This window comes from Caballeronia udeis, assembly GCF_001544555.2.
Lineage (GTDB): Bacteria > Pseudomonadota > Gammaproteobacteria > Burkholderiales > Burkholderiaceae > Caballeronia > Caballeronia udeis.
Genome location: NZ_FCOK02000022.1, coordinates 1 through 56394 on the forward strand (window position 1 = coordinate 1; position 56394 = coordinate 56394).

A 56394-nucleotide genomic window follows, 5' to 3' on the forward strand; every position below is an offset into this window, starting at 1 on the left:
TACCTGAATCGCGGTTATCTCGAGTTCAACATCGACTCGACGCAGGTGTCCATCTCGCCCGACAAGAAGGACATGTACCTGACGATCGCGCTGCACGAAGGCGAACCGTACAAGATCAGCGCGATCAAGCTTTCGGGCAATCTGCTCGACCGCCAGGCCGAGCTGACCAAGCTCATCAAGATCAAACCGGGTGACCGTTTCTCGGCCGAAAAGCTGCAGGCAACCACGAAGGCCATAGTCGACAAGCTCGGCGAATATGGTTACGCGTTCGCGCAGGTCAACGCGCAGCCGCAGATCAATCAGGCCGATCACACCGTCGACCTGACGCTGAACGTGGATCCGAGCCGCCGCGTATATGTGCGGCGCGTGAACATTGTCGGCAACACGCGTACGCGTGACGAAGTGGTGCGCCGGGAAATGCGCCAGCTCGAAAGCTCGTGGTTCGATTCGAGCCGGCTGGCATTGTCGAAGGATCGCGTGAACCGTCTTGGTTACTTTACCGACGTCGACGTGACCACCATTCCTGTGGAAGGCACGAACGACCAGGTGGACGTGGACGTGAAGGTCACGGAAAAGCCGACCGGCGCGATTACGCTCGGCGCGGGTTTTTCGTCAACGGACAAGGTGGTGTTGTCAGCAGGTGTGTCGCAGGACAACGTGTTCGGTTCTGGTACCAGCCTCTCGGTGAACATCAATACGGCCAAGACGTACCGGACGTTGACGGTGACGCAAGTCGATCCGTACTTCACCATTGACGGTATCAAGCGTATTACCGACCTGTACTACCGCACGTATCAGCCGCTCTATTACTCCACTAATTCGAGCTTCAAGATCGTTACCGTCGGTGGTGACCTGAAGTTCGGCATTCCGTTCTCGGAGCAGGACACGGTGTACTTCGGCGCGGGTGTCGAGCAGAACACGCTCGACATCGATTCTGCTACGCCGCAAAGCTATATCGACTACGTGAAGGAATTCGGCCGCGTCGTGAACAACGTGCCGGTGACGGTTGGCTGGTCGCGTGACAATCGTGACAGCGCGCTGGTCCCGAGCCGTGGTTATTACACGCAGACGAACGCGGAATACGGCACGCCGGCGGGTAACACGACCTACGTCAAGGTCGATGCCCAGGCGCAGTATTACTACTCGTTCGCGCGCGGTTTCGTGCTCGGCTTTAACTTGCAGGGCGGTTATGGTAAGGGCCTGCAGGGCCAGACGTACCCGATTTTCAAGAACTACTACGCCGGCGGTATCGGCTCGGTTCGCGGTTATGAACCGAGCTCGCTGGGTCCGCGTGACACGACCACGGGCGACCCGATCGGCGGTTCGCGCATGGCAGTGGGTAACATCGAGTTGACCTTCCCGTTGCCGGGTACGGGTTATGACCGCACGTTGCGCGTCTTCACCTTCCTCGACGGCGGTAACGTCTGGGGCGATCCGGGTCAGGGCGGCACCAGCACGGGCGCGAACGGTCTGCGGTATGGTTACGGTTTCGGTCTGGCGTGGATCTCGCCAATCGGTCCGCTCAAGTTAAGCCTGGGTTTCCCGGTGACGAAGCATGCCGGCGACCAGTATCAGAAGTTCCAGTTCCAGATCGGTACGGCGTTCTAAACCGCGATCGGGACGCGTGGGTGCCCCGGTTTGCCGCTCCTGCGGCGGACCCGGGCGGCCCTGCAGTGGCTTGAACTGGTGACCTGGTGCAGCGACTTGCTTCATCGAGCAAGATAGGTCCGTGGTGTAAATAAGTAACGTGAGGAAGACTTTGCGAACCGGTAAGCTTTCGAAACATATAGCGTTAGCGCTTGTCATGTCTGTGGCGTTCGGCCTGATGGGCGTGGCCAAGGCACAGGCACAGGAGACCCGGATTGCAGCTGTCAACTCCGATCGTATCTTGCGTGAGTCGGCAGCGGCCAAGGCGGCGCAGACCAAGCTCGAACAGGAATTTTCGAAGCGCGACAAGGCGTTGCAGGACATGGCAGCGCGTCTGAAGACCATGTCGGACGCAATGGACAAGAACGGCGCCACCATGGCGCCTGCCGACCGCGCCGCCAAGCAACGCGATTTGTCGCAACTCGACCAGGACTTCCAGCGCAAGCAGCGCGAGTTCCGCGAAGACCTGAACCAGCGCCGCAACGAAGAGCTTGCTGCCGTGCTGGATAAGGCCAACAAGGTCATCAAGCAGATTGCCGAGCAGCAGCATTACGACCTGATCGTGCAGGAGGCGGTGTACGTCAGTCCGCGTATCGATATCACCGATCAGGTGCTGAAGGCGCTGGCCGCGAACCAGACGAGCCTGTCGACCAATCCAGCCAGTAGTTCAAACTGATCGGGAGCGGTAGCGGATGGCATCAGACAGCGCGATCACACTGGGTGAACTGACACGGCGCTTTGGCGGAGACATAGCAGGCGATGCAGCGCATCGCGTGAACGGCCTCGCGCCGCTCGACAAGGCCGGCCCTACGCAACTCGCGTTTCTCGCGAACCAGAAGTATCTGCCCCAAGTGGAAAGCACGCAGGCCGGCGCGGTGCTGATTTCTCCCGCGGACCTGGAAAAAGTGACGTCGCCGGAAGGGCGTAACTTTATCGTCACGGCGAATCCCTACGCTTATTTTGCGCGCGTCGCGCAGGTTTTCATTGACCTCGCAACACCGCCGGTCGAACCCGGTGTGCATCCCACGGCGTTTATTCATCCCGGTGCAAAGGTAGCCGCCAGCGCGGTGATCGGGCCGCATGTGAGTGTAGAAGCGGGCGCCGAGATTGGTGAGCGCGTAAAGCTGGATGCGGGCGTGACTATCGGCCGGGGCGTGAAGCTGGCTGACGACGTTCATCTGTACCCTAACGTGACCGTCTATCATGGCTGTAAGCTTGGCGCGCGCGTGATCGTGCATGCAGGTGCGGTGATCGGCGCGGACGGATTTGGATTTGCGGCAGATTTCGTCGGTGAAGGCGATGCGCGCACCGGCAACTGGGTGAAGATCCCGCAAGTCGGCGCGGTGGTCGTGGCGCAAGACGTGGAGATTGGCGCGAACACCACGATCGACCGGGGCGCGATGGCCGACACGGTGATCGAGGAAGGCGTCAAGATCGATAATCTGGTCCAGATCGGGCATAACTGCCGGATCGGTGCCTATACCGTGATTGCAGGCTGCGCGGGCATTGCGGGCAGCACGAACATTGGGCGGCATTGCATGATCGGCGGCGCGGTGGGCATTGCGGGCCACGTGACGCTGGCGGACTACGTCATTGTCACGGCGCAGTCCGGCGTGTCGAAGTCGCTGCTGAAACCGGGCATGTACACCAGCGCATTTCCTGCCGTGAGTCACGCGGACTGGAACAAAAGCGCTGCCATTGTGCGTAATCTGGACAAGCTGCGCGAACGCATCAAGACGCTCGAAGCTGCCGTGTCCGAGGGCACCAAGCCGGATGACACCCCGGATACCATCCCGGACAGCACTTCAGGCAAGCATTAAGACGGTAAAAACCGCTATCCCACGCGAAACCGCTTGTTGGCTTATAGCTTCCTGGCGAGCGGTTTCGCAGTCAACACCCGCGCTGCGAAGCGCGCGAGCAGAACGACTATGAGCACCGAAAAAATCAATCTAGACATCCATAAGATTCTCACGTTGCTGCCGCATCGGTATCCGATCCTGCTCGTCGACCGTGTACTCGAACTCGTGCCGCATCAGCGCATCAAAGCGCTGAAGAACGTGTCGATCAACGAGCCGTATTTCCAGGGTCATTTCCCGACGCGGCCCGTGATGCCCGGCGTGCTGATTCTCGAAGCGCTTGCGCAGGCAGCCGCGCTGCTGACGTTCGCCGAGGAAAAGGAGCCGCACGATCCGGAAACGACGCTGTATTACTTCGTGGGCATCGACAAGGCACGCTTCAAGCGCGTGGTCGAACCCGGCGACCAGCTGATCCTGAACGTGAACTTCGAGCGCTACATGCGCGGCATCTGGAAGTTCAGCGCGCGTGCCGAAGTGGACGGCGCGGTGGCAGCCGAAGCCGAACTGATGTGTACCGTGAAGAACACGGCCGCGGACCCCAAGTGACGCCAGCCGTGTCCCAAGAGAGGCGCGGCAGATCAGGGCAAAGCAGGGCAAATTCAGCAACAGAACACCAAGCGAGGGCGCATGAGCAAGATTCACCCTACCGCGATCATTGAGCCGGGCGCGCAGCTCGACGAATCCGTCGAGGTCGGTCCGTACGCGATCATCGGCCAGCACGTGCAGATTGGCGCGCGCACGACTATCGGCTCGCACAGCGTAATCGAAGGCCATACGGTCCTCGGCAGCGACAACCGCATTGGCCACTACGCGTCGGTCGGCGGCCGGCCGCAGGACATGAAGTACAAGGACGAGCCCACCCGGCTCGTGATCGGCGACCGGAATACCATCCGCGAATTCACCACCATTCACACGGGGACGGTGCAGGATACGGGCGTGACGACTATCGGCGACGACAACTGGATCATGGCGTACGTGCACGTGGGCCATGACTGCCAGCTTGGCAACAACGTCATCATGTCAAGCAACGCGCAACTGGCGGGTCACGTGATCATTGGCGACTACGCCATTGTCGGCGGCATGTCGGGCGTGCATCAGTTCGTGCGCATCGGGGCGCACTCCATGCTGGGTGGCGCGTCCGCACTCGTGCAGGACATCCCGCCGTTCGTGATCGCCGCCGGCAACAAGGCGGAGCCACACGGTATCAACGTGGAAGGGCTGCGCCGGCGCGGTTTTTCGGCGGACGCTATTTCGGCGCTGCGCTCGGCGTATCGCCTGTTGTACAAGAGCGGCGCAACGCTCGAAGAGGCGAAGGCGCAATTGCGCGAACTCGCTTCCGCAGGCGGCGACGGTGATGCGCCGGTGACGGCGCTGGCCGATTTTATCGACGCGTCGCAGCGCGGCATCATCCGTTGACCGAGCGCCCAATGACGCTGGCGCCCGCCCCCCTGCGCGTTGCGATGGTTGCGGGTGAGCCGTCGGGAGATCTGCTCGCCGCGTCGCTGCTTGAGGGCCTGAACGAGCGCTTGCCGGCCGGCACGCAGTTCAATGGCATTGGCGGTCCACGCATGACGGCCGCCGGTTTCGATGCCCATTGGCCGATGGACAAGCTCACCGTGCGCGGGTACGTCGAAGCCCTGAAGCATATCCCCGAGATCCTTGGCATTCGCAACGAACTCAAGCGGCAACTGCTCGCGGAGCCGCCGTCGGTGTTTATCGGCGTCGATGCGCCCGATTTCAATTTTAGTCTCGAGCACGCGTTGCGCGAGGCGGGCATTCCGACGATGCATTTCGTGTGCCCGTCGATCTGGGCGTGGCGCGGCGGACGGATCAAGAAGATCGTCAAGGCCGTCGATCACATGCTGTGCGTGTTCCCGTTCGAACCGGCGCTGATGGAAAAGGCGGGTATTGCGTCCACGTACGTGGGCCATCCGCTCGCCGATGAAATCCCGCTCGTGCCCGACGTTGAAGGTGCGCGCCGGGAGTTGGGGTTGCCGGAAGGCGGTCCGATCATTGCCGTGTTGCCGGGTAGCCGGCGTTCGGAGATCGCGCTGATCGGCCCGACGTTTTTCGACGCGATGGAGCTGATGCAGCTTCGCGAACCCGGCGTACGTTTCGTGATGCCGGCAGCGACCGCCGCGTTGCGCGAGTTGTTGCAGCCGCTGGTTGCCGCGCATCCGAATCTGGCCCTGACCATCACGGAAGGCAAGGCCCAGGTCGCGATGACCGCAGCTGACGCCATCCTGGTCAAGAGCGGCACGGTCACGCTGGAAGCGGCGTTGCTTAAAAAGCCGATGGTCATCTCGTACAAGGTGCCTTGGCTGACGGGTCAGATCATGCAGCGGCAGGGTTATCTGCCGTATGTCGGCTTGCCGAACATTTTGGCCGGTCGGTTTGTCGTGCCGGAAATTCTCCAGCATTTCGCCACGCCCGAAGCGCTCGCCGACGCTACGCTGAAACAGTTGAACGACGATGCGAACCGCGCGACACTGACGGAAATCTTCACGGAAATGCACCACGCGCTGCGTCAGAACACGGCTCAACGTGCTGCGGAGGCCGTGGCGCAGGTGCTGGAAACGAGGAGGCCGCGGTAATGGCGAAGATCGTCGTGAAAGGCGCGGTACGGCGCTCGGTGCAGCCCGGGTTCGACTTCGATGTCGATACGCCGTCCGACGTCATTTGCGGCGTGGACGAAGCCGGGCGCGGCCCGCTGGCCGGTCCGGTGGTCGCGGCGGCGGTGATCTTCGATCCATCGAAACCTAAAATCCGCGGACTCGACGACTCGAAGGTGCTGAGCGCCAGGAAGCGCGAGGAACTGTACGAGAAGATCATCGACCGTGCGTTGGCCTATTGCGTGGCCTCGGCAACGGTCGAGGAAATCGACACGATCAACATTCTCCATGCCTCCATGCTCGCCATGAAACGCGCGGTGGAAGGGCTGTCGGTCACGCCGACGGTGGCGAAGATTGACGGTAACCGGTGTCCCCAGTTGTCGATGCGTTCAGTGGCGGTTATTGGTGGCGATGCATTGATTGCGCAGATTTCGGCGGCTTCAATTCTCGCCAAGGTCACGCGCGACCGGATGCTGCTGCAATTGCACGAAGTCCACCCCGTTTATGGTTTCGACGCCCACGCCGGTTACGGCACGCCGCAGCACCTGAGAGCGTTGCTTGAACATGGGCCTTGCGAGCATCATCGGCGCTCGTTTGCGCCTGTTCGGGAAGCGCATGCGCGATTGGGCATGGCGTTGCCGGTTGTTGCCGCCGGGGCGCTGGAAGCGGCTGCCGGGGAACCGCGCATTGACGCTCCTCCGTTCTGAATTCTCCCCAAGTGAAAGCCATTACCTCGCGGGATAACCCGCTTTACAAGCGCCTGAAGGCGCTCGCCGGCTCGACCGCACAGCAGCGCCGCAGCGGCCACGCGTTGCTCGAAGGGCTGCATCTTGCGAGTGCTTATCTTGATGCCGCGGGGCAGCCTGAGACGTGCGTTGTGACCGAGGGCGCGCTTCAGCATGAGGAAGCGCGGCAGATCGCCGGGCGGATCGATCCAGCACATGTTTATACGTTACCCGATGCTTTGTTCGGACAACTATCGAGTGTCGTGCATGGCGTGGGAATGGTGTTGCTGGTCGAGAAGGTTGCGACATTACTGCCCGAGCGCATCACCCAGACGTGTCTGGTTCTTGATGGCATCCAGGATGCCGGTAATGTCGGATCCATTTTGCGAAGCGCCGCGGCGGCTGGAATTCAGCATGTGTTTTGCGCGCCGGGGACGGTGTATGCGTGGTCATCGAAGGTGTTGCGCTCGGGTATGGGCGCGCATTTCCTGCTCGGCATTTACGAGGACGTCGAAGCGGCGGAATTGTTGTCCCGGCTTGCTTCCGAGGTGCGGGTGACGATCACCGATTCGCACGGCGCAAAGGCGATCTACGATGCCGATTTGTCCGGGCCCGTGGCCTGGGTCATGGGCAATGAGGGTGCGGGCGTCTCGCCATTCTGGCGCGATCACGCGACGTTGCGGGTGACGATTCCCCAGCCGGGCGGCATGGAGTCGCTGAATGTGGCGGCGGCTGCCGCGGTTTGCATCTTTGAGCAGTGCCGGCAGCAACGCGGGTAGTCGTGCGGGTAGTCGTGATAGCCATCGCCATCGTGCGAGTTCGCAAAAAAGGCGTTTTCAACCTTCGTTGAAAACGCCTTTCGCCTATGTGCCAACCGATATCAATAATACGATGGCCGTTCCAGCCGGATCTCCTGCAGGATGGTCGTGGCGATTTCCTCGATTGACTTATGCGTCGACGATAACCACTTGACCCCCTCGCGCTTCATCATCGCTTCGGCTTCGTTGATTTCATAGCGGCAGTTCTCCAGCGCCGCGTACTTGCTCCCCGGCCGTCGCTCATTGCGAATCTCCGCCAGCCGCTGCGGATCGATCGACAAGCCAAACATCTTTTCCCGATACGGAAGCAGCGGTGTCGGCAAGCGCCCACGCTCAAAATCTTCCGGAATCAACGGATAATTTGCTGCTTTGACACCGTACTGCATCGCCAGGTAAAGCGACGTCGGCGTCTTGCCGCTGCGCGACACGCCGACCAGGATGACATCGGCGTCGGACAGATTGCGATTCGACTGGCCGTCGTCGTGCGCCAGCGAAAAATTGATCGCCTCGATCCGGTTCTTGTATTCGTCCGTATCCGCGTTCTGGTGCACGCGGCCCATGGCGTGCGTCGACTTGATGTCGAGTTCCAGTTCCAATGGCTCGATGAACGTCTGGAACATGTTCAGCACCAGCGCATTCGACCGCTGCACGATTTCGTTGGACGCGCTGTCCACCAGCGTGGTGAACACGATCGGCCGGCGGCCATCGAGCGACACGGCCTCGTTGATCTTCGCAATGGTTGCATGCGCCTTCTCGGTCGAATCGACAAACGGCACGCGCACGAGCCGGAATTTCTGGTCGAACTGGGACAGGATCGAATGCGCGAATGTCTCGGCAGTGATCCCGGTGCCATCGGAAACGATGAATACGGTGGGCGGCATGGGTCGTGAAGTGCGTGAAATTACGTGAGTGACGTGAAACGAACTGCCCGTGATTATCGTCGTATCGTCGATTAACGCAACTCACGGGATGATCAACGGATCGGCGCGAAAGCCCTTCACGCAAGCGGCCGGCAAAGGCGGTCTGCGCACGGCGTTCAGGCGAATAACTTGAAACTAAGCAACCACTAAAACACCCGATGTGCGCCGCCACACCATGCACGTGTGAAGGGTCTCATTACGCAGCGGTTTTATGCCCCGCGATGAAACATTTTCAAGAGTTAGCACGGTAGAATAGCGGCAACCTGTTCGATAAGCAATTGCGGCCGTTTAGTCATCGATTCACAAAAATTAGCGTCTATTCGTGCGTTTTCGCGGCAGAACGTAGATTTTGTGGGTGGTTTCAGGCGGAATCGATGTGTTTCGGAGTCGTGTTTTTCAGTGTCGAAACGTGGTTTTGGAAGGGCTCACGTTCCGTAGATCTGATTGATGCACGACGCGTTACGTCCCCAAGGGGTGCGTGGATCGAAACATGCGGCATGTGCTTATCAAACAGGTTATGCAGGTTGCGGTACGCGCCCTTTATAAGCGCCGCCGCTTCGAGCCCACTTGCATGATCGTGAATTCCATCCACCTTAGGGGCTTACATGACTAACGAAGCTAACGTTGCAAAGGACCAGGCGTATGTAGTTCCATTCGAGCAGTTGCGAATGACCGACGTCGACATTGTCGGCGGCAAGAATGCGTCACTCGGCGAGATGATCAGCCAGCTCGCCGAAGCCGGCGTGCAGGTGCCCACTGGTTTTGCGACCACGGCGCAGGCATTTCGCGACTTTCTTCATCACAACAACCTGACCGAACGCATCGCCAAACGTCTCGAGCTCTTTGACGTAGACGATGTGAAAGCCCTTGCCGAAGCCGGCAAGGAGATCCGTCAATGGATCGTCGACGCGCCGATGCAACCGCGCCTCGAAGAACTGATTCGCAAGGGCTTCGACACACTGCAAAACGGCTCGCCGGACGAGTTGTCGTTCGCCGTGCGTTCTTCGGCGACCGCTGAAGACCTGCCGGATGCATCGTTCGCGGGTCAGCAAGAAAGCTACCTGAACGTGGTCGGCATTGACGAAGTGCTCGATCGCATGAAGCACGTGTTCGCGTCGCTTTACAACGACCGCGCTATTTCGTATCGCGTGCACAAGGGTTTTACGCACGCTGAGGTCGCGTTGTCGGCGGGCGTGCAGCGCATGGTCCGCTCGGACGTGGGCGCGGCCGGCGTGATGTTTACGCTCGATACCGAATCAGGTTTCAAGGACGCCGTGTTCATCACGTCGAGCTATGGCCTGGGCGAAACGGTCGTGCAGGGCGCCGTGAATCCGGACGAGTTCTACGTCTTCAAGACCACGCTGGAACAAGGCAAGTACCCAATCATCCGCCGCTCGATCGGCTCGAAGCTCATCAAGATGGAATTCACGAGCGCTGGCGAAGCCGGCCGCGTGAAGACCGTCGACGTGGCGCACGAGCAGCGTAACCGTTTCTCCATCACCGACGAAGACGTGATCCAGCTCGCGAAGTACGCGGTGATCATCGAAAAGCATTACCAGCGTCCGATGGATATCGAGTGGGGCAAGGACGGCCGCGACGGCAAGATCTTCATTCTCCAGGCACGTCCTGAAACGGTGAAGAGCCAGGCTGCGGGCAAGGCCGAAATGCGCTTCAAGCTGAAGGGCCAGTCGAACGTTCTGGCAACCGGTCGTGCTATCGGCCAGAAGATTGGTGCAGGTCCGGTGCGCGTGATCCACGATCCGTCGGAGATGGATCGCGTTCAGCCGGGCGACGTGCTGGTGGCCGACATGACCGACCCGAACTGGGAGCCGGTGATGAAACGGGCATCGGCAATCGTGACGAATCGCGGCGGGCGCACCTGCCACGCGGCCATCATCGCGCGCGAACTGGGCGTGCCGGCAGTGGTGGGTTGCGGCGACGCGACCGACGTGCTGAAGGAAGGCCAGTTGGTGACGGTGTCGTGCGCTGAAGGCGACGAAGGCAAGATCTACGACGGCCTGCTCGAAACCGAAGTGACCGAAGTCGAGCGCGGCGAACTGCCCGAGATTCCGGTCAAGATCATGATGAACGTCGGCAATCCGCAACTCGCGTTCGACTTCTCGCATCTGCCGAATGCAGGCGTGGGTCTGGCACGGCTCGAGTTCATCATCAACAACAATATCGGCGTGCATCCGAGGGCGATTCTCGAGTACCCGAACATTGATGCCGACCTGAAGAAGGCCGTGGAAAGCGTGGCGCGTGGCCATGCATCGCCGCGTGCGTTCTACGTCGACAAGCTGACGGAAGGCATCGCCACGATCGCGGCGGCGTTTTATCCGAAGCCGGTGATCGTGCGCTTGTCCGACTTCAAGTCGAACGAGTACAAGAAGCTGATCGGCGGTTCGCGTTATGAGCCCGACGAAGAAAACCCCATGCTCGGTTTCCGCGGCGCATCGCGTTACATCTCGGAGGACTTCGCCGAAGCCTTCCAGATGGAATGCGTCGCACTGAAGAGGGTGCGTGAAGAGATGGGCCTCGACAACGTCGAGATCATGGTGCCGTTCGTGCGTACGCTGGCGCAGGCTGAGAAGGTTGTCGGCCTGCTCGGGAAGTTCGGCCTGAAACGCGGCGTGAACGGCCTGCGGTTGATCATGATGTGCGAGATTCCGTCGAACGCGATTCTTGCCGAAGAGTTCCTGCAGTTCTTCGACGGCTTCTCGATCGGATCGAACGACCTGACGCAGCTCACGCTGGGTCTGGACCGCGATTCGGGAATGGAATTGCTCGCAGTCGATTTTGACGAACGCGACCCGGCTGTGCAGTTCATGCTGAAGCGCGCGATCGAAACCTGTCTGCGGCTGGGCAAGTACGTGGGAATTTGCGGTCAGGGCCCGTCGGACCATCCGGACCTCGCCGAATGGCTTGCGAAGGAAGGCATTGAGTCGATGTCGCTGAATCCGGACACGATCATCGACACATGGAAGACGCTGGCTAAGGCTTTGAATAAGTAACACGATAAGTGAACCATGTGGCTGTATCGAAAGGATATCAACCTTTCAAAACAGTAAGCGTGCTATAACACCCCGGACGTTCCGGGGTGTTTTTGTTTGGAGGAAACGCATGGCTGCTAACGGACTTTTCTGGTGGATCGGCGCCGGGGCGCTCGTGTTGCTCGAGTTGATGTCCGGCACGTTTTATCTGTTGATGGTGGCGCTCGGTTTTATCGCGGGCGGGATCGCGCATTTGTTGGGAGCGGGACTGGAGATCGAGCTGCTCGTGGCTGCATTGGTGGCGATGATCGCCGTTGCGGTATTGCGGCGCTCGAAGCTGGGACACGTTACCCGGCGCGATGCGTCGCATGATCCGGGCGTGAACCTGGATATCGGCGAGACGTTGAAGGTGAATGAGTGGCATGAGGGCCGCGCGCGGGCGCTGTATCGCGGGGCGGAATGGGACATTGAACTGGCGCCGGGGGAGACCGAAGGCGCGCATCTTTACAGGATCACGGCGTTTTCCGGCAACACGCTGGTGGTGGCGGCAACACGCTGAGAGGGTGGAAATCGGGCTTGCGACCGGGTGCAAGACTGGGCTTGAGCTTTCCTAAGCAGATCGATAAGCAACACGCGCATAACAAGGAGTAGAGATGGACGTGACTATCATCGGGGCAATTTTGTTGATCATCGTTATTGCGATTGCGGCGCAGACGATCAAGATCGTGCCGCAGCAACACGCATGGGTGCTGGAGCGGCTCGGCCGGTATCACGCGACCCTCACGCCGGGGCTGACCATCGTCGTGCCATTCGTCGACCGCGTGGCCTACAAGCACGTGCTGAAGGAAATTCCGCTGGAAGTGCCGAGCCAGGTCTGTATCACGCGCGACAACACGCAGTTGCAGGTGGACGGCGTGCTGTACTTCCAGGTGACCGACGCCATGAAGGCGTCGTACGGATCGAGCAACTTCATCTACGCGATCACGCAGTTGTCGCAGACCACGTTGCGTTCGGTCATCGGCAAGCTCGAGCTCGACAAGACCTTCGAAGAACGCGACTACATCAATCACAGCATTGTCACGTCGCTCGACCAGGCCGCGGCGAACTGGGGCGTGAAGGTGCTGCGTTATGAAATCAAGGATTTGACGCCGCCGAAGGAAATCCTGCACGCAATGCAGGCGCAAATTACGGCCGAGCGCGAGAAGCGGGCGGTGATTGCTGCGTCCGAAGGTCGCAAGCAGGAGCAGATCAATATTGCGTGGGGCGCGCGCGAGGCGGCCATCCATAAGTCCGAAGGTGAACGTCAGGCGCAGATCAACCAGGCCGAAGGCGAGGCGTCGGCCATTCTGGCGGTGGCCGTGGCGAATGCTCAGGCAATTGAGAAGATCGGCGCGGCTATCCAGACCGCCGGCGGTATGGAAGCGGTGAACCTGAAGGTGGCCGAGCAATATGTCACTGCGTTCGGGAACATCGCGAAGCAGGGTAATACGCTGATCGTGCCGGGGAATTTGTCGGAGATGAGTTCGATGATCGCGTCGGCGCTGAGCATTATCAAGGGCGACGGAACGGCGGGCGGCGTGCTCCGCAAGAGCTGAAGTTTTACGTGGAACCCGCTGGCTGATTCAGCCGGCCGAATCAAAAAAGGGCGTCGACTTATATGGTCGGCGCCCTTTTTGCGTTGGATATGCTCATTGTCATGCTGGTGGTGCTCAATGCTTGGCACCGCGCATGATTTGGGCCTTTTCGCGTTCCCAGTCGCGCTTTTTCTCGGTTTCGCGCTTGTCGTGGAGCTTCTTGCCCTTCGCGAGGCCGATCTCGCATTTCACGCGACCGCCTTTGTAGTGGAAGTTCAGCGGGACGAGCGTGTGGCCTTTCTGCTCGACCTTGCCGATGAGCTTCGAAATCTCTTCGCTATGGAGCAGAAGTTTGCGTGTGCGGACCGGGTCTGGATGGATGTGGGTCGATGCTTCAGGCAACGGGCTGATGTGTGCGCCGATCAGGAACAGTTCGCCGTCACGAATGATGACGTAGCCTTCCTTGATCTGGCCGCGGCCGGCCCGGAGCGCCTTGACTTCCCACCCTTCCAGCACGAGCCCCGCCTCGTAGCGATCCTCGATGAAGTAATCGAAGAAGGCTTTTCTGTTGTCGATGATGCTCATGAATGAAAAGTGCCTAACTCGTTTAAAATCCTGATTTTAGCAGCGTGGGCGAGGTAAAGCCCGCAAAGCTTCCCACTCTTGCCACGCGTTGCGCCCTTTATGGCAGATGTCCAGAAAACTGTATTGATCCGTCATTCTGCAGAGCAGATGTTCGACCTCGTCACCGATGTCGCCGATTACCCGAATTTCTTGCCATGGTGTGGAGGCGTGGAAGTAGGCCACCACGACGAGCACAGCATGGAAGCGAAGATCCACATCAATTTCAAGGGCATCAAGCAGCATTTCGCCACTCGCAACGTGCATACGCGGCCGACCACCATCGATATGGAGTTCATGGACGGTCCTTTCAAGAAGTTCACCGGATATTGGCGGTTCACGCCGTTGCGGGCGGACGCCTGCAAGATCGAGTTCGCGTTGCACTACGAGTTTTCGAACATCATTCTCGAGAAGATCATCGGGCCGGTTTTCAGTCACATTGCGCACACGTTCGTGGATTCGTTCGTGAAGCGCGCCGATCAGCGGTATGGAAAGTGATGACTCTGTCCGTCGAGGTTTGTTATGCGTTGCCGGAGGGGAAGAGCGCGGTGCGTGCGCTTTCCCTGGGCGAAGGGGTGACCCTGAGGGAAGCTATTGAAGCGAGTGGATTGCTCGTGCAATTTCCCGAGATCGATCTGAACGTGCAGAAAGTGGGCGTTTTCGGAAAAATCCAGGCGCTGGATGCCGTGCTCGCCGATCACGACCGGGTGGAGATTTATCGGCCGCTGAAGGTCGATCCGAAAGTGGCGCGGCAAAGGCGGGTCGAGAAGACGCGGCGCGGCGGGTCCATTGAAGGGCGCCGGTGGACGCGTAAGGAAGCGCGATAAGGGCGATCGGCTTCCGGCCGGCATCCGCAAAACCGAACTTGTATCGAACATAAATCGAGCGAAAAACCGAAACGGCGGTGCAAATAGCCCACCGGGCAAAGGTCCGCAAATTGCGTCGGGAAACGAGAAACGCCGCGTAACCTGCTGTTCGGGCAGTGAAAATCCGGGGAACTATCGGTATAATTCGGTTTTGCGCCCATAGGATTTGCCATGCGTCTGATCCAGAAAGCACTCACGTTCGATGACGTGCTCCTCGTGCCCGCGTTTTCCAATGTTCTCCCGCGTGACACCAGCCTGAAAACCCAGGTTACCCGCAAGATCTCCCTGAATATGCCCCTGTTGTCCGCCGCCATGGACACAGTGACCGAAGGCCGCCTCGCAATCGCGATGGCCCAGCTCGGCGGCGTCGGCATCATCCACAAGAACCTTACCGCTGCCGAACAGGCCCGCGAAGTCGCGAAAGTAAAGCGCTTCGAATCCGGCGTGGTGCGCGATCCGATCACCGTTCCGCCGCAAATGAAAGTGCGCGACGTGATCGCTCTCACGCAACAGCACGGTATTTCCGGTTTCCCGGTGGTGGAAGGGCAGCAACTGATCGGTATTGTCACGAACCGGGACCTGCGCTTCGAAGAACGTCTCGACGACGAAGTGCGCAAGATCATGACGCCGCGTGAACGTCTCGTGACCGTCAAGGAAGGCACGCCGCTCGCCGAAGCCAAGGCGCTGATGCACAGCCATCGGCTGGAGCGCGTGCTGGTCGTCAACGACTCGTTCGAATTGCGCGGCCTCATGACCGTCAAGGACATCACCAAGCAAACCGAACATCCGGACGCCTGCAAGGACGAACACGGCAAGCTGCGCGCTGGCGCGGCAGTGGGCGTGGGTCCGGAGAACGAAGAGCGCGTTGAGCTGCTGTCGGCCGCGGGCGTGGACATCATCGTCGTGGATACGGCGCACGGTCACAGCCAGGGCGTGCTCGAACGCGTGCGCTGGGTTAAGCAGAACTATCCGCACATTGAAGTGATCGGCGGGAATATCGCCACGGCTGCAGCCGCGAAGGCGCTCGTGGAGTACGGTGCGGACGGCGTGAAGGTCGGTATCGGCCCGGGTTCCATCTGCACGACGCGGATCGTGGCGGGTGTCGGCGTACCGCAAATCACGGCGGTGGCGAACGTGTCGGACGCATTGCGCGGTTCGGGCGTGCCGGTGATCTCCGACGGCGGCGTGCGTTTTTCCGGCGATGTCAGCAAGGCGCTTGCAGCCGGCGCGGACGCCGTCATGATGGGCAGCATGCTGGCCGGCACGGAAGAATCCCCAGGCGACGTGTTCCTGTTCCAGGGCCGCCAGTTCAAGGCGTATCGCGGCATGGGTTCGGTCGGCGCGATGAAGGACGGTGCGGCGGACCGGTATTTCCAGGACAACTCGGCGAATATCGACAAGCTCGTGCCCGAAGGCATTGAAGGGCAGGTCGCGTACAAGGGCTCGGTCAACGCCATCCTGTTCCAGGTGGTCGGCGGCGTCCGGGCTAGCATGGGATATTGCGGCTGCCGCAATATCGCCGAAATGCACGACAAGGCCGAGTTCGTCCAGATCACGGGCGCCGGCATGCGCGAGTCGCACGTGCACGACGTGCAGATTACGAAGGAAGCGCCCAACTACCACGTGGACTGACCATGAAACCGCTGCTGCGCGCCGTTCTTGTCATCAATGCACTGATTTTCGTGGCGTTTGGCGTGTTGTTCCTGCTGACGCCATGGGCGGCTTTGTGGGCATCGATGCATCTCGTGACCGTGCAGCCGCCGTTTGTCGGACAGTTGTTCGGGGTTGCGCTGATCGGCCTTGCGTGGCTTGCGGTTCATGCTGCTGTCGATGGCGCGCTGACTGCGACGGTCGCCAAGGTTTCCGGGCACGTGGAGTGGTTGTCGGGCCTGGTGATGATGGTCTGGCTACTCGGGCTGCGTACGCCCGAGTTGACGGGGTTTGGTCAGGTAATCGCGGCGTTGGTGGGCGTGGTCATGCTGGTGCTGGGGCTTGGCAGCGTGAGGCTGTCAGGTGCGGTGCGGCGGCGCGAGCGCGCCGCGCTAGCCGGCGCTGCTGCGGCTGAGCGCGCCGAGAAACGCGCGGCGAAGACCCAGGCGGAAGAGCGTGTAGAGCGCGTGACTCCGCCGCCGAGGCCTTTGTCGTCCGATCCCGTCGCACCAGCGAATCCTCGCTGGGATAGCGAGCTGGTCGAGCCGGTCGTGGGCGAGGCCATTCCACGTTCCGCAGCGCCGGCGCCATCGGCTACCGCGTTTGATCCTGCTACCGGACATGCTATCGATCCGGCCACGGGCCGCACGCTTGATCCCGCCACTGGCCGTGCGTTCGATCCCGTCAGCGGTCACAAGATCGATCCTGAAACCGGTCGCCCGATTGACCCGGTCACCGGCCGTACGGTGGATCCGGTCACCGGCCAGTTTATCGATCCAATTCGCCGCGATCCGCGCTGAGGGTTGTACACGCAGTCCCGGAGGCTGCGTCGGGTCGATCGAACATTGATCGGGTAACGGAGCGTCGCGGTTCGTTGTATCGATGAATCTGTCTTGCTTCGGTCGGCAACAAGCGCCGGCCGTTGAACTTTCTGCGTGACGTGACGCGCGGGACATCGTTCCTGCTGCTTGCGTTATCGTTTTTGCGTTTTTGCCAACTATTTCCGTTCACTCGCCTTCCGGCCGCTGCCATGCACGACAAGATCCTGATTCTCGATTTCGGCTCCCAAGTCACCCAGTTGATCGCACGACGCATCCGCGAATCACATGTGTATTCGGAGATCCATCCGTACGACGTCGATGACGCGTTCATCCGCGAGTTCGCACCGAAGGGCATCATTTTGTCGGGCGGTCCGAACTCGGTCACCGAACTCGGTTCGCCGCGTGCGCCGCACGTTGTCTTCGATCTCGGCGTGCCGGTGCTCGGCATTTGCTACGGCATGCAGACGATGGCCGAACAACTCGGCGGCAAGGTTGAGCTCGGCAATGTCCGCGAATTCGGTTACGCCGAAGTGCGGGCGCATAACCACACGAGCTTCCTGAACGGCATTGAAGACTTCCAGACGGCTGAAGGTCACGGCATGCTGAAAGTGTGGATGAGCCACGGCGACAAGGTGTCGGACATGCCGGTCGGATTCAAGCTGATGGCATCTACACCGGCTTGCCCGATCGCCGCCATGGCCGACGACGAGCGCCATTTCTACGGCCTCCAGTGGCATCCCGAAGTCACGCACACGGTGCAGGGGCGCGCGATGCTCGACCGCTTCGTGCTCGAGTTGTGCGGCGCGCGGCCGGACTGGGAGATGGGGCACTACATTGATGAAGCGGTGGAGAAGATCCGCGCGCAAGTTGGCGATGAGCACGTGATCCTGGGCTTGTCGGGCGGCGTGGATTCGTCGGTGGCGGCGGCGCTTTTGCATCGTGCGATTGGCGCGCAGTTGACGTGTGTTTTTGTTGATCATGGGTTGCTGCGGTTGAACGAGGCCGAGCAGGTCATGACCACGTTCGCCGATCACCTTGGCGTGAAGGTGATTCATGTTGATGCAAGCGAAGTGTTTTTGTCGAAGCTTGCCGGGGTCACGGATCCTGAGGTGAAGCGGAAGATCATTGGCGCCGAGTTTGTTGAAGTGTTCCAGACGGAAGCCAACAAGCTGAAGGACGCGCAGTGGCTCGCGCAAGGGACGATTTACCCGGATGTGATCGAGTCGGCAGGCAAGGGCAAGAAGGGCCACACGATCAAGAGCCATCACAACGTGGGCGGTTTGCCTGAGACGCTGAACCTCAAGTTGCTTGAGCCGTTGCGCGAATTGTTCAAGGACGAAGTGAGGGAGCTGGGCGTGAAGCTGGGGCTGCCGCCGGCGATGGTTTATCGGCATCCGTTCCCCGGACCGGGTTTGGGTGTGCGGATTTTGGGCGAGGTGAAGAAGGAGTTCGCCGAACTGCTGCGCCACGCGGATGCGATTTTTATCGAAACGTTGAGGAATACGTTCGATAAGGAATCTGGGAAGTCGTGGTACGAGCTCACGAGTCAGGCTTTTGCGGTGTTCCTGCCGGTGAAAAGCGTGGGCGTGATGGGCGATGGGCGGACTTATGAGTATGTGGTTGCTCTCCGGGCCGTGCAGACGCTGGACTTCATGACCGCGCAATGGGCACATCTGCCGCATGAGTTGCTAGGGCATGTTTCGAACCGGATCATTAATGAGGTTCGTGGGATTAATCGCGTTGTTTATGATATTTCGGGGAAACCGCCGGCTACGATCGAGTGGGAGTGAAAAGGATAATATTCTTTCCTTCTTGGCCTGATAAGGTTGTAATATTACCTTTATGGCCAAGAAGACCGCCCCCTTGCTTCCTGCTACCGAGCTGCGATTGCAGCAATTCGGGGAGCGTTTGCGCCTGGCTCGCCTGCGTCGCCGCTTGACCGGCAAGCAGGTGGCCGAGCGTGCGGGTATGACGCCGATTACGTTGCGCAGCCTCGAAAAGGGCAGCTCGGGAGTCACGATCGGTGCTTACCTGGCGGTTATGCAGGCGCTGGGCGCTGAGAAGGACCTCGATCTCCTGCTTACGGATGACACGCTCGGTCGCGACTTGCAGGATGCAGCACTGGCGCGGCGCTCAAGCCGAACAAAGCAAGCTGCGGCTTTGCCACCAGAGCGTCGAGCGTCACCTTCGCCTCAGAACCCAACCCTGCCAGAGCCGGTCGACCCAAGCGAGTGGGTGGCTGATCACGCATTCGTGAGCGTTGAAAGACTGGCGTCCCTTCTCAAGTCGCCCAATTCAAAGAAAAAGGGACCGGCGAGATGAGCGAGGGGTCGGTTGGAATTTATGCAGACTGGGACGGTCTTACCGAGCCGCTGCGCTTGGGGCTGCTCTATTCGCGTCGTGCGGTTGCTCGGGAAGTATTCGAGTACGAATTTGACGCCGACGTGCTGGTACGTCCCGATATGGCGGGTTTTAAGCTCGATCCCCGGCTCGGATGGTTTGCAGGCCGACAGTATCCGCCGTCGGGCCAGGAGACGTTTGGTGTTTTCGCCGACGCCAGCCCGGATCGCTGGGGGCGAGTGCTGATGCGCCGCCGTCTTGAGCGGGCGCAGCGTGCCGGCCAGGTTGATTCTAAGGCCCGGCTCTATGAATCCGACTATCTCTTAGGCGTGCATGATATGTATCGTGCCGGGGCACTTCGTTTTCGACGCGACGATAAGGGCCCATTTCTAGACGATCAGAACGATATCGCTGCTCCTCCCTTCGTGCAGTTGCGCGCGCTGGAGGCCGCGAGCTTGGCTTTGGAGCGCGACGAAGACAATACAGCGAGCGAAGCGGACGAGTGGCTGCGGATGCTGATCGCGCCTGGCGGTTCCTTGGGGGGGCCCGACCCGAAGCCAGTGTGGTAGATCCGAACGGCCACCTATGGATTGCGAAGTTTCCCAGCGTTCGAGATGAGTTCGATGTCGGAGCATGGGAAATGGTGGTGTACACGCTGGCCAAGGCCTGCGGCCTGGATGTTCCCGACGCACTGGTACGTCGGTTCAATAGCACCTATCACACCTTTTTGGTCAAACGCTTCGATCGCACGGGAGCGGGACGGCGGCGGCACTTTGCTTCTGCGATGAACCTGACCGGCCATCAGGATGGCGACGATGCTTCGACTGGCGCCAGCTATCTGGAGATCGCGCAAGTGTTGATGACAGATGGTGCTCGTACGGGTGCTGATTTGCGCGAGCTATGGTCGCGCATCGTTTTTAATCTGCTGGTATCGAACACGGACGACCACCTGCGTAACCACGGGTTCTTGCTTGAGCCGGGTAAGGGGTGGGCGCTGTCCCCTGCGTTCGATATGAATCCCGTACCGCACGCGCATGGATTGAAGCTGAATATTAGCGGGATGGACAACGCGATGGATTTGGAGTTGGCACGGTCAGTGGCGCCTTATTTCCGCTTGTCCACGAGCGAGGCTAACGAAATTATCAGTCAGCAGCAGCAACTCATTTCGCAATGGCGAACTATCGCGACATCCTTGGGTATTCCGACCCAGCAGCAACGACAATTTTCGACCGCCTTTCGGTTATCTGAGCGATGGGCGAGCGGATAAGCGGTGAGTGGGATCGTCGAAATCAGCACTGGATCATTCCGTAGATGTGTCGCACAAAACATCCCGCGAGACTCTGGTGATAGGCAGATATGACCGACGGTCGGGGCCGGGAGGGCGCGCGAGCTGGACTACGGCGTGTCCTTGTCCCTCGCAGAGGCACGCTTGCCGCACGGCCGGGCGCGCAGGTCCGTCGAACAGGGGGCGAGCCCTTCACGCTCCAAAGTTGAAGAGAGGCCCGAAGCTGCCGATGCGCTAACGTTCGAAAAATGGGCGGAGAAGTACTTCGCCGGGGCTCATCTGGCCTCACGTCCAGCGGATAGTGCAGGCGCTTGAGTACCTTCGCTACGCCGGCAGGCAGACCTTTTCTCGCAGTCGCCTTCTTCATATCGCGCTTCACTTCACGAAAATATCCGCCTGGATTTACTCCTGCACCCCTGGCGCGACACAACCCACAACGGCAAGGCGGTAGAGCGGGTCAGTGCATTGCCCGGCGCATCGCTTGGATATTCCGGGAAAGTCGATGTCGAAGATAGGCTTTTCTAGAACCGGAAATTCATGTTGGCGAACACCTTGTAGCCTTTCGGAACGGTCGCCTTGTCCGGTCCGCTGGGGCCGCCTGACGCGGTGGCGATTACGTCCTTGGTGGCCCAGACGTTCACCGAAACAGGGCCAAAGTTATAGCCAACCATGCCGCCCAGCGCAAAGAGATTGTAGCGGTCTACGTTGATGGCGTTATGGTAGAACGCGCTCGACGTATCGTTGCTGACCTGGCCAATATAAGAAGCAAGCGGGCCGATGTTCCATTTCCCGATCTGTTTGGTAAATGTGAAATCGGCATGCAGGATGTCGCCGGTCCTGTAGCCCGTCTTTGTGTTTGGGGTGTTCATCTCGACCGAGAAATTGCCGGTCAGATTCCAACCGTACTTCAAGTAGGAAGCGCTGATCGCAGGCTGGATGATCCACCAGGGAGCGCCGGGGTTGGCGAGCCCATTCGCGCCCGAGATGGTCCCGTCTGGAACGGTGAACCCTACGCCAGCTTTTACGTAAACGCCGCTGTTGCCTAGTTGCCAGCTCAACTGGCCCGGAGAAATGAACGTGTTGTGCAAGCCTCCACTCGTCGCATTGAGCGGAGCGCCGGAGTCAGCCATCGTGAAGGGCTGGACGATGAGCGCTTCATAGTTCGCGCCAAGAAACGTCCAGCCCGGCGACCAGAGCAGAGCAGACACGGCCGACGCGACACGAAGTGGCGTGGCTCCGGTGGGGTCGCCTGGGCCTGCGCGGTGAGCCTGCGCGGTGTACATCTCTTCCAAGCCGTATAGACCCGGTGGCGCCGCGGACGCATTCATTGTCATGGTAACGCCAGGCGGCGTCGACCAGCCCGGGTAGCCGACCTCGTAGGCCATGGCCGATGGCGCCGCGCAGATTCCCGCGAACGTCAACACCGCATACAAACAACACTTGCGCATGTACATCTGTCTCCTCCATTTTTACGCGGCTATCAAAGTCGTGGTTTTATATACAAAGTCACTAGGTGACATGGTCAGTTTAGTATTAACGATCATTCCACGGATGCCGGCATCAGAGTCTGCATTCACCTATTGACAGCGGCGAAAGCAGTGGATATGGAAAGCATGTTGCGCACGCAACGCAGTGCTTCCGTTCCGTTCAAGTCGATGATAAAGTGACATAGTCACTTAGTGACATAGAAATTAGAGATCACCGCGGCCGTCTTGGCGCAACCTTGAAGGAGACACCATGCTTGAACCAAACAAGATATTTGCGATGCTTGCTCGCAAGGAAATCCCGTTAGGAATGCAGTGCTTTACCGGGGACCCCGCATTGATCGAGGTTCTCGGTCTGACTGGCTTCGACTTCGTCATGCTCGACGGAGAGCACTCGGGCAACGACGTTCGGGCACTTGACGATCTCATCCGGATCAGCGATCAGGCGGGTCTTGTGCCGTTCGTGCGGGTGCCCGAGCGCACCGACGAGATCGGCATTCGACGCGCGCTGGAAGCGGGTGCGAAGGGGATCTTCCTGCCGATGATTCGCACGGCAGACGACGTGAAAGAAGCGGCGTCGTCGGCATTCTTCCCACCCATGGGCACGCGCGGAATCTGTCCGGCCACACGTGCGGCGGGCTTTGGGTTCAGGAACTTCGAGGCGTATGCAAACTGGAACAACACCGAAGTTGCACTGATCCCAATGATTGAGCATCCAGACGCCGTCGAGAACATCGACTCAATCTGCGCGCTGGACGAGGTCCGGATGATCGTGTTTGGGGCAGGCGACCTGGCTTATGCAATGAACGAGGGCACGTTGATGATGAAGAGCCCGCTCGTCCAGGCGGCTTATCGAAAGGTGCTCGAGACCGCGAAGCGTCACGGCGTAGCCGTGATCGGCGGCCCGGTGCTCGATCCGACGCCAGCAGCGTGCCGCAAGGCGCTTGATGACGGCATCACGGTTTTTTGTCTCGGTCTCGACACCCTTGGCTTCAGGCGCTTCTGCGAGCAGACGGTGGCAGCGCTCAACGCAGGTGTCGCAGGGAGCGCCTTCGCGCGCAAACCAGCCCCGGAAAGCGGCTTCAAGGATTGACACGCAGCAACGGAATCAAACTTCAGGAGAACATCATGGCTAAGTGGAAGCGGTATGTAGTAGGCCCGGATCAGAATGGGAAGTCGGCAGTCCTCATGGAAGAAGCCACGAACGTGCAGGAGCAGCCGGGAATCTTTTATCGGGTCACCTTGTGGAGCACGCGGGAAGTGCCGGTCGACAACACCATCACGACCGACCGGGGAAACGAAACCAGCACGCGTGAGCCGTTTCCCGGCGGCCTGCTATTTCGTGCGCTCGAGATTCCGCCCGATACGGACGACAAGGACAAGCATATTGAAACGCTCAGGAAGCTTAACGTCGAGGTCAAGCAAAAACACCCTCCGACCGAGGAAGACCTCGCCCGCCATCCGAGCATGCATCGTACGGACACGCTCGACTGCCTGACCTGCATTAAAGGCGAGATCTATCTGGTCACCGATGTCGACGAAGCATTGATGCGTCCCGGCGATTCAGTGGTGATCCGCGGCACCAACCATGCATGGAGCAACCGTTCCGGCAAACCCTGCTTGCTGGTGGGCTGCATGATCGACGCCACCCGCTGACCAGCTCGTCGGCGCGACGGCGGCTAGAGGCGGATCGAGAGAAACTCCTTGAGCCTCATCATCGCGTCGGCGGCGGCATCCCGATCGTAGCCTGCACGCACGGGCGAGTAGCGCGACGCCAGTCCCAGCAGCCGGTTAGGCGGCCGGTTCATGAACCCGTGGCCCACATTGGGATAGACCTTAAGGTCGCACGGCACTCCGAGCCTGCCGAGCTCTGCCGCGATTCCAGCCGCATGCGGTGTCATGATCCTGTCTTTCGCGCCGAAACTCGCCATGACCGGACATGTCCCATCGAGCGACTCCGGTGCGGGTCCATAGAAGTTTGCCGCCGCACGGAACAAGCCAGTCTTCGCCAGCAGCATCGCGAAGCCCCCGCCGATGCACAGCCCCAGCACGCCGATCCGTTCCGGCGCCACAAAATGCTGTTCCCGAAGCCAGGTCCTGGCGGCGAGGAGGTCGCTGGACGCTCTCCCGTCGCCGCGCGACAGGTCCGTGACGAGCCTGCGAATGCACCCGAGCCAGTTCCCGCGCGCGAACAGGTCAGGGATCACCAGTACATAGCCCCCGGCCGCGATCTCGCCGGCGATACGCTTCATTTCATCGTTCAGACCGAACGCTTCATGCACCAGTATGAGCGCTGGAAATTGCCCCGGCGATCGTGGACGGATTAGATGGGCTGGCATCAGGAAGCCATCGGGGCATCGATATTCCACGCTCTCATTCTCTGTTTGCATTACTGCTCCTTCGGTGTCGGTCTATCTGTGTCAATAGGTACAAGCCGCGGTTCCGGGCGCTTTCTTCTCGCTTTCCTAATATACTATACTGACAAAGTCACCAGGTTACATTGGTGTCAATCCGGGAGTTGAAACAGTGCGGCGAACTGACGGGGAATCTTCCGAACCATGTCTGCGCGGCACTCTCCACGCGGATAACGGACAGGCAGTAACGACTTGGAAAAATTCGTCATCCGAGCCTCACGGCAACGCGCACGCTGGCATGCGACCGGCCTCGCCAATGTGACTTTCGCGATGGGCGCATTCTGATGGCGCTGGTTGAAATGCAATGTCGTATCGAAATGGAGTGCATATGAATGTCGCGGTACCGCAGGACCTCGATTCAATCATCGACGATGGACGCATCAGCGGTTTCCAGATCACGATCATCGTGTTGTGCGGACTGATCGCAATGCTGGACGGTTTCGATACTCAGGCCATCGCCTTCGTCGCGCCGGAAATTATCACGGCGTGGGGCATCGCTCCGGGGGCATTCGGACCGGTGTTTGCCGCCGGATTGTTTGGCGGTCTCATCGGTGCGCTCGTGTTTGGCGCTGCGGGCGATCGCGTCGGCCGCAAACCCGCGTTGTTTTGTTCGATCCTGTTGCTTTCGATCGCCTCGCTCGTGACGCCGCTCGTTCATTCCCTCGGGCCATTGATCGGCTTGCGGTTCATCGCGGGTATCGGATTGGGTGGTGCGTTGCCAGGCTTTATCTCTCTGAGCTCGGAGTACGCTCCCCAACGGCTGCGCGGCACGCTCGTCGCCATCATGTTCTGCGGCTTCCCGCTTGGCGCGGTGTTCGGTGGCGCCGCATCAGCATGGCTGATCCCCGCGTTCGGATGGAAAAGCGTACTGCTCGCGGGCGGCGTACTCCCGCTAGCTGTCCTGCCGTTTTTCATGGCGCTCGTTCCAGAGTCTGTGCGTTTTCTTGCGGTCAAGGGAGATCATCGAGCGATCGCACGAATCGTGCACCGGATGAAACCGGAAATCTTATGGAACGGGATCGTCGCTCCGGTTGAAACGCACAGCAATTCGCCGATATCGAGCCTCTTTACCGAAGGTCGCGCACTTGGGACCATCCTGCTCTGGATCACGTTTTTTCTTAGCCTTCTGCTGACATACTTCCTGATCAATTGGATTCCGATCGTGGCGCGCAGAAGCGGCATGGGGATTGAAAAGGCCGTGCTTGCAGTATCGATACTTAATCTCGGCGCGGTAGTTGGCTGCGTCGTTCTCGGGCGTCTTACGGACCGCTTCGGGCCCAGCGTCGTGATAGGCGTGTCATATGTCTTCGGCGCAGTAGCGATCGCGTGCATGGGTTATGCGGAATCGTCCAGCGCGCTGCTGTACCTGACCGCTTTCCTCGCGGGCGCGTTCAGCATCGGCGCGCAGATATGTACGGTCGCACTGTGTGCGACCTTCTATGAAACTTTTCTGCGGGCAACCGGCGTAGGCTGGGCGATGGGTATTGGGCGAACCGGTGCGATCGCGGGTCCGGTGTTCGGTGGCATGTTGCTGAGCGCGGGCGTGCGGCCGGCCATACTTTTCGCCGTGGCCGGTGCGACGTCGTTTGCCGCAGCGTTGGCTGTGCTGGCGATGGGTTATCTCGTGCTTCGGGAGAGACCCGGAAGTGCAACAGAACTGGCCTCTGCCCGCAGGGGCGGGACACGGGCGACGGCGCCCTGATCCATTGATTCGTACTCGAAGGGGGGAACTATGCAAGTGTTGTCATTGAGTCAAGCATCGAAGATCATGGATGAAACGTTGGCGAAAGCACGTAAATTGGGCTGTGCGCCGATGACTGTCGCCGTATTGGATGCGGGTGGTCACCTACTCGCTCTCAAGCGCGAGGACCACAGCAGCATCATGCGGCCCCAGATCGCACAGGCGAAGGCCTGGGGTGCGCTCGGGATGGGTATGGGCGGACGCGCGTTGGCGGAGCGCGCCGCGCAGGCACCGGCATTCTTCGCTGCGTTGACCGACATATCGCAAGGGCGCATTGTGCCGGTGCCGGGCGGGGTGTTGATCCGAAATGGGGAGGGCGATGTTATCGGCGCAGTCGGCGTGAGCGGCGATCATCCTGAGGAGGATGAGATGTGTGCCGCATTCGGTATCGAAAGTGCAGGGCTAAAGGCCGATGGAGGGTAAGCTAGATTTCGAAGGCGAGTTCGCATTTAATCTCGCGGCGCGAGAAACGCCACGTTTTGTCGGCACCCTTCACGAGGTCATCAAAGACATCGTTGACCCGCATACGGGTCGGCTTGCTGTCGCCCAGGTGTTCGAATGTCAGTTGGACAGCCGTCGTCGACGCAGTGAGGGGGGCGGTGCGTTCAACTCTCAGATTCGAAATGACGTGACGTGTCTTGCGTTGGGGGATGATAAAGCGGTTTTGACAATCGGCGGCAATCTGCTGCCTTCCCTTCGACTCTTTGCCGCCGAGGACCAGAACGCCGTCCGAAGCGAAGAGCTCCGCGAGCGCGGCTGCATCGCCACGGTCCGCAAACCATGCAAAATCGCTAAACAAACGTTCAATTTGCAACAAGTCAAGATCACCCATCAGAGTCTCCTAAAACGAGGCGTTGATAATTGCGGTCAACAGAGGACCGGTTTCTCTCTGCTATTTTTTGAATCAAAGAGTCACTAGGTGACTATATGAATAATATATTCATCGACTCTCAAAAGGAAGGGGGCAAGCATCATGCGAAAGGCATCGATTTCTTCGTGGCAACCATCGAAGCGATTGGACCGAGGCAATGCAGCGGAACAGATTCTGGATGACCTGCGTGGAAATATCCTGAGCGGGGTACTGCCGCGAGGTGCGAAACTGCCGACGGAAAAGCAGTTAGCGGAAGCCTATGACGTCAGTGGAGCAACGATCAGAGAAGCAATCCGAGGCTTGACCACGGCGCAGCTCGTCGAAGTGCGTCATGGCAGTGGCGCCTATGTCACTGCCGACGCCGATCAGCTCATCGCTATGTCGCTTCGTTCAATGATCCAGATGGAAGGGGTCAGTATCTCCGAGGTGCTGGGCGTGCTGAGCGCGCTGAACGGCTATGCCGCGGAATTGGCTGCGGTCAAGGCACGCAAGGAAGATCTGGCCGAGATGCAGGACGCACTGGATCAGGTCGATCACGGCACGGACATCGCTTCCATCAGCGACGGTCTGGCACGGTTTGTCGACGCATTGGCGAATGCGTCGGGAAATGCGCTGCTCGCGGTGCTGTGCCGTTTCCTCTCCAGCATTCAGTTTGCGCTGGCGAGGCAATTGACGGGCAAGTCGTTCGAAGCATGGCGCAAAACGACCCGGCGGCTCGCCAAGGATCGGCAACGCCTGGTCGACGCGATTGCCGCGCGTGATCCCGAAAGCGCCCGGGCGGCGGCGCGCGTCTATCATGAGCGCGCGCTTAAGCTGATCGCCGCGTTGCCGGGCGAGGGCGACGCCATGTTGACGGATCCTGCCTTGTCAACCTTTCTCAGTTCATTGTTGCAGGGTTCGACAGGCCATCGATCCGCATAACTTATTAAAGGTGAGGGAGAGATTAGACGGCGTTACAAAGAGGATCTGGGGTGTGACAACACTATCTGCTCGTGACCTCGCGGTTCAACTACTCGTGTTCTTTCCGTGAGGAGGTCGCCTGCCTGACACACTGATATAAAGTTTGAGATATTTTCGACGAGGTTCATATCTGGGTTACGCGGGCGACACCTGATGACGCACCATGGCCGACCATCTTTTCAATAGCAGTGTGTGCATGAATCGATCAGCAAACACGGCAGCGAAGCTGCCGGAGAGTGAGCGTAAGAAACTGGCTGTTCGAGCGTTGGCGGGATCGGAAACGATCCGCGACTTGGCCGCAGGGCTAGGCGTAAGCTGCGAGTCCGTATACACGCAACCGCGCAAGGCCAGCGCGCGTTGGATCATGCATTTCCCTGTTTGAGTCGCTGATCACCCGGAGGTAGATGCGCCAGGCGATGCCCGGACGCGGCGGTCGATCTGGCCCTGCAGATAGCTCGGTTGCCGGTGAATATCTCGAACTCAACTCCATCGAGACCATCCTGATTGTCCGGTTAGGTGAACATTGGAATAGAACCGACTTACGGGTGTTCTATTGTAGGTATAAGCCGCCATGACTAACCCTATGAACTGAACGGAAATCAAGCAGCCATGCAAAATCTCGACGAATATTCGATCACTGACGCCGTCCTGCAAAGCCAGGCAGACACACCCAATCCCCGGACCCGGGAAATCTTCGACGGCCTCGTGACGCATCTGCATGCATTCGCGCGCGAAGTGTCGCTGACCGAGGACGAATGGCTCTCCGCCATTCGCTTCCTGACCGCCGTAGGTCACAAGACGGATGACAAACGCCAGGAGTTCATTCTGCTCTCCGACACGCTTGGCCTCTCAATGCTCGTCACTGCGATGGCCAATCGGAAGCCGAAGGAATGCACCGAATCCACCGTGTTGGGGCCGTTTTTCGTAACCGATGCGCCCGCCGTGCCCAATGGCGGCGACGTGGCGCAAGGCGCGCCGGGTGAACTGTGCTTCGTCAGCGGCCATGTGCGGGGCTTGCACGGCGAGCCGGTTGCGGGCGCACGCATGGAAGTTTGGCAGGCCGACGAGGACGGCCTGTATGACGTGCAGTACGAAAACCTCGAGGCGCCGCGCGCGCGGGGTGTCCTGTTCAGCGAGCCGGATGGGGCATTCAGGTTTACGTCGATTGTCCCGCGCCCTTATCCGGTACCACACGATGGTCCCGTCGGCGACATGCTGAAGGCTCTTGGCCGACATGCGTGGCGCCCGGCGCATCTGCATTTCATGATTTTCGCCGAAGGCTACGAACCGCTCGTCACGCACGTCTTTCGCAAGAACGATCCTTATCTTCAATCGGACGCGGTGTTCGGCGTGCGCTCGTCGCTGATCGGCGACTGGACCACCCATGCGCACGGCGTCGCGCCGGACGGCAGCATGCACGAAACACCGTTCACGACTTTCGCGTTCGACTTTGTGTTGGCGCCGGTTCGCGCCTGATGCGGACCTGAGGCACACCCCACCGGGCAGGCTGGCCGGGTGCGTTCGCCGGACCTTCGCTATATTCGACGAGGTTCATATCTGGGTCACACGCGAGGTACCCGATGACGCGGCCATGATCGATAATTGCCATCCATTTTTTTAGTAGTGGTGCGTGCATGAATCGATCAGCGAGCAAGGCAGCGAAGTCCAATGTGTTTATGCGAATGCGTATTGACAGTCCACGGCGCGCTTGACCGGCGTGATACGAATCCCAGGGACGAGCAGACGCCGACCTCGCGAGTGGACGGCGACCAGCCGCTGCGAGCCGGCTACCGCTACCGTTGACGAAAGTGTTTGATCACCGTCTGCGTCACCCGCCCCAAGTGATTTTCGACGGCCAGTTGCGCGGCGCGCGTGTCGCGGGCCAGCACGGCGCGTAGAATCGCGCCGTTTTCTTCGATTACATCGGGAAGCTTGATATGGTGTTTCAGGCCTTCGACACGGGGTCTGCGCACATGCCGGGAAAGCAGCGTGTGCATATCGGTCAACACCGGGTTGTTCGCGATCTCCAGCAGCTTGAGATGAAATGCCTGATGCAGGTCGAAGTAGCGATCCGGTTCGCTCGGATCGTATTCCTTCGAGAACCGTCGGTGCAGTTCGGCGAGTTCTTCCAGCTCTTCGTCCGACGCGTGCAGGCAGACCTGGCGCGCGGCATACCCTTCCAGTGCAATCAACACCGAGAGTTTTTCGCCGATCATCTCCAGCGAGATTGCTGTGACGATCGCACCACGGTTGCGGAACAGCTGTACGAGACCTTCTGACGCAAGCACCTTCAGTGCTTCACGCAGTGGGGTGCGGGATACCTCGAACTCCTCGCACAGCTCGCGTTCGGAGATGGGTGTGCCCGGACCCAGAATGCCATCGACAATCCTGTCGCGCAGCACCGAGGTTAGCCGCTGATGCAGATTGGCGGGTTCCTGCGTTTGTTCGAGCATGGTCTGACCAAAGACGGCCGCGGCCGTGAACTGTTTCTGTGCGTCTGATTATATTGCATTCAAACCTAATGCGACCGCGCGGATTAGCGCGATGGCCGGCCGATATGCTCGCACAATGCAGCACATCGGTCCTATTGCGTGTTTACATGGGCGCCCTGATGGTCATTTTGTCGACTACGTTACGCACATTGGACACCTGCGACGCGGCCGAGACCGCAAGCGTGGACTGCTCCTGACTAACGACGCTGCCCGTCAGCACCACGACGCCGTTGTGCGCGAGGACGGAAATATTGGCCGGATCAAGTCCGGGCGTGCGCGCGAGCCGCCTCCGCACTGTGCGGATCAGCACCTTGTCCTCTTGCGACGGATGTCTCAGCTCACGTGCGGACGGCACGCTCGCCGCCGCGGTCGACCCTTCGCTTGCGGGTTGTGCGTAGCCGCTTACAGCGAAGCACAGCGACACCGTTGCAGCGACGGCAGTCAAGGTCAGTGGGGTTTTCATTGGCGTCCTTTTACCTGCGGAAAGATCCGTCAGGCGTGGTTATAAACAGTGGCTTGCCCGGCGCGAACGGACTTAAAAATAATGCATGATGCCGCTGAAGAAGCCCAACTGATTGTGACCCAGCGCAGGGTTATAAACCGAGCCGACGGGTTGCTCGACAGGGCTGAAATTAGTGTTCTTGCCGTTGATCACATAACCTGCAGTCGCGTACAGGTAGGTCCGTTTGGACAGGCTGTAGGTCGGGCCTCCTGCGATCAGCGTGGCGCTGCCATGTCCGTCGCGCTGATGAATGTGTGCGACGGTTGCTGCCACCTTGAGCGGACCGGGCGCATTGTAGGTCGCGCCGATCCACGCGTAGTCTGCGTAGCGTGGCGCCGTTGCCGCAGCTTGCGGCGCCGCCATGTAAGTATAGGCAGCCTGGAACTTGAAGATGCTGCCGGTGTAGGCCGCACCGACAAAGAGCTGCTTCTGGTCGTTGAACAGATCGCTGAACTGTCCATTGGCATCGCGCACTTCCTGGTAGATCGCGCGCGCTGAAAACGCGCCGAAGCGATAAGTCAATTGCAGGCCGTCGACCCGGCCGCTGTTGAACTGGCCCGGTACGCCGCTTAACGAATACTGGAAGCCAGCGTCGAAGCCGCCTACGGACGGCGAGTAGTAGCTGAACGTGTTGCTGAAGTTCGGCCAGTTCGCACCACGTACGATCGATTCCACGCCGATGTGTTGCTGATAGAGCGGATCGTAGTCGAAGCTGCCGTCCTTGATGATTGAATCGTCGCGACCCATGCGAAACGAACCGAAGGGTCCCGACAAGCCCACGTAGGCGTTTTGCCAGAACGGATTCGAGCTCTGGCCGCTCGTGACCATAATGTAATCGAGCAGCTTGAAATTGACCTTGTAGCCGTTGCCGATATCCTCCGAGCCGCTGAGGCCCCAGGCGCTAGCGCCCGCGTCCCCGCTATCGGCACTCCACAGCGCCGAGCGCGTGCCATTCGCTCCCGCAACGTTCGATAGATACTGGATGCCGGCATCCAGCCTGCCCCATAACGTGACGCTGCTTTGTGCGCATGCACTGCCCGACACGAGCAGCATCGTAAGCGCGAGTTTCTTCCTCACTTGCGTCTCCTGAATTTTTTTCTAGGTGATGAACGTCTCGTTCACACGAGCTGGCCGCGTACCCAATCCCACGTCGTCAATTTGAATTTAGATTGAATTCAATTTAAATTCACTTGGAGTTTTTACCTATCCGCGATTGTAGTGAGGGTGTTGGCCGGACAGGTACGGATGGTCGTGGCGAGGCCGCGACCGTTGTCGCCCGCGATAGGGCAGAGCCTCATCGCGCGAGCATGTAGAGACATTCATTGCGAAGCCCCGCGAGCCAGCCGCGTGAAGCTCCCGCCTTGCGCCCGATACGCTTTGTTATTGCGGCGGCGGACTGGCGCGCAGCGTGACTTGCATGGGCATGGAGCGCCGCGCGGTGAGCCGGGCGAGCGCGAGCAACGCCAGTGCAGCCGCGAGCGGAGGTATCGCGCAATAGAGGAACATCTGCGAGGGCTGCGCGCTCATGGACAGCACGGCACCTCCCGCTAACGGTCCGATCAGGGACCCGAAGCGGCCCACACCCTGCGCCCAGCCAACGCCAGTTCCGCGGATCGTGGTCGGGTAGTAGCCGGTGATGTAGGCCGTCACGGCCAGTTGCGCACCTATCACAAAGAAGCCGGCGAAGAAGATGCACGTCATGATCGGCAGCCATTGGTTGCCGACGAGGCCGATGCCGGCAACTGCCGCCGCGCCGATCACATACGCACCGGCGAGCCGCGTCAGCGTGCGGCGTTTCGCGAACCGCACCACGACCAGGCTGCCAATGATCGCAGCGAAATTGATCATCACGGTGCCGAGCACTGCCTGCCGGATCGGCATGCCGACCTGTCGCAAAAGTGACGGTATCCAGTTGATCAGGCAGTACGTCATCACGAGGCTCGCAAACAGCGTGAACCACAGCAGCACGGTTGGCCATCCGAAACCGTTGCGGAACAGGGCAATCACGCTGCCGCGCCGCGTGCTCGGTTCAGCTACGAAGTAAGTGTCATCCGGCCGGAAACCGCGTTGCGGATCGATCTTCGAGAGCACGATCGCGATCTTGGCGCGGTGCCGGGGCGACAATGCGAGATAGCGAACCGACTCTGGCATCAGCCCGATCAGCACCGGCACGCAGAGCAACGGCAGAAGCGCGCCAAGATAGAAAATCGACTTCCATCCGTAATGCTCGATCATCGGTCCCGCGAACAATCCGCCTATGACGGCGCCAAGCGGAAACCCCCACATGCTCATCGTGACGACGGTGTTGCGCAGGCGCTCGGGTGCATATTCGGAGGCGAGCGCGAGAAAATTCACAAGCGCGCCACCCAGTCCAATACCCGCCAGCAGGCGGTAGACCAGCAACTCAGTATAGGAGTCCGCGAGGCTGCACACCCAGGTCAGGCAGCCGAACATCACGACCGACATGATCACCAGCCAGCGTCGTCCGATCCGGTCCGCAAGCATACCGAACGAAATTGCGCCCAACACAGTGCCGGCGAGTCCTGCGGAAAAGATTGGTCCGAACGCCGCCGCCGGCAGCTTCCACTGCGCGGAGATGGCGGGGGCGACGAAGGCGATCGCCTGCGTGTCGTAGCCATCGAAGATGATGACTATGAACAGCAGGATGAACACGCGCCACTGGAAGGCGCTGAACTTCGCGCCGTCGATGACGGCGGCGACGTCGATACGGTTACCTGTCTCCATCTGAAACCTCTTTTATGTGTATATGGTAAACCGACGGTCATCCGGTTTTGCGCCGGGGGACCGTGTTCATGATCGACGCGGCAAGCTTCTCCGCGACCATGATTGTCGGGATATGCGTGTTGCCGGCGGGAACCACCGGCATGACGGATGCATCGGCGACGTGAAGACCGCCAATCTTGTATACGGCGCCATTGGCGTCGGTCACGGCAAACGGGTCGCTCGCCTTGCCCATCGAACAGGTGCCGCACACGTGGCCGGTTCCGGTGACGGTGTTGCGGATGTGACTCATCAGCGCTTCGCGGTCCTGGCGCAGCGGGGCGAGCGGTGTCAGGCGTGCATACCGCTGCAAGGCGCGCAGGCCACCACGGGGATCGATATCCATCCATGCGGCAGCCACTCTCGCCCGCATGCCGTTGACGCGTGACAACTGGTTAAAGCGCATCAGCCGCTGCGCGTCCTCCAGCACGAACGGCGGATGGCAGATGGCCTTCACCTCCGGTGCATCAAACAGCGAACAGGTCAGATCGAAACCTTGCGCGAGGCGCGTGGCGTCGCGGTCGTCGGCGAGGAAGTTGAATTCGATCCGGGAAGCGGTGTCGGGGTTCGCGGGATCGAGCGTGACGGTGCCGCGCGACAACGGCCTCATCAATACCGGTGCAAGCGATGCCAGTCTGCGGCCCAACGCATGCCACGACAGATAGCTGCGCACATAGAGACCCAGATCGCCCGACGTACACGACTCAATGCCTGATGACCAGCGGATGAATGTCGAGCCGGCGGGCCGCAAGCCTGGCGCGTCGCGGCCGGCGGGGCGAAGCAGTGCGGCGGTGTAGAGGATCGGATGATTTTGCAGATTACGGCCGACGCCGCGCAGGTCGGCGACGACCGGTATGTCAAGCGCCTGCAATGCGTCGCCCGGCCCGATGCCCGAGCGCAGCAGCAGCGCTGGCGTGCGCAGCGCACCGGCCGTGACGATCGTGTGGCGCGCGCGGATCGGCAATAGAGAACCATCGTCGCGCAACACCAATGCGCCGACGACCTGTGCCCCTTCGACCAGCAGCCGGCGCACTTCGGTATGCGAAAGAATTGTCAGGTTGGTACGACGCCGTGTTGCGTCGTCGAGATAGCAGAGCCCCGCAGAGGCACGCGATGTTTCAAAGCGGCTGATCGGCAACGAACAGTGCCCGTCACTGAACTCCGCGTTCATGTCGTCGATCTGTGCGAAGCCCGCCGCACCCGCGGCCGCCGCGACCGCCCGGGCGAGCGGTTGCCAGTCCGCGGCTCTTTCGCGTCGGATCGGCACCGGACCATCGTTGCCGTGCATCGGACCGTCGAAATCGATGTCGTGTTCGAGCTTGCGAAACCAGCTCAGCACGTTGTCCCAACCCCATCCTTCGGCGCCCCTGTCGCGCCATTCGTCGTAGTCCCCGGGCATGCCGCGCAATGCCCACATGCCCATGATCGACGAACTGCCGCCGACATTGCGACCCTGTTGCAACGGCACCGCCGGCGAGTCCTGCGCAGTGCGCCAATGTACCCGCGTATCGGGCCACATGTAGCGCGGATTGAAGGCCGATAACGGGAACACGCTTTGAACGTCGGGGGGCACGCCATGCGCTACCACGTCGTCCCCCGCTTCAAGCAGCGCGACGCTGACCCGCGGATCTGCCGACAGCCGGTTTGCGAGCACCGATCCCGCTGCGCCGGCGCCTATGATCAGATAGTCGAACACTGCGTTCACGGTCCACACTTCCGGTTATGTGCGGTCTCTTCCCTGCTGCCTATGACTCGCACCGGAATCACACCGAGGCGCCGCGAACGGTGTTCGTGCAGCCGCGCTTGATAAGCGTGATTCATGTCTTCAGGCACCCAGTCGAAGCGGTCGTCGAGAAGGACGTCCACATGCGCGACGCCGGGCAACGCGCAAAGCGCCTTGTAGGCTTCGGTTGCAAAAGGCGCGCCCATCAGGCAGCCATATTCGGTGACCGCGATGACGACTTCGACATGCGTGCCGCCAGACTCGTCGTGCAACGAGACGCTGCGCACGAGCCCCATGTCGTCGAGTCCGGCAGCACACCCCGCGGCCACGCTGCAAGGATCGATCACTTGATTCAGGGCGTGCCGGATATCGGTTTCCTCGATCATGCCGCGCGCTCCCGCTGAAGCGTGCCGCTCCATGGCGCAGCCAGCGACGTAAGCTGGCCGAATTCGTCGCCTGCCAGTTTGCGGCGCAGCGCATCCACGTCCCAGCCGAGAAAGCGCGCGTGGTTCAGACCGAGGATCTTGCGTTTTATCTGCTCTGTCAATGCCGGATAGCCATAATCGCGGCACATGTCCTCGGGAATCTGGAAGTCCCAAAACAGTTCGATGAACGGCCGCGGATGATGCGCGATGCAGCCGGTCGACCAGAATATCCGGTCTTCACCGCCCCACATCAGCAGCGAGCCGAGTAGCTCGGCGAAGCGACGCGGCGAGCGCTGCAACAGATAAGCACTGCTACCCTCGAGATTGACGGTGACGTTGGGGAAACGCTGCATTTGCCACGCCGTTTCTTCGAGAAAGGCGATGCCACCGTGCACGACTTCGAACGTCATGTCGGGAAACGCGGTGGCGGCGCCCGCGACATCGAACGGCGCAAACGGCTCGCTCGGCACCTGACCCTGCGGAATCGCCTTGTGCGTGGCAATCATTTTCACGCCGAGCTTTTGTGCGCGCTCAAGCAGCGGAAAGGCGATCTCGGGATCGTCGAGGCGATAACTCTTGATTTCGCCGTCGACCAGGTCCATTGGATAGAACTTGAGTCCGAGCACTTTGTCCTCTTCGACCAAGCGGTCGATCCTGTCGAGCGCATCGGCTTGCCACGGGCTGACCGGGCCGTACAGCGCGACGCGGTCCGGCCAGCGTTCCCGCATGGCACGCCCGACCGCCAGCGGCGAGCCGCCGTCGCGATAGATGCCGTAGAGCGGCGTGCCGTGATAGATGCATACGTCGGTCTGGCTTTCAGCGAACAGGGCATGACCCATCAAATCCGGATCGGACGCATGCCGGAAGCGTTCGTGCGGCAGCGCCCATTTTGGGTCGCCATCGGGAATCAGCTTGCTATGGCCGGCATAGAGCGTGTCGGAGAGCTGGATCGCGACACGTTCCTTGTATTTTCCATCGACGTGATTCTCGGGCAACGTGTTGTAGCCGTGGACGGTCGAGTCGATGACGAATACATCGTCGAGAGGCCAGCGGTTCTGTGGGGATTGCATGGTGAACTCCAGTTTGATCAGGTGCTTTGCGGCAACGCTTCGGCATGCGTGGTCGCTTCGTCGGCGACGGGATTACGCAACACGCCGATGCCTTCGATTTCCGCCTCGACGACATCGCCATGCTTGAGCAGCCGCTCAGGAAAACGGCGGTTGAAACCGGCGACGCCACTTGTTGTACCGGTGGTGACGATATCGCCAGGCTCGAGCGTCAGACGCGATGACCAGTAGGCGATGATCTGTGCGCAACTGAAGATCATGTTGCTGGTGTTGTCACTCTGACGCGTCTCCCCGTTGACCCGCAGACGGATGTCCAGAGCGCCCGGATCCGCGATCTCGTCCTCTGTGACGATGCACGGTCCGAGCGGGCAGGTCGCATCGAGGTTCTTGCCCTGAAAGACCACGCCAGTCGGTTTCTCCTCGACGATCAGATCGCGCATGCTGACGTCGTTGACGATCGTGAAACCGGCCACCACGTCACGCCAGTTTTCGGCCGCGACGTCGCGGCAGCGCTTGCCGATCACCATCGACAATTCGATTTCGTAATCCAGCTCCTGGGTGTGGCGCGAGCGGACGATCGCTTCGTCGGGACCGACGACGGCCGAGGACATCTTCAGAAACGCGACGGGGTAGGCGGGCAATTCGCCAAGTACACCGGTCGAGCGTCCTTCCTTGATATGGCCGGCGTAGTTCGCGCCGATGGCGACGATCTTGCCGGGGCGGGTAATCGGCGCAAGCAGCCGGACGCTCTCGAGCGGCAACAGCACGCGGCTTTTGACGAGCGGCGCGTGGCGGCGGCGCCCGAGCGCGTTTTCGACGTAGCTCAGCGCTTGTTTCGCCGCTTCAAATGACTGCGCGCCGCCGATGATGAACTGCGTCAGGTCAGCTGGGATCCGAACTGCAGCGATGCCGTCCGCAAACGGATCGCCCGAGACGTCCGACAGGTACAGCGCATACGCGCGGCGCAAATCGACAACCGTGTCGAGATGCTCGCCGGTTTCGTCGAGATGGTTCAGCAGCGCGCCCGCGCGGTTGCCCGGATCCGCTGCGCAGGAATAGGAGACCAGTTTCATTGCGGCACTCTCTGGGAAGTGTTGACGAGGCGGGTGGCGCGCGCTTGCAGATGGTAGGGCGCGAGCGCTTCCGAGAGACGCGCCTCAGCCTCGGCGGAGATGCGCATGCCGGTGACGCGTACATCGGTTACGCCGGCGACCGCCAGCAACGCGGGGCGTACTGAACCCTCCGTCGTGACCGGGCGAAATTCGCAACCGACGCACATGCCGGTGTAACGCACCGTCACGACGCCGTGTTGATCGTCGACCTCGACGAGTTCGATGCCTCCGGCATGCGCGCGGATCAGCCGGGACAGCGAGTCGATGGTCCCGGCGAGTTGTTCGCGATCGATCTTCACAAGACCTCCGCCGATGCCGATGCCGGGTTGGCCTCGCGGGCAAACTCCGCCTTCTTCTGTTCGATGTCGACACCCATCAGACGCGCGAAGTTTTCGCCGAGGATCTTCTTCTTGTCTTCGCGCGTGATCTGCGGATAGCCATAGCCGCTGCGCAGATCGGTGGGAATCTCCATTTCCATGAACGCGTTGAGCGTTGGCGTGGGGCCGCCCGCGAGCGCCGCTTCGGAACCCCATAGCAGTTTTTCCGGGCCGGCCATCTGGAGCAGGCGTCCGATATGTTCCTGCACGCGGCGCGGCGCGATCCGGTAGAAGCTGATGTAGCCGGCGAGGGACAGATAGACATTCGGAAAGCGCGCCGCAATCGACACCATCTCCTCGAAGTAAGGCAGCGCGAGGTGATGCACGATAAAGCTGATCTCCGGAAAATCGCGCGCCGGGCCTTGCAGGTCGGTCGGATTCAGGTACTCCATATTCTGCTGGCCCCACGGGTTGCCCTTGTGGAACTGCAACACGTTGACACCGCCCGCGAGCGCACGTTCATACATGGGATAAGCGAAGCGTTCGTCGTCGCAGCGCCAGCATTCGGGTATGCGGTCGTGGCCGTTATAGAACTTGAACGAACGTGCGCCGAGTTCCTTGATCTGGAAGTCGATCTGGTCGAGCGCGTGATTGAGCCCGCGATACATCGGGTCGACGCCGCCGCAGAACATCACGCGGTCCGGGTAGGCCGCAGCCATCGCATGCTGGGTCACAATCGGAGACTCCCAGTCCTTGAACCAGTCGAACATCGGCACGACCTGGGTCATCGCCATGTCGGTCGGCGACTGCTTGAACACGAGATCGTACATATCCTCGGCTTCCCAGCGGCGCGCCCAATTGAATGCCGGATCGTCCAGCTCCGGGTTGCCGGGCCAGCGCAACGCCTTCACGTACTTCAGGATACGGTCGCGCGTTTCCTCGGCTTCCGGGCGGTCCTCACGCAGATTCGGCGTGGACATGTCATACAGGTGGATCACATTATCGAAGATGAAGATGTCATCAATCATCGGTTACTCCTTTCAGATGTCTATTGTTTTTCGTGCAGCGGTTCTGCTGTCGTTACCGGTTCAAGCGCAGCGGGGGAAAAGGGTGTTGGCCTGAGGATCGTGTTGCGCATCGAGAGCATCGGCGCGAGCGCGTCTACTTCATCGCGGTACAGTGCCCAGCGAGAATCGCATTCGAGCACTGCACGCATCGCCATGCGGCGTTCGATGTCGAGGTGTTGCCACAAATGCGTGATCTCGTTGACCTGGCCGACTTCGCTCAGATACATGCCGAGAAACCTGCCGCCGAATGAGCCGATGTATTCGAGCTGGAGCGGTAACGCCGCACGCTCCCACAACGCGAGCCAAGGCTTCATGCATTCGGGGCGCAATTGATAAAAGCGTTGTTCGATGATCATTGCGGCGGTCCTCCGCGTTGAGCATTCAGCGTTTCGAATACTTCGAAAAGCGCCGCGGCGTCCTGATGAGCCCGATCCTGTTCCTGCGCGACACGGTAGATATCGAGTGCCGCGTCAAAGAGCGGTGTCACCGCGCTGTGCTGCGCGATGAAGTCCGCGATGATGCGGGTGTCCTTGAACGGGATCGCGAGATCGGCGGCCTTGGTCTCCGGGTCGTCGTAGATGCCGCTCAACATCAGCGGCACGCGTGCCTGCCAGATGCCCGACGACGCGGGGCTGTTGCGCACAATGTCGTCGACGAGTACCAGGTCGAGACCTGCGCGCTTGGCGAACTGCATGGTCTCCGCAATCAGAACAGTACTCGTGCCGACCAGATGATTGATGATGAACTTGAGCCGTGACGCCGTGCCGAATGAACCGACGTATCGATACTGCCGCGAGGTGGCTGCGAACAGCGGTTCGATGACACGACTCGCGGCCTCGTCGCCGCTCGCCAGGACTGTGAGCGTAGCGCTCTTGGCCTGCACCGCGCCACCGATCAACGGACAGTCAAGCAATGTCGCGCCGCTGCCGTTGGCGAAGTGTTGCGCCGCGCGTTCCTTGTCAGCGATCGCCAGCGTGCTGGTTTCAGCGATCACATGTTCCCGATGAGTTATCCGAACCAGTTCGTCAACCGCCGTGTCGAGCGCTGCGCTCGACGGCAAGGATACGACGATGAACGCGGCGAAGTCTGTCACCTGCGCCATGTCGCTCGCCACCTTTGCGCCGGCTGCCGCCAGCAATGCGCGGCGTGCCGGATCGACGTCGAAACCCATCACTTCCCAACCCTGCGAGATCCAGTTGCTGCTCATCGGCAGTCCCATGAGTCCCGCTCCGATGATGCCTACCCGTCTCGACATGAAGTACCTCCTGAGTGAATGCAATTTGAATTCAATCTGACGCGCAACTTGTCTGGGGCGCCAAAGGCGCCCGCAATGGTCAGCCTGCGAACACGCCCTTGAGGAACTCGTTGGCGGGCTGCATGACCAGGTCAAAGCCGAATTGGTACGTCGGCGTAACGTCCGCGTAGTGGTTCATGAATGGAATCAAATGAACTTCAGCGCGGCTGTTGCCATGACGCTGCAGCGCTTCGTTCATCCACAAGGTCTGTTCCGGCGGGACGTGCATGTCAAACTGTCCGTGGATACCGAGCACGGGTTGCCGGATGCGATCCGCGTAGCTGAATGCCTGGACTGTTTCGTAAAACTCGCGATGTTCGTCAGGCTGACCGCCGAGCCACTGGCACAGCATGGCGTACCGGCCTGGCGCGTAAGGTGCGACACCGCGCACATGCTGCAGCAGATCCGTCGGCGAGCCGAACGTGATGACCGCTTTTAGCGTGGGCATGAGCGCCGCTGCGCGCAATGCGCTCATGCCGCCGCGCGACATGCCGAACACAGCGATATTGTCTTTCAGCACTTCGGAACGATCGCGCAGCCAGTGGAGCACGAGGCCGATATCGTCGGGGTCATGCAGCGGCGAGCCTGAGCGATAGGTCATCGACAACGCATGAAAGCCTGCCGCGGCGAAGCGCGACGCCGCCCAGTCGATGCTGTCGAGCATGCCGGTCGCAATGCCACCGGGCGCGAGGATGACCGCGGGGGCCGCGCCGCTGACAGCCGGCGCGTAGTGGCGCACCGCGAGCGGCACGTCACCGCCGGTGAGGGTGTGATCGGAACAGGAATAAACATCACTGGGCACAGGTTTCTCCGTATGCAGGATCGGGGTTGAGGCCGCTTGCGAACGTGGCGGCTCGCCGGCGCGCACCTGGGCCGTCAATCCGCCCCAGAACCAGCGGCGCTGTCCGTATGAGCGCGGATAGCTGTCGAAAATCGTCGTGGGTCTTCATAACAAGCCGCCGTTGACGTGCACCACCTGGCCATTCAAAAGCCGCGCGGCATCGGTCGCGACAAAATGCACCACGTCCGCGATATCCGCCGTCGTCGCGATCCGGCCGAGCGGCGTCGCGGCGATCACCGTCGCGCGGCGCGCCTCGGTGGTCTGCGACAGCATCTTTTCAGTCGCTGTCATGCCGGGCGACACCACATTGGCCGTGATGCCGCGTTTCGCGACTTGCCGGGCGAGAGTGCGCACATAAGCTTCGCTGGCGATCTTTGCACCCGCGTATGAGGCGGTGCCCGGATACGGCTGCGATGCGGTGCTCGATGAAATGAAAATGATGCGGCCGCCATTGCGCAGATGCCGCGCGGCAAGTTGGAGCGCGACGAACTGGCCGCGCGCATTCAGCGTCATCACCCGATCGAATTCGGCCTCGGTGGTCTCAAGTACCGGGCGGATCACCGCATCGCCGCCGGCGTTCAGCACGAGGATGTCGATGCCCCCGCAGACAGCGATACTTTGCTGAAATAGTGCGTGGATCTGTTGCGGATCGCTAACGTCGGCTGTGAATGCGAACGCGCGGCCTCCGGATTCTTCGATCGATGCGATGGTTTGCTTTGCGTGCGCGCTTTCGGTTTCGTCCGGATAGTTGACGACCACCGTCGCGCCACTCTGCGCGAGTCGACGCGCGATCTCGGCGCCAATGCCGCGGCTCGCACCCGTCACGAGCGCGCAGCGGCCGGTCAGCGCCGCTGTCTGCATAGTGCGGGAAGCGAAGTTGCCTGACATGAAGGCATCGTCCTCGGTAGCCATCCTGTGTCTCCTGATGCACGGCTCACGGATTGCGTGTTTGCCTGTGCGGTTTTTGTTGTGCGCCGGCGCCGGACGCCGGAATTGCGCTAGGCCGGCCGTACGCCATCTACATGAAGAATCTGGCCGTTGATCCAGCGCGCGTCGGGGCCGACGAGAAAAGCAGTCAACGCGGCGATGTCCCCGCTCATGCCGTGATCTCCATCGCGGTCCACGCGAGCATCCGCGCGGGTCGATGCTTGTGACGCATGACCGGTCGTGTACTCGTACGGATTGCGTGCTATCGCGTTGACGGTGATGCCGCGCGAACCTACTTCGCGTGCAAGCACCCGCAGGTAGACCGCGGCGGCCACGGCCGCGCCCGCATGTGCCGCGCCGGTGAATTTGGCCGGCAACGTGGCGTCGGGCATCACCAAAAGCAGACGGCCGTCCGTGCATACGCGCAATGCCGCTTGCTGCAGGACGAAGAACGGCATCTTCGCCGCCTGCTGCGTAATGGCGTCATAAGTTTCGAGGGAGAGATCGGCGACATCGGCCCATTCCTGTACCGGTTCCATCGCGTTGATCACAATATCCAGCGGACCCAGCGCGTGTTCCGCCGCGTCGAACATGCGGGCAATGTCGCTTGTGTCGTCGCGGCGAGAACGAACCGCGACGATGCGTGTGTCTGCGACAGCCTCGGACACGGCACCAGTGTCGGCTTCGCCGTCCGGCCAGTTCAGCGCGACTGACGCGCCGCACCGGGCCAGCGCATGCGAGATCGCACCGCCGATGCCATGCGGCGCGCCAGTGACGAGCGCGACCTTGCCATCCAGCTCATGGGACTGCATGACCTGTCTCCTTATATGTCTGCCACCTCAGTTTGTCGCTGTGTATCGACATTGGCGACAATATGAATGCAATTTGAATTCAATGTAGATTGCCCGGCAGCGCTTGTCAACCCCGGGTTCCCCGACCCCTTCAACCCATCAAACAGAGTGCATTCTCTCTTGCACGCCGATAAAGTCTGTCGCTAGAATGAGATTGAATCCAATTTGAATACATTACGAGTTCATTGCGACTTACCGGCTCTCGAACGCACAAGATGCCGCCCCGAGACATATCGTTTGCATGCGGAGAAGACATGAGGAACAACGGCAAGCCCGTGGAGCAGAGTGAATGGGACGCGCGGGTCGAACTGGCAGCGGTGTACCGCCTTGTTGAAATACATGGATGGGGAGAGGGTATCTATAACCACGTTTCGCTGCGCGTGCCGGACGAGCCCGATCATTTCCTGATCAAGCGTCACGATCTGCTGTACAGCGAAGTCACCGCGTCGAATCTCGTGAAGGTGCCGGTTCACGGCGATCTCGATGAACGGACCGGCGTCAACCGTCCTGGCTTCGTGCTGCATGGCGGCGTGCTGATGAGCCGGCCCGACGTGAATTGCGCGTTGCACGTGCATACCGCCGAGGGCATTGCGCTGTCGGCATGCGAGGCGCCGCTGCTGATGTTGTCGCAATACGCGGCGCGATTTTACGGGCGCATTGGCTACCACCCGTATGAGGGCATCACGGACGGCATGGATGAACGCGTGCGTATCGAGCGCAATCTGGCGGACAACAGCGCGCTGTTCATGCGCAACCATGGCGTGCTGACCGTGGCGTCGAGTGCTCCGAGCGCCTTCATCCAGATCAAGGATCTGCTCGATGCATGCCGGATACAACTGTTGTTACAGGCGGCCGGCAGCAATGTGATCGAGATCGGCGAGCTGATTTGCGAGCGTACGGTGCGGCAGTTTGCGCAGCATGACGAAGGCCGCGGCGGGGCGGCATGGCCGGCGTATCTGCGGATGCTCGAGCGAAGCGACACCTCCTACGCGCAATGAGCGGCATGGACGTGACTGCTGTGAACCGTTGCTGCTAGCGCATGCGAAAGTAGGTGACGACTGTCTGCGCTACGCGCTTCAGGTGTTCTTCCGCTGCCGCTTGCGCGGCATCGCCGTCGCGGGCGAGCAGGGCTTTAAGGATGGCTTTGTGCTCGTCGATGACGACGCGGGTCGGCAAATGCTGCCGCACGCCTTCAATGCGCGGGCGGCGCACGTGCCGCGACAGCAGTGCATGCATGTCGATGAGCACAACGTTGCCCGTCATTTCGACCAGTTTCTGGTGAAACGTCTGGTTGCGCTCGAAATACAGGCTGGGCTCGCCCGTGTCGAAATCCTTCACGAAGCGCCGATGCAGCGTTGACAGTTCCTTCAGTTGTTCGTCGCTCGCGTGCTGGCAGACCAGCCGTGCCGCATAGCCCTCCAAAGCGCCGAGCACGGCCAGTTTGTCCTCAATGGTTTCCACTGAAATGGGACTGACAATCGCACCGCGATTGCGGAACAACTGGACGAGTCCTTCGGACGCTAGAATTTTCAAGGCCTCGCGCAGCGGGGTGCGTGACACACTGAGTTCCTCGCAAAGCTCGCGCTCGGAAATAGGTGTTCCCGGCCGCAATACGCCATCGACGATTTTATCGCGTAGGATCTCGGTAACCTGATGGTGCAGTTGTGTACTGTCTGACATTGATGGCGTGAAGGTTTCGATGCGCGGCAATGATGGTTTCACAAGGCGCAAGCCGCCTTGCGCAGTGCATCGTAGCACATTGCATTCGAAGTGAATTTGCCTTGTACACCGATCGATTTTGCACCGGCTTTGAACCTGGCCAGTCGGAGATTTTGCTGCCTCGGCACAACCGCGCCTTCTGATTGAAACGGTGGGCCAGCCATTAGTGCACCGAACTTCCAACTTGCGATACAGGGGCAAGTTAATCAAATCGCATAGAGCGAATTGGGGATTACGCCATCTTGTATGTGCGACGGTCTTGTCGACACCACCCGAAGTAGGTTATTCGCCCATTTCACCGTTTCCTTGGTGGCGAAGGGATGACCCGTTAGGTTGAAGAGCGGCTACACGCCGCCACATGTCAAGCAGTTCGGCTTACCGTCCGGACTGCGACGAATCGTTCAGAGCGGGGTCGACGGACACTCTATTGGCCTGTCCTACTCTAATTTGGGCGGCGATACGCGCTTCTGCCGCTTGGAAATTTCCTGGGTACTCTGGGCTGTTGCCCATCCAGGGCTCAAAGCCGGCTTTTTGGAGCTGAACAAGTTCAGCTCGGACTTGCGTGCGGGTCAACGGCTCGTTCGATTGTGCAAATGACACGACGGGAACAGTGAGCAGGAAAGCGGTGAACAATGTGTTTAGAGACGATTTCATTATGTTTTCCAGCGGAAGATGCTTTTTGAATTCTCAAAATCCGCTTTAATGCCAACGGAGTTTTGATGAGCGATCGTTAAAGTTTAATGGATTGGAACGTAAGGAAGAACGCTTGAATTCGCAATTTTCCATTGTTTTTCAGCGGATAATCCACGTGCTTTTTCATTAGTCTATTTCATCGATTAGCGGGGGGTGCAACAGCGAGCGAAGGAAGCCGGGAAGCTTGCCTGTCGGGCGGATTCCTTAGAACGTGCACGGCGCTGCAGGAAAGCCGGATGCGCGCGCAACGGCGCAGCCATTTCGGCGGCGCCGGTGAGCGATGCCGTATCGAACGCGCTTTTCTGATCGGACAGCCCGACCGAGCTGTCAAAAACCGGTTTTGTTTTGGCCCGTCCGATCCGGTTCGGGCGCTACTCGAATTCGTGCATCGCGTCGATCATGAGGTTACGCAGCCACGCCGAAGCCGGGAACTGTGCGCGCTCCGCGTGGCAGTGGATCTTCACGTCGAAGCTCGCAATGTCGACCGGCAAGTCACGTGGCGGATTTTTGTATCAGATGGGCCAGGCTGTAGGCGGTGCGCTGGATGTGACAGCGCATCAGCATCTCGGCGGATCCGGTATCGCCGCGCAGGATGGCATCGGAAATCCTGCGGTGATCGTCGTTGGAGCGGCGCACGCTGGCGTGATTCATCAGCACGCCGGCTTGCGCGCGGAAGAACGTGGTGTAGAGATGATCGAGCATCGCCGGAAGCCGCGAATTGCCGCCAATTTCGATCAGGAGGCTGTGGTAGTGCGCGTTGGCCCGGAAATAGGCATCAGGGTCGTCAGCATCGTCTTCAGCGGCATCGAGGTGCTGTTGGGCGAGCCGCAGGCGCTCCGCGTTATCGCCCAGATGAATGCGTGAGGCGGCTTTGCTGGCCGCGAGACCTTCGACGACTTCGCGGATCTCGAGTAAGTCCTTGATGTCCTCGGGCGTGAGCGCGCGCACCGATGCGCCGCGATAGAGATTGACCTCGAGCAGGCCCTCCGCGGCAAGGCGCGAGACTGCTTCACGGATCGAACCTCGACTCACGCCCAGGATTCTGCGCAATTCGGCTTCAATGATTCTGCTGCCCACCGCAAATCGACCGCTGCGAACGCCCTCGCGAATATGTGACATGACGAGTTCCACCGTCGAAACGTCGACGCTCTGATGCTCTGAAGTCATGTTTTTAGCGGCCCCCGAAACTACGATAACGAATGGATTTTAGCGCGGATCGGGCTAAAAGGGCATTATCGTCCGACGATCCGGTGCAGCACGCCCCGTCGACCGGTTGCCAGTCCCTTGCGGCCGCTGAAAACCGTTTGCTTCGACGCTTGAACGGGCAACGGCCGGTCGTTGCATGAATGTGACCGGCCGTGACTTTATCACCTGCTTTTGCAAGCCGGCTCGTGGGGAGCGCTCAATGGCCTGCGCCACTTGCATGGTCAGACGGGCAAACCGTATAGACCCGCGGCATTACGGAACGCGACCTTGTCGCGATCATCCGCGCTCAGATGACCGAACAGCTTCGAGATATAGGCTTGGGAGTCGGGCCAGATGCCGTCGGGATGGGGAAAGTCCGAGGCCCAAAGAATGTTGTCGAGACCGACCAGTTCGAGCACCGGTAAGGCAGACTCTTCGGTCTGGAACGACGCAAAACATTGCCGGTGCCAGTATTCCGATGGCCGCAGCGATAGCTTGAGTGTATGCCTGAATTCCTCATCCCAGGACCAGTTCATACGGTCGAGAATGTACGGAATCCAGCCCACGCCGGATTCGGCGAAGACAATCTTGACCTTCGGAAAGCGTTCGAGCACGCCGCCCATCACCAGCCCGGTCAGCACGCGGGCCGCTCGGAAAAACTGGCCGCATGCGAAAGCCGCGCCACGCGCGCCTTCCTTGGTCGCCGGATCCCATGTCTCCCACTGGGGTGGAAATTCCGGCCCGAAGGTATGAAAGTGCACCGGCATGCCGGCTTCGCTCGCGAACGCCCAGAATGGATCCCAGTCCGGATGGTAGTACGGCTTGGCGACGGGCGATGCCGCGGCCATGTCGAGACCGCGAAGACCGCCCAGGCGTACGACACGGCGCGCTTCTTCAAGCGCCATCTCCGGTGTGTGACAGGGGATGTTGGCGAGGCCAAGCAGGCGCTGCGGATAGTGTGAGCAGAACGTGCGGAGCCAGTCGTTATAGACGCGAAGCATCTCGATGGACGCTTCCTCGTCCTTGAGACGTTCCGACATGCCGAGGATACCGTAGAGGATTTCTCCGTCGACGCCGTCGCGATCCTGGTCGATGACTCGCAGATGAGGTTCGGAAATCCGCCGGACCCCGCGCTTGCCGTCTTCGAAGAGGCCTTCGGCGGCCATTCTGTCGGCGCGTTCCTGCTTGCCGGCTTCATAAGGGCGGCCGGTTGCGCCAAGGCCGCAAGCAAAGCCGAGGTGAAGGCCGCTGCGGGTGGTCCAGCGCGCTCCTTTCGGCGTGTCCTCCACGTAGGGCATACGGTCGCGATAGGCGGACGACGCGTTAGCGACGAACAGGTCTGGCGGCAACCACGACAGGTCGATGTGCGAATCTCCCGAGATGCAACGTTGTCTCATGCTAACTCCTGAACATAGGTTGTGTTGAATGGGCTGGGTAAGCGTCGGTTTGCCAAATGGCCCTGCCTGATCGAATTGCTGTCAGGCAGTAAAGTAAGGAGAACTTCGCGGTGCGTGTCATGCACTATCAAAGCGGTTGACCTAGCGTATGGTATTTCCCGTGATGAAAAATCAATGGGCGCCGGGCCTGATAGCGATGCTCTTCGACCAGGCCGATGAACAGAACATGATCGCCATAGGTCTGATGCGACACGATGCGGCATTCGAAAATCGCGGCGCAGCCCTGAATCCGCGGCACGGCGCCGGGACCAAAACGCCATGTCACACCCTCGAAGCGGTCGTCGCCGGGCCGCGCGAACCGGCGCGAAATGTCGATCTGGTCCTCCGACAGCACGTTGACGGTGAAATGAGAAGCGGCCAGAAACGTCTCTGCGCAGCCGCTGCTCGTGCGCAGCGACCAGAGTACGAGTGGTGGTTCGAGCGACAGCACGTTAAACGAGTTGGCCGTCAGTCCGACGGGGTCGCCCGTGGAAGATGCGGTCGACAAGATGGTTACCCCTGTCGAGAAGGCGCTCAGCGCCTGGCGCAGTGACACCTGCGGCGACAGTCCCTCTGCAACGCTCGGCGTAACGTCTGTCACGACTGCGCTCCCATAAGAATCGGCACGACCTCGTGAAGATCGCTTGCTGTCTCAAGCTGCAAGGCGTGTTCAATGATCGCGGTCTGTGCGGCTGCCGGAAGGCTCGCCGTGCAGTCGAAGAACTTTCTGATGAGCGGTTGCGCCTCGGCTTCTGGCGTTTCCGTTCCCCGGGCAATATCCGGGTTGCTTGCGTGTTCGTGGCCATCGCGGGTATGGATGTTTAACTGGCCGGATGCGCGTACGCCGTTGTTGTCGCGTGCACTGGTTTCCAGATGAATCCGCTGCGCCAGCGCGCAGACGCGTGAGTGGGTCGCAGCCCAATCCTGAGCGAAGTGAGAGAGCCGCACGTTGCCTTCACTGAGCGCCAGCGCGATCGCGTACTTCATGCTGAAGCGGGTGCGCTCGGGCGACGGCACTTCGTTTCCCGCGTCGTACGGTTGACACAGTTCTGCGGCTGCCCCGTCGACGCACACGATTACCTTCTGAACGTCGTCGGCTGTTAGCTGTAATCTCCTGCGCAGATCGATTGCGGATTCGATATAGGCTTGTGCGCCATCGCAAGCGGGATATGGCTTGAATCGCAGGTCGGCCGTCATCCAGCGTTGGCCGAGATCGCTTCCGATAACATCGAGTTGGTAGGCACCGGCACCCGCAAACGCATTGAGAAAACCTTTACTGCCTTCGATAGCGGAACGCGAACCCAGAAAGCCTCGCTGCGCCATTCTTGCTGCGACGACGCCCGCGCTGGCTGCGCTGCCGGCGCTCACCAGTCTGAAGTTGCATGACGCGGCGGTCCACTCGTGCGAACCGGCCGCAAAGCTGGACACGGCACCGATCGCGAGCGCGGTCTGGTCGCCAGATAAACCGAGCACGCGCGCCGCTGCGGCCGCGGCGCCGAATGCCCCGCAAGCCGACAGCGGTGCAACACCGTTTTTCGCCATGGCCGCGGCGCCTGACGCCGCTATGCGGATGCAAACTTCGATACCGGCAGCCAGCGCAGCGAGCGCGGTACGGCCGTTCACCCGTTCTGTCTGCGCGAGCGCCAGGACCGCAGGGAGCACTACCGCGCCGGGATGGGTCAGCGAGTCGAGGTGGATGTCATCGAAGTCGAACCCGTGCATCATTGCGCCGTTGACGAATGCGGCGGTGCGCGCCGAACTGCGCTGCGTCGTGCCGATGAGGGAACAGGCCGCGAGTTCAGCATCCGCTGCTGCCATGTCGAGAAGTTGGCGCGCCAGCGGTTCCTCGCGAAACGCGATGGCGACGCCTAGCGCATCGAGCACGTGAAGCTTCAGCTTACGCGCGAGGGGCGCAGGCAACGCGTCATAGTTCAGTGCGGCGACGAAGTGCCCCAGTGTTTCGCTACAGGTCGAAGACCTTGGGATCGCGTGATTCATACGGACTCCAGATCGACTGCTACAGCACCAGGTGAGCAAGCGAGTGATGCTGTGAAGTGGCGCAGGTCGCTCGTTGCGCGAAGCTGCGACACGCATTCGAAGATACGTGTTGCTTGCTCGTCGCCGACGGCCGGCACGGCGTTCTGAAAAAACTTGCGCGTGATTGATTCGGCCGACCACGGATTTTGCGGCGTGCCGCGGCAGGCAAGCGTCTGCTGAGTCAGTTCGCGCCCATCGCGTAGCAGTACGCTGACGTAGCCGCGCAGCGCGACGCCTTCGGCATAGTGCTCATCGACGACGTAGCGGACCTTGCGTGCAAGATCGCTGCGCCAATTCTGGCGGACGGTGTCGGGCAGGAAGGTTGCGTGGCTGACATCGCGGTCAATCAACGCGGAGGCGACCGCGTACGGCATGCTGAACTTCGCGCCGTACTCGCTAGGCGGAACAATTTTTTCTTCAATGGGCTCGCATAGCCGAAGACCGATCAAGGTGCTGACGCGAACCTCGATACATTCGATGTCTTCCCGCGCGAAACTGTGTCGCGCGGCGATATCGAGCGCGCAGTCAATGTACGGATGCAGACCCTGGCAGCACGGATAGACCTTGTAGGCGAGGCGCGTGGCCTCCCAGCGCGAGCCCAGTTCATGCGTGAGTTCCGCGAGGTCGTAAGCGCCTTCGCCGGCGAGAGACGGCAGAAACCCGTAAGTGCCTTCGATCGACGTGGCGGGCGCCGTGAAGCCGCGCGAGGCCAACTCTGCAGCGAGCAACCCTGCCTGCGCGGCAATGCCCGAGTGAATGCATTTGTTCGATGAACCGTCGATCGTACTTTCATGCAAACCTGACGCATGAGCGGCTGCAATGCCGATCGCACTGACTGTTTGCTGTTCGCTCAGGCGCATCATCCACGCCGCGCCAAGCGCGGCACCGAGCGTCCCGCACGACGAGGTCGGATGAACGCCGCGGCGCAGCAGCGCCGGGCCGCCAGCCAACCCAAGGCGTGCAGTCATTTCGATCCCGAGGGCCATCGCGGTGAGCAGGTCGGGGCCGGAGCGCCGGTATTTCTCCGCTAATGCCAGCATCGCAGGAAAGAGGGTAGCCGTCGGATGCAGGACCGCGTCGAGATGCGTATCGTCGAAGTCCAGACCGTGGCCGAGGCAACCGTTGAAAAACGCCGCGCTTCTTGCCGGGACGCGTTCAGCAAGGCCTAGCAGCGTGGCTTCAGGTGCGCCGCCGTCAGCGATCGTGAGTTCGGCCAGGAGACGCGCGTAGGCCAATGAATTGGCGACGAGACATACGCCGATGGTGTCTAGCGTATGCCAGCGCATCTCTTCGAATACGGTGTCGGGAATCGTTGCTTCGCGGACAAACCGCGCGTAGTGCTGTGCGATCGTGCTCATCTTGGTGTTCCTGTCCATAGCCTGCAGCCGGCCGACATGCTGTTCTGTCATGGCGATTCGCTGGCGCCAGGCGTGGGTATTCGCGGTACTCAATCGACGTAGCGCCGCTCGATCTCATTCAACATCGAAAGGCCGACGATCTCGTTCAATTGCGCGAACGACACTTGCGATGGGTACGCGGCCTCGTCATCGGCCAGATGTGCCGCCAGATGCGCTTGAATCGCACCGGCGACGCTATAAAGAAGCGAAGGGTCGATGACGACGCGAAAGCCGATCTCGCGCACCGTTTGCCGGTCGAGGTAGCGCATATAGGTCTCGCCGCCGCGCGAGTTGTTGCCCAATGTCGGCACGTCCATGCGCTCGACGAACTCCTTCATCTCGTCGATATCCTGCAACGCTTCCATAAAGACGATGTCCGCGCCGGCGGCCTGAAATTCCAGACAGCGCTGCATCGCTTCGTCGAAGCCCAGCAGCCTGCGGGAATCCGTGCGAGCGAGGATCACGATGTCTTCGCCCAAGGTTTCCCGGGCGTCGACAGCGGCACGGATCTTCGCCACCGCCTCCGGGCGCGAAATGACGGCTTTCGCGCCGATATGGCCGCAACGCTTGGGCATCACCTGATCTTCGAGCATGAGGCCGGCGGCGCCTGCTTTCCGAAGTTCCATCACCGTGCGCCGTACGTTCATCGCATTGCCATATCCCGTGTCCGCGTCGACGATCACTGGAAATCCCGGCAAATGAGTCGTCACATCGCGGACCTGTGCAGTCATTTCGGATAGCGTCAGATACCCGGTATCAGGGAGACCGAGGCGGGTCGCAGACACCTGGTATCCGCTCAGAAACGTGAGCGGATACCCAGCGTTGCGCATCATCCTCGCCGACATCGCGTCATAGCAAGCGGGGACGAAATGGGTCGTTGGCTCAACCAGCAACTGTCTTAGGTTTTCTACAGCGTTCATCGGGAGTTCCTCATGGAATATCGAATCGGCATCGGGCATTTGCGGTCGAACCGCGTCAAGTTTGCGCAGACGATGATGAGCACCTTCGCCGGTATTGAGAGGGACCGGTGCCCGAGATCGTCTAGAAGAGGTGCATTAAACCCACCCGGATCGATGACTGCATGTTCGACGTCGAGGTCGTGAGTCCGAAAATATCGGCGTCTGTGCCGCTATACGCATGCATGTTGATAACGCTTAGATACACATCCGTCGTCTTCGAGAGCCGGTAGTCGATCGTTGCCGACGCGAGGCCGTATTTCTTGCCCTGGAAGGTCTCGTACGCGTAACCAGCGGACGCGGAGAAGGCCGGCGTGAACATGTATTGGCCGCTCATTTCGTACGTCAGAAAGTCGCCGGAATTCTGGCCTACCTGGACGTTGGTGCCGGTGAACATCCCGTACAGTCCAAACTTCTCCCAGCGATAGTTGGCCGCGACGGCCACCGTCTGCGTGCGATCGACGTTGACGTTAGCCGCGACAATCGCCCCTGTTTTCGGATTGATCGTGCCGATACTGTGGCCAAACAGGGTAGTGGTGCCGAAGAAGGCGGCGAGCGGCATCACCTGCTCATAGACTGCTGTATAAGCTGCCCCCGCGGTAAAGCCGCCTTGCTGATAGCGCGCGCCAAAGCTCACCGTGCGGCCCGTGGCGCCGGGAGTGCTCTGGGTGCCGAATGCGTACATTGCGCCGAATGTCAGGCCGTGGTAGTCGGGGCTCACGTATTTGACCGCGCTGTCCGAGCGCTCGCCAGATACGCGGTCAATATCGCCAATGTGAAACGCGTATGCGGTATTGAACAGCGCTGACGAGCCGACCACGCCGACGTACTCGACAATGAAATCGTATTGGCGCCCGAGCGTGAGCGTGCCGTAAGGGCTGGACAAGCCCACATAGGCCTGGCGGCCGAATTCGCGGCCACCTTGAGCAGAAGTGCCGTTCTCGACGTTAAAACCGCTTTCGAGCCTGAAAATTGCCGAGAGGCCGCCGCCGAGGTCTTCTTGCCCTACGAAACCCCAGCGGTTGCCGCGCATGATCGACGATTGCTCGAGGGCCTGATGGCCGCCGCCTGCGTTGGTGACATAGGTCACGCCATTGTCCAGCAGGCCATAGAGCGTGACGCTCGATTGCGACCAGGCCGCCGACGATCCGCAACATAGGAACGCACAACAAAGCATCTTTTTAGTCATAAGGTCTCCTTGGATATTATTGACGTCGCGCCCGTTTGGACGGGCGGTGCTGTGGCCATGTCGTGACCGATGCGTCTCCTCACGCTTCGCTCTTGTTGCTCGACCAGGCCGCCTTGCCTCTATCGATCGTTTTTCCAGCAACTGCAAATTGGCTGGAAGCCTCGGCTCACGTGGCTCGCAATAGCATGCGGTCATATCGTGGCTTGTCGGGATCGACTTTTAAAACGTCTGTGCCGATCGCGCTTGGGCCGCACGTCGATTCAGGCATCAAGCGAGTGCTTCGCGTGGCGCAGGGGCTGCCGGATGATCGTTCCGTGAAAATATCGGCAGACCGAGCACGAAGAGCGTTGACTCCTCCAACGCAATAAGACTTACGTTTTCGTCGGGCGCGATTTCGATCGCCGTACCCGCCGTCCACACGTTGCCGTTGCAAGCGCCGCTGCCGCTCAGCACGTAAAGCAGGCGAATGCCGGCGCGTAGCGGCAAGTCATGGATAGCGCTGCTCGACAGCTTGAGTTGACTGAGTTCGATCGATCGCTCGGTAAACGTGCCGAGCGGCTTGAGAAGGACACCCCTGTTACCGCCTGTAGCGGCCTGCCACGCGAACCCGTCCGGCTGCAGATGGATTGGCGCGCGATAGCGCGGTTGCACATATTGGATCGACCTTCCATTGACAGACTCCCAGATCGCTTCATAGCCGTCGCGATTGCGAGCCGTTTGCGCTGCACGCGCGTCTTCGGCACGATGAAAAGTGCCCTCAATGAAGGTGCCAACCTGGCTGAGCGCCTTGAAGCCTTCGCGCAACTGCCGCTGGCTCATGAAGCCATGACCGCTTGCGCCGCCGAACTGGACGATCAGGCCGACGCAGTCGCCGTTGGGCTCCTGCGCCTGCGGCCCGTAGTGCTGCCCCTCCGGAAAATATCCGATCTCACCGGGCAGGATGTCCTTCTGCCTGCCGTAGTTGAGCTTGCCACTGATGCCCATGCGGACCTGGTCGAAGTTGTGGCGATGCACAGGTGCGACAAAATCGGCAAACGCTTTGTACAGGCTCAGGTAGTAGTTGTCCGGTGCACCCTCGGTTCCGATTAGTAAGGTCTTGAATTCGATCTGGCCGCCGCGATGGTTCGACACAGCGGTCCATTCGACTTCATTTGCGTGCGTGATTTTCATGTTGGGTGCTCCTGATGCAGTGGTGAATTTTTGGTCGCCCTGTTGTCCGCGATCATTCTCAATGCGTAGGACAATCGTATATTGATCGTCGGACACTTTCAAGTGATTTTCGTTTTCTGTGAAGTATCAAAAGACAAGTGTGAGGGCAAAATACCGGAAATTTCGGTAAATAAGGGACAGATATTGATTTGCACTAAGGTTTACGGTGCGGTTTACCCCCATTTATCGTCCGACAGTGATTGCTATAATCGTCCGGCGATAAGGGCAGGTTAGACGAGGCTTGAATAATCGTCCGACGAACAAAACCGAACATAGGTGGGAGACATGAACAAACTGACGGGAGTCCTTCCCGCCGCCGCAATGGAAGTTGAGCAAACGGACGGCAGAGGCAAATCGCTTCGCGTAATCGTGCTTGCCAGCCTTGGGGGTGCGCTCGAAGGCTACGATTACCTGCTGTATGGGCTCTTTGCCTCGTATATTTCGGCCGCATTCTTCCCGACGGGAAATGCGGTGACTTCGCTTGCAAGCACCTTTGCCGTATACGCGAGCGGCTATTTCGTCCGTCCGATCGGCGGCCTCGTGATGGCGCACTTCGGCGACATCGTCGGGCGACGCAAGATATTCCTTGTCTCCATGCTGGTCGTCTCGTTGGCCACCATTGCGATGGGCCTGATGCCTTCCTACGAAAGCGTCGGGATGGGCGCGACAATCGGCTTCGTTCTGTTGCGGGTGGTTCAGGGTTTCGGTGTTGGAGGCGAGGTCGCGGGCGCGATTACTTATGCGGCGGAATCAGCGGGAAAACGGCTCGGTCTGGCGTGCGGCGTCCTGTTCGGTATCGGTTGCGCCGGCTCGGTGTTTGCGTCGACCGTCAATGTATTTCTGCAGACTCTGCTGCCGGCGCGCCTCGCCGAGCTCTACGCGTGGCGTGTCGCGTTTGTGATCGGAGGTTTATTGGGTTTCGTCTTCCTCTGGACGCGACGCTATCTGAGCGAATCGGCTGCGTTCGAGAGGGTCAAGG

The 56394-nt window shown here is 60.2% G+C and carries 57 protein-coding genes and 2 pseudogenes (1 of these 59 only partly in view); 28 read left to right on the forward strand and 31 right to left on the reverse strand.

Annotated features, from left to right (window positions below; genetic code table 11):
* The 8 genes from bamA to AWB69_RS17265 all read left to right on the forward strand — a co-directional run.
* Positions 1 to 1608 (forward strand): outer membrane protein assembly factor BamA (gene bamA, locus AWB69_RS17230; RefSeq protein WP_062086832.1); only part of this gene is annotated, 1608 nt, incomplete at its 5' end.
* 196 nt (positions 1609 to 1804) lie between these two features.
* Positions 1805 to 2323, forward strand: coding sequence for an OmpH family outer membrane protein (locus tag AWB69_RS17235; protein ID WP_062086834.1), 519 nt, complete (start codon positions 1805 to 1807; stop codon positions 2321 to 2323).
* Positions 2324 to 2339: 16 nt separating this feature from the next.
* Complete coding sequence (gene lpxD, locus AWB69_RS17240; protein ID WP_062086836.1) at positions 2340 to 3467, forward strand: UDP-3-O-(3-hydroxymyristoyl)glucosamine N-acyltransferase; 1128 nt, start codon at positions 2340 to 2342, stop codon at positions 3465 to 3467.
* A 108-nt stretch (positions 3468 to 3575) separates the two neighbouring features.
* Positions 3576 to 4049, forward strand: a complete 474-nt coding sequence (gene fabZ / locus AWB69_RS17245) for a 3-hydroxyacyl-ACP dehydratase FabZ (RefSeq protein WP_062087046.1) — start codon at positions 3576 to 3578, stop codon at positions 4047 to 4049.
* Between the two features lie 81 nt (positions 4050 to 4130).
* The gene (gene lpxA, locus AWB69_RS17250; RefSeq protein WP_062086838.1) at positions 4131 to 4919 is read left to right on the forward strand and encodes an acyl-ACP--UDP-N-acetylglucosamine O-acyltransferase; all 789 of its coding nucleotides are present in this window, start codon (positions 4131 to 4133) and stop codon (positions 4917 to 4919) included.
* An 11-nt stretch (positions 4920 to 4930) separates the two neighbouring features.
* Positions 4931 to 6097 carry a lipid-A-disaccharide synthase gene (gene lpxB, locus AWB69_RS17255; RefSeq protein WP_062086840.1) on the forward strand — a complete coding sequence of 389 codons (1167 nt, stop codon included), beginning with the start codon at positions 4931 to 4933 and terminating at the stop codon, positions 6095 to 6097.
* Positions 6097 to 6822, forward strand: a complete 726-nt coding sequence (rnhB, locus tag AWB69_RS17260; protein WP_062086842.1) for a ribonuclease HII — start codon at positions 6097 to 6099, stop codon at positions 6820 to 6822. The genes lpxB and rnhB overlap by 1 nt, the downstream gene beginning before the upstream one ends.
* 11 nt (positions 6823 to 6833) lie before the next feature.
* Positions 6834 to 7619 carry a TrmH family RNA methyltransferase gene (locus AWB69_RS17265; protein ID WP_062086844.1) on the forward strand — a complete coding sequence of 262 codons (786 nt, stop codon included), beginning with the start codon at positions 6834 to 6836 and terminating at the stop codon, positions 7617 to 7619.
* 101 nt (positions 7620 to 7720) lie between these two features.
* On the opposite strand, the gene ppsR is transcribed toward AWB69_RS17265, so the two are convergent.
* A complete protein-coding gene (ppsR, locus tag AWB69_RS17270) occupies positions 7721 to 8539 on the reverse strand; it encodes a posphoenolpyruvate synthetase regulatory kinase/phosphorylase PpsR (protein ID WP_062086846.1) in 819 nt (272 codons plus the stop codon).
* Positions 8540 to 9183: 644 nt separating this feature from the next.
* Here ppsR and ppsA point away from each other — a divergent pair.
* From ppsA to AWB69_RS17285, 3 genes are all read left to right on the forward strand, one after another.
* Entirely contained in the window at positions 9184 to 11589 is a 2406-nt protein-coding gene (ppsA, locus tag AWB69_RS17275) for a phosphoenolpyruvate synthase (protein ID WP_062086848.1), read from the forward strand.
* Positions 11590 to 11698: 109 nt separating this feature from the next.
* Positions 11699 to 12127, forward strand: coding sequence for an NfeD family protein (locus AWB69_RS17280; RefSeq protein WP_062086850.1), 429 nt, complete (start codon positions 11699 to 11701; stop codon positions 12125 to 12127).
* 94 nt (positions 12128 to 12221) lie between these two features.
* Entirely contained in the window at positions 12222 to 13163 is a 942-nt protein-coding gene (locus AWB69_RS17285) for an SPFH domain-containing protein (RefSeq protein ID WP_062086852.1), read from the forward strand.
* A gap of 114 nt (positions 13164 to 13277) precedes the next feature.
* Here the strand turns inward: AWB69_RS17285 and smpB are convergent, their stop codons facing one another.
* Complete coding sequence (gene smpB, locus AWB69_RS17290; protein ID WP_047896703.1) at positions 13278 to 13727, reverse strand: SsrA-binding protein SmpB; 450 nt, start codon at positions 13725 to 13727, stop codon at positions 13278 to 13280.
* 99 nt (positions 13728 to 13826) lie between these two features.
* Between smpB and AWB69_RS17295 the strand changes: the two genes are divergently transcribed.
* The 9 genes and pseudogenes from AWB69_RS17295 to AWB69_RS49440 form a co-directional block, all read left to right on the forward strand.
* On the forward strand, positions 13827 to 14261 hold the full coding sequence (locus tag AWB69_RS17295; RefSeq protein ID WP_062086854.1) for a type II toxin-antitoxin system RatA family toxin: 435 nt from the start codon (positions 13827 to 13829) through the stop codon (positions 14259 to 14261).
* Positions 14261 to 14590, forward strand: coding sequence for an RnfH family protein (locus AWB69_RS17300; protein WP_062086856.1), 330 nt, complete (start codon positions 14261 to 14263; stop codon positions 14588 to 14590). Before AWB69_RS17295 ends, AWB69_RS17300 begins: the two co-directional genes overlap by 1 nt.
* Before the next feature lie 210 nt (positions 14591 to 14800).
* Positions 14801 to 16261 carry an IMP dehydrogenase gene (guaB, locus tag AWB69_RS17305; protein ID WP_062086858.1) on the forward strand — a complete coding sequence of 487 codons (1461 nt, stop codon included), beginning with the start codon at positions 14801 to 14803 and terminating at the stop codon, positions 16259 to 16261.
* A 2-nt stretch (positions 16262 to 16263) separates the two neighbouring features.
* A complete protein-coding gene (locus AWB69_RS17310) occupies positions 16264 to 17079 on the forward strand; it encodes a hypothetical protein (RefSeq protein WP_062086860.1) in 816 nt (271 codons plus the stop codon).
* A gap of 230 nt (positions 17080 to 17309) precedes the next feature.
* A complete protein-coding gene (gene guaA / locus AWB69_RS17315; RefSeq protein WP_062087052.1) occupies positions 17310 to 18890 on the forward strand; it encodes a glutamine-hydrolyzing GMP synthase in 1581 nt (526 codons plus the stop codon).
* A 73-nt stretch (positions 18891 to 18963) separates the two neighbouring features.
* The gene (locus AWB69_RS17320; protein WP_231937147.1) at positions 18964 to 19422 is read left to right on the forward strand and encodes a helix-turn-helix domain-containing protein; all 459 of its coding nucleotides are present in this window, start codon (positions 18964 to 18966) and stop codon (positions 19420 to 19422) included.
* Positions 19419 to 20009, forward strand: coding sequence for a hypothetical protein (locus AWB69_RS49430; RefSeq protein ID WP_231937148.1), 591 nt, complete (start codon positions 19419 to 19421; stop codon positions 20007 to 20009). Before AWB69_RS17320 ends, AWB69_RS49430 begins: the two co-directional genes overlap by 4 nt.
* A complete protein-coding gene (locus AWB69_RS49435; protein WP_231937149.1) occupies positions 20003 to 20707 on the forward strand; it encodes a type II toxin-antitoxin system HipA family toxin in 705 nt (234 codons plus the stop codon). The genes AWB69_RS49430 and AWB69_RS49435 overlap by 7 nt, the downstream gene beginning before the upstream one ends.
* Before the next feature lie 61 nt (positions 20708 to 20768).
* Positions 20769 to 21010: pseudogene (locus AWB69_RS49440) on the forward strand (site-specific integrase); the annotation flags it as partial.
* Position 21011: 1 nt separating this feature from the next.
* Here the strand turns inward: AWB69_RS49440 and AWB69_RS48700 are convergent.
* Positions 21012 to 21092 (reverse strand): annotated as a pseudogene (locus tag AWB69_RS48700) (IS6 family transposase); the annotation flags it as partial.
* Between the two features lie 154 nt (positions 21093 to 21246).
* Positions 21247 to 22173, reverse strand: a complete 927-nt coding sequence (locus AWB69_RS17330) for a SphA family protein (protein WP_197500263.1) — start codon at positions 22171 to 22173, stop codon at positions 21247 to 21249.
* 289 nt (positions 22174 to 22462) lie between these two features.
* Here AWB69_RS17330 and AWB69_RS17335 point away from each other — a divergent pair, with 289 nt between their 5' ends.
* A complete protein-coding gene (locus tag AWB69_RS17335; protein ID WP_062086866.1) occupies positions 22463 to 23302 on the forward strand; it encodes an HpcH/HpaI aldolase family protein in 840 nt (279 codons plus the stop codon).
* Between the two features lie 35 nt (positions 23303 to 23337).
* Complete coding sequence (locus AWB69_RS17340) at positions 23338 to 23865, forward strand: cupin domain-containing protein (protein WP_062086868.1); 528 nt, start codon at positions 23338 to 23340, stop codon at positions 23863 to 23865.
* A gap of 23 nt (positions 23866 to 23888) precedes the next feature.
* Here the strand turns inward: AWB69_RS17340 and AWB69_RS17345 are convergent, their stop codons facing one another.
* A complete protein-coding gene (locus tag AWB69_RS17345; RefSeq protein WP_062086870.1) occupies positions 23889 to 24599 on the reverse strand; it encodes a dienelactone hydrolase family protein in 711 nt (236 codons plus the stop codon).
* Between the two features lie 352 nt (positions 24600 to 24951).
* Here AWB69_RS17345 and AWB69_RS17350 point away from each other — a divergent pair, with 352 nt between their 5' ends.
* Entirely contained in the window at positions 24952 to 26325 is a 1374-nt protein-coding gene (locus AWB69_RS17350) for an MFS transporter (RefSeq protein ID WP_062086872.1), read from the forward strand.
* Positions 26326 to 26355: 30 nt separating this feature from the next.
* Positions 26356 to 26787, forward strand: a complete 432-nt coding sequence (locus tag AWB69_RS17355; RefSeq protein ID WP_062086874.1) for a GlcG/HbpS family heme-binding protein — start codon at positions 26356 to 26358, stop codon at positions 26785 to 26787.
* Between the two features lies 1 nt (position 26788).
* On the opposite strand, the gene AWB69_RS17360 is transcribed toward AWB69_RS17355, so the two are convergent.
* Entirely contained in the window at positions 26789 to 27196 is a 408-nt protein-coding gene (locus AWB69_RS17360) for a nuclear transport factor 2 family protein (RefSeq protein WP_062086876.1), read from the reverse strand.
* 141 nt (positions 27197 to 27337) lie between these two features.
* Here AWB69_RS17360 and AWB69_RS17365 point away from each other — a divergent pair, with 141 nt between their 5' ends.
* Both AWB69_RS17365 and AWB69_RS17375 read left to right on the forward strand, forming a co-directional pair.
* A complete protein-coding gene (locus AWB69_RS17365) occupies positions 27338 to 28156 on the forward strand; it encodes a FadR/GntR family transcriptional regulator (protein WP_062086878.1) in 819 nt (272 codons plus the stop codon).
* Positions 28157 to 28804: 648 nt separating this feature from the next.
* Complete coding sequence (locus AWB69_RS17375) at positions 28805 to 29671, forward strand: intradiol ring-cleavage dioxygenase (protein WP_062086881.1); 867 nt, start codon at positions 28805 to 28807, stop codon at positions 29669 to 29671.
* A gap of 317 nt (positions 29672 to 29988) precedes the next feature.
* On the opposite strand, the gene AWB69_RS17380 is transcribed toward AWB69_RS17375, so the two are convergent.
* From AWB69_RS17380 to AWB69_RS17450, 15 genes are all read right to left on the reverse strand, one after another.
* A complete protein-coding gene (locus tag AWB69_RS17380; RefSeq protein WP_062086884.1) occupies positions 29989 to 30648 on the reverse strand; it encodes a GntR family transcriptional regulator in 660 nt (219 codons plus the stop codon).
* A 142-nt stretch (positions 30649 to 30790) separates the two neighbouring features.
* On the reverse strand, positions 30791 to 31150 hold the full coding sequence (locus tag AWB69_RS17385) for a BON domain-containing protein (protein WP_062086886.1): 360 nt from the start codon (positions 31148 to 31150) through the stop codon (positions 30791 to 30793).
* Between the two features lie 72 nt (positions 31151 to 31222).
* Positions 31223 to 32266, reverse strand: a complete 1044-nt coding sequence (locus tag AWB69_RS17390) for a porin (RefSeq protein ID WP_062086888.1) — start codon at positions 32264 to 32266, stop codon at positions 31223 to 31225.
* A gap of 303 nt (positions 32267 to 32569) precedes the next feature.
* A complete protein-coding gene (locus AWB69_RS17395; protein ID WP_062086890.1) occupies positions 32570 to 33934 on the reverse strand; it encodes an MFS transporter in 1365 nt (454 codons plus the stop codon).
* A 37-nt stretch (positions 33935 to 33971) separates the two neighbouring features.
* A complete protein-coding gene (locus AWB69_RS17400) occupies positions 33972 to 35675 on the reverse strand; it encodes a GMC family oxidoreductase (RefSeq protein WP_062086892.1) in 1704 nt (567 codons plus the stop codon).
* On the reverse strand, positions 35672 to 36079 hold the full coding sequence (locus AWB69_RS17405) for an iron-sulfur cluster assembly protein (protein WP_062086894.1): 408 nt from the start codon (positions 36077 to 36079) through the stop codon (positions 35672 to 35674). Before AWB69_RS17405 ends, AWB69_RS17400 begins: the two co-directional genes overlap by 4 nt.
* Positions 36076 to 37188, reverse strand: a complete 1113-nt coding sequence (locus AWB69_RS17410; protein ID WP_062086896.1) for an amidohydrolase family protein — start codon at positions 37186 to 37188, stop codon at positions 36076 to 36078. Before AWB69_RS17410 ends, AWB69_RS17405 begins: the two co-directional genes overlap by 4 nt.
* 17 nt (positions 37189 to 37205) lie before the next feature.
* Positions 37206 to 38258 carry a fumarylacetoacetate hydrolase family protein gene (locus AWB69_RS17415; protein ID WP_062086902.1) on the reverse strand — a complete coding sequence of 351 codons (1053 nt, stop codon included), beginning with the start codon at positions 38256 to 38258 and terminating at the stop codon, positions 37206 to 37208.
* Positions 38255 to 38596, reverse strand: coding sequence for a NifU family protein (locus tag AWB69_RS17420; RefSeq protein ID WP_062086904.1), 342 nt, complete (start codon positions 38594 to 38596; stop codon positions 38255 to 38257). The genes AWB69_RS17415 and AWB69_RS17420 overlap by 4 nt, the downstream gene beginning before the upstream one ends.
* Positions 38593 to 39642, reverse strand: coding sequence for an amidohydrolase family protein (locus AWB69_RS17425; RefSeq protein WP_062086906.1), 1050 nt, complete (start codon positions 39640 to 39642; stop codon positions 38593 to 38595). The genes AWB69_RS17420 and AWB69_RS17425 overlap by 4 nt, the downstream gene beginning before the upstream one ends.
* A gap of 20 nt (positions 39643 to 39662) precedes the next feature.
* Positions 39663 to 40037, reverse strand: a complete 375-nt coding sequence (locus AWB69_RS17430) for an NIPSNAP family protein (protein ID WP_062086908.1) — start codon at positions 40035 to 40037, stop codon at positions 39663 to 39665.
* Complete coding sequence (locus tag AWB69_RS17435; protein ID WP_062086910.1) at positions 40034 to 40936, reverse strand: NAD(P)-dependent oxidoreductase; 903 nt, start codon at positions 40934 to 40936, stop codon at positions 40034 to 40036. Before AWB69_RS17435 ends, AWB69_RS17430 begins: the two co-directional genes overlap by 4 nt.
* 79 nt (positions 40937 to 41015) lie before the next feature.
* Entirely contained in the window at positions 41016 to 41777 is a 762-nt protein-coding gene (locus AWB69_RS17440) for an alpha/beta hydrolase family protein (protein ID WP_062087054.1), read from the reverse strand.
* Between the two features lie 144 nt (positions 41778 to 41921).
* Complete coding sequence (locus tag AWB69_RS17445) at positions 41922 to 42728, reverse strand: SDR family NAD(P)-dependent oxidoreductase (RefSeq protein ID WP_062086913.1); 807 nt, start codon at positions 42726 to 42728, stop codon at positions 41922 to 41924.
* Between the two features lie 86 nt (positions 42729 to 42814).
* Positions 42815 to 43555, reverse strand: coding sequence for an SDR family oxidoreductase (locus AWB69_RS17450; protein WP_062086915.1), 741 nt, complete (start codon positions 43553 to 43555; stop codon positions 42815 to 42817).
* Between the two features lie 293 nt (positions 43556 to 43848).
* On the opposite strand from AWB69_RS17450, the gene AWB69_RS17455 reads away from it, so the two are divergent.
* Entirely contained in the window at positions 43849 to 44592 is a 744-nt protein-coding gene (locus tag AWB69_RS17455) for a class II aldolase/adducin family protein (protein WP_062086921.1), read from the forward strand.
* 34 nt (positions 44593 to 44626) lie between these two features.
* Here AWB69_RS17455 and AWB69_RS17460 read toward each other — a convergent pair whose 3' ends face one another.
* The 10 genes from AWB69_RS17460 to AWB69_RS17505 form a co-directional block, all read right to left on the reverse strand.
* Complete coding sequence (locus AWB69_RS17460) at positions 44627 to 45274, reverse strand: GntR family transcriptional regulator (protein ID WP_063977840.1); 648 nt, start codon at positions 45272 to 45274, stop codon at positions 44627 to 44629.
* A 414-nt stretch (positions 45275 to 45688) separates the two neighbouring features.
* Positions 45689 to 45967 (reverse strand): DUF4148 domain-containing protein, encoded by a 279-nt coding sequence (locus AWB69_RS17465; RefSeq protein ID WP_062086925.1) that lies wholly within the window; start codon positions 45965 to 45967, stop codon positions 45689 to 45691.
* 531 nt (positions 45968 to 46498) lie between these two features.
* Entirely contained in the window at positions 46499 to 47137 is a 639-nt protein-coding gene (locus AWB69_RS17470) for a GntR family transcriptional regulator (RefSeq protein ID WP_197500264.1), read from the reverse strand.
* A 296-nt stretch (positions 47138 to 47433) separates the two neighbouring features.
* Positions 47434 to 48588, reverse strand: coding sequence for an amidohydrolase family protein (locus AWB69_RS17475; RefSeq protein ID WP_062086931.1), 1155 nt, complete (start codon positions 48586 to 48588; stop codon positions 47434 to 47436).
* Between the two features lie 127 nt (positions 48589 to 48715).
* Entirely contained in the window at positions 48716 to 49228 is a 513-nt protein-coding gene (locus tag AWB69_RS17480) for a flavin reductase family protein (protein ID WP_063977833.1), read from the reverse strand.
* Positions 49225 to 50625: an MmgE/PrpD family protein gene (locus tag AWB69_RS17485; protein ID WP_062086933.1), complete on the reverse strand. Its 1401-nt coding sequence runs from the start codon at positions 50623 to 50625 to the stop codon at positions 49225 to 49227. The genes AWB69_RS17480 and AWB69_RS17485 overlap by 4 nt, the downstream gene beginning before the upstream one ends.
* Positions 50622 to 52022 (reverse strand): MmgE/PrpD family protein, encoded by a 1401-nt coding sequence (locus tag AWB69_RS17490; RefSeq protein ID WP_197500265.1) that lies wholly within the window; start codon positions 52020 to 52022, stop codon positions 50622 to 50624. Before AWB69_RS17490 ends, AWB69_RS17485 begins: the two co-directional genes overlap by 4 nt.
* A gap of 89 nt (positions 52023 to 52111) precedes the next feature.
* Positions 52112 to 52981: an isocitrate lyase/PEP mutase family protein gene (locus AWB69_RS17495; RefSeq protein WP_197500266.1), complete on the reverse strand. Its 870-nt coding sequence runs from the start codon at positions 52979 to 52981 to the stop codon at positions 52112 to 52114.
* Between the two features lie 121 nt (positions 52982 to 53102).
* On the reverse strand, positions 53103 to 54206 hold the full coding sequence (locus AWB69_RS17500) for a porin (protein ID WP_062086939.1): 1104 nt from the start codon (positions 54204 to 54206) through the stop codon (positions 53103 to 53105).
* 267 nt (positions 54207 to 54473) lie between these two features.
* Complete coding sequence (locus AWB69_RS17505) at positions 54474 to 55376, reverse strand: hypothetical protein (RefSeq protein ID WP_156528882.1); 903 nt, start codon at positions 55374 to 55376, stop codon at positions 54474 to 54476.
* A gap of 324 nt (positions 55377 to 55700) precedes the next feature.
* Between AWB69_RS17505 and AWB69_RS17510 the strand changes: the two genes are divergently transcribed.
* Positions 55701 to 56394 carry the 5' portion of an MFS transporter gene (locus AWB69_RS17510; RefSeq protein WP_062086944.1) on the forward strand. The gene runs 614 nt beyond the window's last position, so 694 of the gene's 1308 nt are visible here — the first part of the coding sequence; the start codon lies at positions 55701 to 55703; the stop codon falls past the right edge of the window.

Excerpts from the sequence above, each read along its gene's own strand:
- AWB69_RS17235 (WP_062086834.1), top strand. The coding sequence starts at position 1,805 with ATGTCTGTGGCGTTCGGCCTGATGGGCGTGGCCAAGGCACAGGCACAG.
- lpxD (WP_062086836.1), top strand. The coding sequence starts at position 2,340 with ATGGCATCAGACAGCGCGATCACACTGGGTGAACTGACACGGCGCTTT.
- fabZ (WP_062087046.1), top strand. The coding sequence starts at position 3,576 with ATGAGCACCGAAAAAATCAATCTAGACATCCATAAGATTCTCACGTTG.
- lpxA (WP_062086838.1), top strand. The coding sequence starts at position 4,131 with ATGAGCAAGATTCACCCTACCGCGATCATTGAGCCGGGCGCGCAGCTC.
- lpxB (WP_062086840.1), top strand. The coding sequence starts at position 4,931 with ATGACGCTGGCGCCCGCCCCCCTGCGCGTTGCGATGGTTGCGGGTGAG.
- rnhB (WP_062086842.1), top strand. The coding sequence starts at position 6,097 with ATGGCGAAGATCGTCGTGAAAGGCGCGGTACGGCGCTCGGTGCAGCCC.
- ppsR (WP_062086846.1), bottom strand. The coding sequence starts at position 8,539 with ATGCCGCCCACCGTATTCATCGTTTCCGATGGCACCGGGATCACTGCC.
- ppsA (WP_062086848.1), top strand. The coding sequence starts at position 9,184 with ATGACTAACGAAGCTAACGTTGCAAAGGACCAGGCGTATGTAGTTCCA.
- AWB69_RS17280 (WP_062086850.1), top strand. The coding sequence starts at position 11,699 with ATGGCTGCTAACGGACTTTTCTGGTGGATCGGCGCCGGGGCGCTCGTG.
- AWB69_RS17285 (WP_062086852.1), top strand. The coding sequence starts at position 12,222 with ATGGACGTGACTATCATCGGGGCAATTTTGTTGATCATCGTTATTGCG.
- smpB (WP_047896703.1), bottom strand. The coding sequence starts at position 13,727 with ATGAGCATCATCGACAACAGAAAAGCCTTCTTCGATTACTTCATCGAG.
- AWB69_RS17295 (WP_062086854.1), top strand. The coding sequence starts at position 13,827 with ATGGCAGATGTCCAGAAAACTGTATTGATCCGTCATTCTGCAGAGCAG.
- AWB69_RS17300 (WP_062086856.1), top strand. The coding sequence starts at position 14,261 with ATGACTCTGTCCGTCGAGGTTTGTTATGCGTTGCCGGAGGGGAAGAGC.
- guaB (WP_062086858.1), top strand. The coding sequence starts at position 14,801 with ATGCGTCTGATCCAGAAAGCACTCACGTTCGATGACGTGCTCCTCGTG.
- AWB69_RS17310 (WP_062086860.1), top strand. The coding sequence starts at position 16,264 with ATGAAACCGCTGCTGCGCGCCGTTCTTGTCATCAATGCACTGATTTTC.
- guaA (WP_062087052.1), top strand. The coding sequence starts at position 17,310 with ATGCACGACAAGATCCTGATTCTCGATTTCGGCTCCCAAGTCACCCAG.
- AWB69_RS49430 (WP_231937148.1), top strand. The coding sequence starts at position 19,419 with ATGAGCGAGGGGTCGGTTGGAATTTATGCAGACTGGGACGGTCTTACC.
- AWB69_RS17330 (WP_197500263.1), bottom strand. The coding sequence starts at position 22,173 with ATGCGCAAGTGTTGTTTGTATGCGGTGTTGACGTTCGCGGGAATCTGC.
- AWB69_RS17335 (WP_062086866.1), top strand. The coding sequence starts at position 22,463 with ATGCTTGAACCAAACAAGATATTTGCGATGCTTGCTCGCAAGGAAATC.
- AWB69_RS17340 (WP_062086868.1), top strand. The coding sequence starts at position 23,338 with ATGGCTAAGTGGAAGCGGTATGTAGTAGGCCCGGATCAGAATGGGAAG.
- AWB69_RS17345 (WP_062086870.1), bottom strand. The coding sequence starts at position 24,599 with ATGCAAACAGAGAATGAGAGCGTGGAATATCGATGCCCCGATGGCTTC.
- AWB69_RS17350 (WP_062086872.1), top strand. The coding sequence starts at position 24,952 with ATGAATGTCGCGGTACCGCAGGACCTCGATTCAATCATCGACGATGGA.
- AWB69_RS17355 (WP_062086874.1), top strand. The coding sequence starts at position 26,356 with ATGCAAGTGTTGTCATTGAGTCAAGCATCGAAGATCATGGATGAAACG.
- AWB69_RS17360 (WP_062086876.1), bottom strand. The coding sequence starts at position 27,196 with ATGGGTGATCTTGACTTGTTGCAAATTGAACGTTTGTTTAGCGATTTT.
- AWB69_RS17365 (WP_062086878.1), top strand. The coding sequence starts at position 27,338 with ATGCGAAAGGCATCGATTTCTTCGTGGCAACCATCGAAGCGATTGGAC.
- AWB69_RS17375 (WP_062086881.1), top strand. The coding sequence starts at position 28,805 with ATGCAAAATCTCGACGAATATTCGATCACTGACGCCGTCCTGCAAAGC.
- AWB69_RS17380 (WP_062086884.1), bottom strand. The coding sequence starts at position 30,648 with ATGCTCGAACAAACGCAGGAACCCGCCAATCTGCATCAGCGGCTAACC.
- AWB69_RS17385 (WP_062086886.1), bottom strand. The coding sequence starts at position 31,150 with ATGAAAACCCCACTGACCTTGACTGCCGTCGCTGCAACGGTGTCGCTG.
- AWB69_RS17395 (WP_062086890.1), bottom strand. The coding sequence starts at position 33,934 with ATGGAGACAGGTAACCGTATCGACGTCGCCGCCGTCATCGACGGCGCG.
- AWB69_RS17405 (WP_062086894.1), bottom strand. The coding sequence starts at position 36,079 with ATGATCGAGGAAACCGATATCCGGCACGCCCTGAATCAAGTGATCGAT.
- AWB69_RS17410 (WP_062086896.1), bottom strand. The coding sequence starts at position 37,188 with ATGCAATCCCCACAGAACCGCTGGCCTCTCGACGATGTATTCGTCATC.
- AWB69_RS17415 (WP_062086902.1), bottom strand. The coding sequence starts at position 38,258 with ATGAAACTGGTCTCCTATTCCTGCGCAGCGGATCCGGGCAACCGCGCG.
- AWB69_RS17425 (WP_062086906.1), bottom strand. The coding sequence starts at position 39,642 with ATGATTGATGACATCTTCATCTTCGATAATGTGATCCACCTGTATGAC.
- AWB69_RS17430 (WP_062086908.1), bottom strand. The coding sequence starts at position 40,037 with ATGATCATCGAACAACGCTTTTATCAATTGCGCCCCGAATGCATGAAG.
- AWB69_RS17435 (WP_062086910.1), bottom strand. The coding sequence starts at position 40,936 with ATGTCGAGACGGGTAGGCATCATCGGAGCGGGACTCATGGGACTGCCG.
- AWB69_RS17445 (WP_062086913.1), bottom strand. The coding sequence starts at position 42,728 with ATGGCTACCGAGGACGATGCCTTCATGTCAGGCAACTTCGCTTCCCGC.
- AWB69_RS17450 (WP_062086915.1), bottom strand. The coding sequence starts at position 43,555 with ATGCAGTCCCATGAGCTGGATGGCAAGGTCGCGCTCGTCACTGGCGCG.
- AWB69_RS17455 (WP_062086921.1), top strand. The coding sequence starts at position 43,849 with ATGAGGAACAACGGCAAGCCCGTGGAGCAGAGTGAATGGGACGCGCGG.
- AWB69_RS17460 (WP_063977840.1), bottom strand. The coding sequence starts at position 45,274 with ATGTCAGACAGTACACAACTGCACCATCAGGTTACCGAGATCCTACGC.
- AWB69_RS17465 (WP_062086925.1), bottom strand. The coding sequence starts at position 45,967 with ATGAAATCGTCTCTAAACACATTGTTCACCGCTTTCCTGCTCACTGTT.
- AWB69_RS17475 (WP_062086931.1), bottom strand. The coding sequence starts at position 48,588 with ATGAGACAACGTTGCATCTCGGGAGATTCGCACATCGACCTGTCGTGG.
- AWB69_RS17485 (WP_062086933.1), bottom strand. The coding sequence starts at position 50,625 with ATGAATCACGCGATCCCAAGGTCTTCGACCTGTAGCGAAACACTGGGG.
- AWB69_RS17490 (WP_197500265.1), bottom strand. The coding sequence starts at position 52,022 with ATGAGCACGATCGCACAGCACTACGCGCGGTTTGTCCGCGAAGCAACG.
- AWB69_RS17495 (WP_197500266.1), bottom strand. The coding sequence starts at position 52,981 with ATGAACGCTGTAGAAAACCTAAGACAGTTGCTGGTTGAGCCAACGACC.
- AWB69_RS17500 (WP_062086939.1), bottom strand. The coding sequence starts at position 54,206 with ATGACTAAAAAGATGCTTTGTTGTGCGTTCCTATGTTGCGGATCGTCG.
- AWB69_RS17505 (WP_156528882.1), bottom strand. The coding sequence starts at position 55,376 with ATGAAAATCACGCACGCAAATGAAGTCGAATGGACCGCTGTGTCGAAC.